Source organism: Brevibacterium gallinarum (assembly GCF_014836885.1).
Classification (GTDB): Bacteria; Actinomycetota; Actinomycetes; order Actinomycetales; family Brevibacteriaceae; genus Brevibacterium; species Brevibacterium gallinarum.
This window is the reverse complement of record NZ_JACSPY010000007.1, coordinates 108,170-165,062: the sequence shown is the minus strand read 5'-3', so window position 1 is coordinate 165,062 and position 56,893 is coordinate 108,170. Positions and strand designations below refer to the sequence as shown.

Sequence of the window (56,893 nt, the reverse complement as noted above, 5' to 3'; positions counted from 1 at the left end):
CCGAAGGAGTTCGTCAGCGCAGCGAAGTCTCCACTGGGCAGATCCGCCGGGGTGTCGCGAACGACGTTGAGCTTGATCTCCGGGTCGAGGTTCTCGATGTTGATCGTCGGCGGGGCGACACGATGGTGAGCTGCCAGCACAGCGAGGATCGCCTCAACTGCGCCAGCACCGCCGAGCAGGTGCCCGGTCATGGACTTCGTGGCAGAGACGAGCGCCTCGGAGACGTTCTCACCCAGCAGCGCGTTGACCGCCAGAGATTCGGGCACGTCACCGACCGGGGTCGAAGTGGCGTGGGCGTTGATGTGCTTGATATCAGCGACGTCGATGCCGGCGTTGTCGACGGCATGCTGCATCGCGTGCAGCGCGTACTTGCCCTCGGGCTCGTTCGCGGTGATGTGATGCGAATCGTTCGACACGCCCCATCCGGCGATCTCAGCGTAGATCTTGGCGCCGCGGGCCTTGGCATGCTCTTCGGTTTCGAGCACGAGCGCGCCGGCTCCCTCGCCCATGACGAAGCCGTCGCGATCGACGTCGTAGGGACGTGAAGCCGTCTCCGGGGAGTCATTGCGGCGTGAGAGCGCCTGCATGGAGGAGAACGCGGACATGGTGATCGGGTGCACGGCGGACTCCGAACCGCCGGCGATGACGACGTCGGCCTTGCCGGACCGGATGACGTCGAGTGCCTGGCCGAGGCTTTCGGTCGAGGATGCACACGCGGAGACGACGGTCTGCACGGCAGCACGGGCCTTGAGGTCCATGCCGATGGCGGCAGCCGGTGCGTTCGGCATGAGCATCGGCACCGTCAGCGGCATAACGCGGCGGGAGCCCTCTTCGCGCAGGGTGTCCCAGGCGTTGAGCAGCGTCCAGACGCCGCCGATGCCGGTGGCCCAGGAGACTGCGAGCCGCTCCGGGTCGGTCTCGGGGGTCTGTGCGTCCTCCCACGCCTCGCGGGCGGCGATGAGAGCGTACTGGCTGGAGGGGTCGAGTCGCTTGGCCTGCACGCGTTTGAGGCGCTCGTCGACGACGCTGCGGTCGACGGTGGCGGCGAAGCTGACAGGAATGCCATAGTCCTCTGACCAGCTGTTGTCGAGAGTATGGGCGCCCGAGGTTCCCTTGAGCGCTGCCTGCCAGGTGGCTTCGGCGGTCGTGCCGATGGGTGTGACGGCACCGATGCCGGTGACGACAACTGTGGAAGTCATGTGATCAACCTCGTCGAATCGGTTGGGGTCCATCACGGGGCGGTGAGACCGCACGGGCCGGCCGCCCCGTGACCGGAATTCTTAGGCCTGCTGTGCTTTGACGATGTAGTCGACAGCGTCCTGCACGGTGACGAGATCCTTGACATCGTCATCCGGGATCTTCACGCCGAACTTCTTCTCAGCGTTGACGACGATCGTCATCATCGAGATCGAGTCGATGTCGAGATCATCGGTGAAGGACTTGCTCGGCTCGACAGCTTCGGTGGCCAGGCCGGTCTCTTCGTTCACGATGTCAGCGAGTCCTGCGAGGACTTCAGCTTCGCTATGTGCCATATCTTCCTTCTTTCTCAATGCTTCCCGGCCAGGTTCACCGGCCGGCTTGTGGAACGTGATTCGACGAGTTGTCCCGTCAGAATCCTACGTCATGCTCGCTGCGCATATGCAAGGAGCCGGGTGCCTCGGCAGGTCGTGCCGGGTGCGCCGCGATCCCTGATGGGGTGCTCATGGCAGCGTGACGACCTGCGCCCCGTAGACGAGCCCGGCGCCGAAGCCGATCTGCAGCGACAGCCCGCCGGAGAGCTCCGGGTGCTCGCGCAGCAGCCGTTCGGTGGCCAGCGGAATCGACGCCGAGGACGTATTGCCGTTGTCGGCGATGTCGCGGCCGATGACGACGGAGTCGGGCAGCTTCAGCTGCTTGGCGAGCTCGTCGATGATGCGCATATTCGCCTGATGGGGCACGAAGGCCGCCAAGTCGCTGGCTTCGACACCAGCGGCTTCGAGGGCCTCCTTGGCGACTTCGGCCATCTCCCACACCGCCCAGCGGAACACGCTGGGCCCGTCCTGGCGCAGCGTGGGCCATGTGCCGCCAGCGGGGTCCTTCTTCAGATCCAGCAGCGAGTTGGTCATGTGGATGGTGTCCCAGTTCTCGCCCTTCGAGCCCCACACACTCTGGCCGATGCCCGGTGTGTCGCTGGCGGAGACGACAACTGCGCCAGCACCGTCGGCGAGGATGAAGGAGATCGACCGGTCGGTCGGGTCGATCCAGTCGGAGAGCTTCTCCGCGCCGATGACGAGCACGTTGTCCATGACGCCGGACCGCACCAGTCCGTCGGCCTGCGCGATGGCATAGCAGTAGCCAGCGCAGGCAGCTGAGATGTCCCAGGCGGGAATCGGGCCGGTGCCCAGCCGGTCGGTCAGCATCGCTGCCACGGACGGCGTCGGGTGGGGGAAGGTGACGGTGGCGATGATGATGCCGCCGATGTCGGTGGGCTTGAGACCGGCGTTGGCGATCGCCTCCTGTGCGGCCTCTTCGCTCATCTCGGCGACGCCGACGTCTTCGCTGGCGTAGCGGCGGGTGATGATGCCGGTGCGCTGGCGGATCCACTCATCGGAGGAGTCGATCGGCTCGACGATGTCGTCGTTGCGCACGGTGATCTCACCGCGGTAGCCGCCGATTCCGGTGATGGTGGAGTACCGGCCGGCCGGCGTGGTCTGCAGTGTCGGTGCTGTCATAGGGAACCTCTTCTCTGTCTACAGCTGCGTGTGCGGCCGCTTCAGGATTCTGCAGGGGACTGGCCGGCGTGGGCCTGGACGAAGGCGCGGGCGTCATCGAGATCGGCAGCCGACTTCAGTGCGAAGGTCTCGACTCCGCGCATCGCCCGCTTGGCCAGCCCGGTGAGCGTGCCGCCGGGTACGAGTTCGAGCAGGCCGGTGACGCGCATGTCGAGCAGCTGCTTCTGGCACAGATCCCAGCGCACTGGATTCGTCACCTGCTTGACGAGCAGGTCGAGATACGCAGAACCGGACTCGACCGGTTCGCCGGTGGCGTTGGTCAGGATCGTCAGCTGCGGGTCCTGGGCTTCCAGGTTCGAGGCCAGGGTGGCGAGCGGGGCCTGGGCCGATCCCATGTACGAGGTGTGGAATGCGCCTGCGACCTTGAGCGGGATGACGCGGGCGCGCTCGGGCGGGTTCTCAGCGAGCTTCTCGATGTTCTCGACTGCGCCGGCGGCGACGGTCTGTCCCGCGCCGTTGACATTGGCAGGGGACAGGCCGGCGGATTCGATGGCGGCCAGCACATCGTCCGGTTCCCCGCCGACGACGGCGGCCATGCCGGTGGGCGTGGCGGCAGAAGCCTCAGCCATGCCGGTCGCACGCGTCATGACGAACTTCATCGCTGCGGTGTCGTCGAGGATGCCGGCGATGTTTGCGGCGCCGATCTCACCGACGGAGTGACCTGCGACGACATCAGGGGAGACGTCGAGGTCGGAGAAGAGCTCCCGGTAGGCGGCGATCGCCGAGGCGACGAGCAGCGGCTGGGCGATATCGGTGCTCTTGATCGTCTCGTCATCGGACTCTGTGCCGTAGGTGCGCAGGTCGAGATTCGCGGCGGTGGAGAGCGCATCGAGTGTTGCGGCGAATGCCGGGCGATCGAGCCAGGAGGAGAGGAATCCGGACTTCTGGGCGCCCTGGCCCGGGCAGGCGATAACTAGCACTGGAGTAGCTTCCAATCAGTCGAGGTCGTGTTTCAACTTACGTCAATGTGGAGGTTCGTCACGGGGATTTGTTCAGGTTCGACAATTGCCCGGCTTCAGACAGTTGGCCGTACACCAACGCAATTCTGATGACGAAACCGGCGCGCGCCTCGGTCGGATCGATGCCGATGAGGTCGGCGATCTTGCGCAGACGGTAGCGCACGGTGTTCGGGTGCACGTGCAGCGAACGAGCCGTGTTCTCCAGCGAGCCGCCGAATTCGACGTAGGCGGCAACGGTGTCGAGCAGCTGGCCGCTGCCGGAGTTGAGCGGTTCGTAGTAGCAGGTGATGAGCTCGCGCACCGCGCACATGTCACCGGCGATCGCGCGCTCGGGCAGCAGGTCACGGGCATGGACGGGTCGGGTGACGATCGGGCGCGCCGAGGCGGTGCGCAGCGCCCAGCCGGCTGCCGCAGCCGAGGTGGCGGCTTCGGCCAGCGTGCTGACCTCAGGTCCGATGACGACTTCGGAGGGACCGAAGAACTGTGAGAGCGCGGTGGCGGCCTGGTCGATGTCCTCGACACCGCCGATGACGATGAGCAGCCGGTCGTCGTGCACCCCGACGAGCGCATCCTCGGCCCACTTCTGGGCGGCTGCGCGGATCTCGTCGATGCTCTTGTGTGCGGCTCGCTGCGGGGCGCGGCCGACGACGACGTACACCGAGCCTTCGGTGCGCCACCCGAAGGCGGCTGTGCGGCTGGCGAGCTCATCGACTGAGTCGCCGCGCACAAGTGCGTCGACGACCATCGCCTCCAACCGGGCGTCCCACGAACCGCGCGCCTCAGCCGCGCGAGCGTAGATGTCGGCGGCAGCGAAGGCGATCTCCCGGGAGTACACCAGCACGGCTTCGCGCAGCTGGGCCTGCTCATTGGGCCGGGCCAGGTCGCCGACGCGCTCTTCGACGACTTCGACGACAACGCGCAGCAGCTGCAGCGTCTGCTGCAGCGACACGGAGCGGACGAGCTCGCGCGGGGCGGACTGGAAGATGTCCTGAACGACCCGCAACTGTGCGCCGGGGTCGCGGTACCAGTCGATGAACGAGGCGATGCCGGAGTTCGCCAGTACAACGACCCAGCCGCGGTCGGCGGCGCTCATCGAGCGGTACCACGGCAGGCGGGCCTCGAGTCGCTGCAGGGTCAGCTTGTGCAGCAGGGCCTGACCGGCCCTGAGCCGGCGGGTCGTCTCGGCGCGGGCACGCACATGGGCGGCGGCTTCCTCAGAGCGAACGGGCATGAGGCCACACTACATGAAAGGCGACAAAGGAATTGTGCTCCGGACACAAAAGCGGGAGGGGTGCTTCCCTCCCGCTTCTGTGTGCTCAGCAGCTGCGTGCGATCAGGCGCTGGCACCTTCGGTCGAGCCGGTGGCGCCGGCCCGCGGATCGTCGAGCTGGTACTTCTTCGACGCCTCGGCGGCGAGCTTCGGATCGACGATGCCGAGGTCGCCGAGGCTGATGAGCGCCTGGACGACGACCGAAGGGGCATCGATGAGGAAGTGCCGGCGAGCGGCCGGGCGCGTATCGGAGATCGCGTAGCCGTCGGCGCCCAGCGACGTGAAGTGGCCGGGGACGTACTGGCGGATCATGTCCGGCACGGTCCGGGTGTGGTCGCTGGTGGCGATGACCGGGCCCTCAGTATCAGCCAGCTGCTGCGTGACAAACGGCACCCGCGCCTCGGCGTCGGGATCGAGCAGACGCTCGTCATCGCAGGCCAGGCCGTCACGGCGCAGCTCCTGCCATGAGGTCACCGACCACACATCGGCCGAGACGTTCCAGTCCTTCTCCAGCAGCTCCTGGGCCTCCAGGATCCACGGCACTCCCACGCCGGAGGCAAGCAGCTGGACCTTCGGCCCGTCGAGTTCGGGCCCGTCCTTGAGCTTGTAGATGCCCTTGAGCACGCCTTCCACATCGAGGTCCTCGGGTTCCTTGGGCTGGACCATCGGCTCGTTGTACATCGTGATGTAGTACATGACGTTCGGGTCGCGACCGTCGTCCTCGCCGTACATCCGCTGCAGGCCGTCGCGCACGATGTGCGCCATCTCGTAGCCGTATGCCGGGTCGTAGGAGATGATCGACGGGAATGTCGACGCCAGCACGTGGGAGTGCCCATCGCCGTGCTGCAGCCCTTCCGCCACCAGCGTCGTGCGGCCTGCAGTGGCGCCGAGGATGAATCCGCGGGCCATCTGGTCGCAGGCTGCCCAGAAGGCATCGCCGGTGCGCTGGAAGCCGAACATCGAGTAGAAGATGTAGAACGGGATCATCGGCTCGCCGTGGGCGGCGTATGAGGTGCCGGCCGCGGAGAACGCGGCAGTCGAGCCGCCCTCGTTGATGCCCATGTGCAGCAGCTGTCCGTCGGTCGCCTCCTTGTAGGCCAGGAAGAGATCGCGGTCGACCGAGACGTAGTTCTGCCCGTGCGGGTTGTAGATCTTCGCGGTCGGGAAGAAGGAGTCCATGCCGAAGGTGCGGGCCTCATCAGGGATGATCGGCACGACGCGCTTGCCGAACTCCTTGTCGCGCATGAGGTCCTTGAGGATGCGTACGAACGCCATCGTCGTGGCGATCTCCTGCTTGCCCGAGCCCTTCCGGGCGGCGTCGTAGAGCTTGTCCTCCGGCAGCTTGACCGGCACGTGCTTGTCGCGGCGCTCGGGGCTGAAGCCGCCGAGCTGACGGCGCCGCTCGAGCATGTACTTGATCTCCGGGGCGTCGGGTCCCGGGTGGTAGTACGGCGGCAGCTGCGGGTTCTCCTCCAGATCCTTGTCCGAGATCGGAATCGAGAAGTGATCGCGGATCGTCTTGAGATCCTCCAGATCCACCTTCTTCATCTGGTGGGTGGCGTTGCGGGCCTCGAAGTGCGGTCCGAGCGAGTAGCCCTTGATCGTCTTGACGAGGATGACCGTCGGCTGGCCGGTGTGCTCGACAGCTGCCTTGTAGGCGGCGTAGACCTTGCGGTAGTCGTGGCCGCCGCGCTTGAGCTGCCAGATCTGCTCATCGGTGTAGTCCTCGACGAGGGCCTTCGTGCGCGGATCGCGGCCGAAGAAGTTGTCGCGGACGAAACCGCCGTCCTCACCCTTGTAGGTCTGGTAGTCACCGTCTGGGGTGTTGTTCATGAGGTTGACGAGCGCGCCGTCGCGGTCGCGGGCGAGCAGCGCATCCCATTCGCGTCCCCAGATGACCTTGACGACGTTCCAGCCGGCACCGCGGAAGAACGACTCGAGCTCCTGGATGATCTTGCCGTTGCCGCGCACCGGGCCGTCGAGGCGCTGCAGGTTGCAGTTGATGACGAAGGTGAGGTTGTCGAGCTCCTCGTAGGCGGCGTACTGCAGCATGCCGCGGCTTTCGGGCTCGTCCATCTCACCGTCGCCGAGGAACGCCCACACGCGCTGCTCGGAGGTGTCCTTGATGCCGCGGTTGTGCAGGTACTTGTTGAACTGCGCCTGCGCAATCGCGTTCATCGGGCCCAGGCCCATGGACACCGTCGGGTGCTCCCAGAAGTCCGGCATCTGGTGCGGGTGCGGGTAGGACGGGAGGCCGGCCGGTTCGCCGTCGATCCAGTGCGAGGCCTGCTGGCGGAAGCCGTCGAGCTGGTCCTCGGTCAGGCGCCCTTCGAGATAGGCGCGGGCGTACATGCCCGGTGAGGCATGGCCCTGGTAGAAGACGTGGTCTCCGCCGCCGGGGTGGTCCTTGCCGCGGAAGAAGTGGTTCTGGCCGACCTCGTACAGCGTCGCTGCTGAGGCGTAGGTCGAGATATGGCCGCCGACCTCGATGCCCGGCCGCTGGGCGCGGTGGACCATGACCGCTGCGTTCCAGCGGATCCAGCGGCGGAACCGGCGCTCGACTTCTTCGTCACCGGGGAACCAGGGCTCATCCTCGGGGCCAATCGAGTTGATGTAGTCAGTCGCCGTGAGGCTGGGCACCCCGAGGCTCTGCTCGCGGGCACGCTGGATGAGGCTGAGCATGATGTAGCGGGCACGGGAGCGACCGCCTTCGTCGACCAGCGAATCAAGGGAGTCGAGCCACTCCTGAGTCTCCTCGGGATCGACGTCTGGGACCTGGTTGGGCAGGCCGTTGAGGATGATTCCTCGCTTCTGATTGGCCACTTTCATGTCCTCTCGTAGGGACGGACTCACCGTCGGGCGGACGGCGGGCGGGGGACACACAGCGATCGTGGCCGCAGCGGCATCCCGCCCTTGGGGTTCGGTATCAACCCTAAGGCACATCGGGCCTCATTGTGGAATATATCCAATCACGATGCGGAAGTGTCAGCCGTATCGTGGAAGTGTCGGTGTGAGTGGGTGCGAAGGGCGTCCCTGCGGCATGAGAACGCGGCAGACCGGCCCTGACAGTTGCTCAGGGCAGTGAAGGGGGCAACAATATGGGGTATGAGCACAACTCCTTCCGAAAGGACCCTTGCACAGGACGCGGATGCTGACAGCAGCGCTGCGAACACCCTCGGCCTCGCCCCCGGAAAGTACGTCCAGGAAATCGGCTATGACGATGATGTGGACTTCGACCTGCGCGACGAGATCGAGGCGGTGATCGGAGAGGAGATGGCAGACGAGGATGTCGACGATGTGTTCGACGTCGTCGTCATGTGGTGGCGCTCTGACGATCCTGACCTCATCGACGGCATCGTCGACGCACAGACCACCTTGGCCGACGGCGGCATCATCTGGCTCCTGACCCCCAAAGCCAAGCGCGACGGGCACATCCCGCCCGGCGACATCACCAACGCAGCTCCGACCGCGGGCATGCACATGACGAAGACCATCAGCGCAGCACCTGACTGGTCGGGCTTCCGGCTCGAAGCCAAGAAGAACTTCAGCTGACACTCGATCCGGGCAGCCTGGCAACCCGCCGGCTGCCCGGACTGCTGAGCGCAGCCCCAACGACAGCCCGGACAGCCCAGCATCCAGCCGTACCCGGCTATCGGGTATGGACGGCTCCCACCTACGTATGCGAAGGAGTGATGGAAAGTGGCGACGCTTTTCACCAAGATCATCAACGGCGAGATTCCCGGCGCCATCGTCTACGAAGACGACCGCTGTGTCGCGTTCCTCGACGCGCTGCCGCAGACCGAGGGCCACACCCTCGTCGTCCCCCGCGAAGAGATCTCCCACTGGATCGACGTGCCGGCAGACCTGCTCGCACACCTCATGGACGTCGCCCAGCGCATCGGCGCCGCCCAGCAGAGGGCCTTCGACTGCGAGCGGATCGGCGTGCTCATCCAAGGCTATGAGGTTCCCCACACCCATGTGCACGTGTGGCCGACGAACTCCGTAGCCGACTTCGACATGCACCAGCGGGCCAGCGAGATGCAGGGCCCGGAAACACTGAAGCCGGTGGCCCAGCGGATCAGAGACGAACTCTGAGTCTCACCAGGCCACCGGCCGGATCGGTCGGGATAGCGGGATTCGAACCCACGACCTCCTCGTCCCGAACGAGGCGCGCTACCAAGCTGCGCTATATCCCGTCAGCGGAGACAACTATACCCGTAGAGATGCCGACGTCAAAAACCGCTTCTCCAGGCGCTGGAAGAGAGACCTGAATGGCGCTGTCGCAACAGGCGATCATCGACACATCGCTGCGGATCCTCTCGCGATTCGGCATGGGCGACCTGTCGATGCGCCGGCTCGCCCGCGAGCTCGACGTGCAGCCCTCGGCGCTGTACTGGCACGTGAAGAACAAGCAGGATCTGTTCGTGCTGCTGGCCCGCCAGATGCTCACCGCCGCCGTCGCCGAGGCGGAGGGCACCGCGGCCGCCGATCTCGCCTGGGCACTGCGCACCGTGCTGCTGCGCTACCGCGACGGTGCCGAGATCTACGCCCTCGGCCTGGCCCTCGAAGGCGAGGCGCTCATTCCCGAGGCCATCCGGCACAGCGGGGGAGAGACGCTGATGGACTACATCGTCGGTGCCCTCATCATCGAACAGCACCGCAGCGACTTCGACCGGCAGGACCCGGCCGCCGGCGCACGGTTCAAGCGCGGCGTCGCCCAGCTGCTGTGAGACCGGCGGACAGCCAGCCCATCCGGTGCTGGCGCAGGTGACCGAGCCCGCCGGCCTGTGCGACGATGGCGCTATGACGACACGCCTTCGCACCCGCACTGCCGCTGCCGTTGCCATCAGCGCCCTGCTGCTCACCGCCTGTGGTCAGAACCCCGAGGAGGACCCGCCGGCACTCGGCTCCGACGACGCCACCACTGCCGAGGCGAGCGCTGAGCCGACCGGCGCCACCAGCAACGACGCTGCCGATGACGCGAACGGCGACGCTGGCGACGATGCGTCTGCCGACGGTGCTGGCGATGACAGCGCGGCAGCAGAGCTGCCCGAGGTCTCAGCTGATACCTGTGCTGCCTTCGAGGAGTTCGAGGACGGCTTCCCCGGCAACACCGAAGCCGACCCGGAAGCGGCCGCCGCGTGGATGGAGAAGCAGGCCGATGCCGGTGACGAGCAGTACACCGGCCAGCTCAAGGGCCTGGCCGAGGCCACCCGCGCCTACGGTGAGGGACACAAGCCGCTGACGGCACTCGAAGGACAGATGCGCGGTCTGCACGAGCACTGCACGCACGGGGGCTGATATCATCCCACCCAGGAGGGTGAGCGATGACAGGACTCAACAGCCGGCGCGAGCGCGGCGAACTCGAAGCTGAGGTCATGAAGATCCTCTGGGACGCCGATGAGCAGCTGAGCGCCAACGATGTGAGCGAACGCTTCGCCGGACGCAAGCCGAACTACTCGACGATCATGACGACTCTCGAGCGCCTCGAGCGCAAGGACATGGTCGTGCGCTCCGATCCCTCACCGCGCAAGATCCGCTTCCGCGCCGCACAGACCCGCGATGTCTACGCCAGCGACCGGATGGTCAGCGTCCTGTCCTCCTCCGGTGACCGGCAGAAGACCCTCATGGCCTTCGCCGGGCACCTGAGCGACACCGACCTCGACGTGCTGCGCTCCTCGCTGCAGCAGGCGCAGACCCGGCACGCCCGCAAGGATGCCGCCCGCGCCGCTGCACGGAAACGAGACCGCAGGCGCAGCTGAGCGATGCTCACGCTCCTCGCCCTCAGCGCGGCCGCCACCGCAGCTCTCATCATCACCGTCCCGCGCCTGCTGGCACCGGGCTCCTGGGCGCTGCGCCACCCTGCCACCGCGCTGCGGCTGTGGATGGCCTCCCTCGTGACCATCAGCATCGGGCTGGTCACAGCGGTCCTCTCCGGTGTGCTGGCAGTCGTCACCGCCGTCGCCGGATACCTGCACCCAGCCCACCTGCTCATCCCGGTCGCCGTCAGCATCGTCATGATCGCCGCAGCCGCCGTGTGGATGCGCCTCAAGCACCGCCACCACGCCAGCGTGCGCTCCGTCCATGCCGCGGTCGCAGCACTCGAACCCCACATCGTCTCCCGCAGCCAGCGCGAGGCCTTCGTCTTAGCACGCGTCGACTCGCCTGAGGTGTTCTCCTACGCCGTGGCCCGCACGCCTGCCAAGGCAGGGGTCGGGTGCCGGCCGATGGTCATCGTCTCCACCGGGATGCAGCAGCTGCTCACCGACGCCCAGCTCCAGACGATCATCGCCCACGAATACGCTCACGTCCGCTGCGGACACGAGACGGTCCTGCGCACCGCCGCCCTCACCGCTGCTATGACGCCCCCGGCACTGCGCTACGGGCAGGCGATGCAGCGCAGCGCCACCCTGCTCGTCGAACTCGCCGCAGACGACATCGCCGCCGATCGCGCCGGTGCCGTCCACCTCGCCAACGCACTGGCCGCCGTATCCGCACAGACCGGCGATCCCTCCCTCGACCTGCGCGCCGAACGCCTGACACTCGGGGAGTGGACGCTGACCCACCGGCTCACGGTGCCCGCAGACTTCCGAGTCGCCTGAGCCAGCCCCAGCACCGGCCGCCTGGCAGAGAACGGAGCACTCCCATGAAGGACCTCAGCCACCTCTTCCCACTCGACGAAGAGCACATGCGCCGCGTGCGCCAGCTGCTTGACGACCACGCCGGGGGCGCCGGCCTCGTCGACGTCGGCTACACCATCATCGACTCGCCGATCGGCGCACTGCTGCTGGCAGCCACCCCAAGCGGGCTGGTGCGGGTGGCCTTCGACAGCGAAGATCACGACGCCGTGCTCACCGAGCTTGCAGAGAAGGTCAGCCCGCGCGTCCTGGCAGCCGAAGCGCAGCTGGCGCCGATCGCAGCCCAAGTCTCGGAGTACTTCGCCGGGCAGCGTCGCGACTTCGACATCCCGCTCGACCGGCGCCTGTCGACCGGATTCCGCCGGGAGGTGCAGCAGCAGCTCTCACAGATCCCCTACGGGAGGACCCGAAGCTACAGCGAGGTCGCAGCGGCAATCGGCCAGCCGACGGCCGTGCGCGCCGTCGGCACCGCATGCGCCCAGAATCCGATCCCGGTCATCGTGCCCTGCCACCGGGTGCTGCGCTCCGACGGCAGCCTCGGCGGCTACCGCGGTGGGCTGCCGGCCAAGCAGCAGCTGCTCGAGCTGGAAGCCGCAGCATGAGCGAGACGACAGGACTGGTCGTCGGAACCGATGGGCTGGCCCGCCCGGCCTGGGCGGCTGCCGATCCGCTCCTGCAGCAGTACTACGACACCGAATGGGGCATGCCGGTGCGCGATGAAGCCGGGCTGTTCGAGCGCATCAGCCTGGAGGCATTCCAAGCCGGACTGTCGTGGGCGACGGTGCTGCGCAAACGGGAGGCCTTCCGCGAGGTGTTCGCCGGCTTCGACCCCGACACGGTCGCCCAGTACACGCAAGCCGATGTGTCCCGGTTGCTCGATGATGCGCGCATCATCCGCAACGCCGCTAAGATCCAGGCCACGATCGCCAATGCGCAGGCGATCATCGACCTGCGGGCCGACGGCGGGCTGCCCGATCTCATCTGGTCATTCCAGCCCGCAGAGACCCCGCGGCCGTGCACGCTCGCGGACATCCCCACCTCCTCGCCGGAGTCGGCGGCACTGGCGACAGCACTCAAGGCCCGCGGCTTCCGGTTCGTCGGGCCGACGAGCGCCTATGCCCTCATGGAGGCCATCGGGATGGTCGACACCCACCTCATCGGCTCCCACCGGCGCGGAGCCTCCGGCATCTGGGACTGATTGTCTGCCAGCCGTCAGCACCCTCGACGAACCGGCCGCAGCGGCCTACCGTGGAACCATGACGGATGACCAGCTCATCGGCAGGCCGGCAGACGAGAAGACCCGCACCCAGGTCAACGCGTTCCTGCGCGCCTACGGCGCCGCCCTGCGCACCTTCGACGCGGAGACGAGTGCCGGCCTGTGGGGTGAGCCGGGCATGGTCATCAGCGACGCATTCGCCGGTGTGCTCGACTCACGGGAGGAGATGGCCGCCGGTCTGCAGCAGGGCTATCCGCGCTACCAGCAGCTCGGCCTGGCCGACATCGCCCATGAGCTGCTCGGCTGCCGGGTGATCACCGACAGACTCCTGCTCGCCGATGTGCGGTGGCTGTTCTACGACTCCCGGGGACGGCTGCTGACCGAAGGCCTGTACGTCTACCTGCTGCGCCGCGACCGTGCAGGGCTTCGCGCCTACACCGCAGTCGCCGTCGACGAAGCCGAACGGATCAGCGAACTCACCCGCCGGCAGGCCGCTGCGGCACTCGAAGCCGCGCACCACCCGGGCGAGGACGGGAATCGGCAGGACTGACTCCTGCTCACGCGCAGTCGAACACCCCGCTGTCATGGAGCAGCCGGTCAAGATCCGGAGTCAGCGGCAGCTGTGCCAGCGCCGCAGCAGTCACCCACCGCACGTCAGCGGCATCGTCACCAGCACGCAGCTGACCGCCGGTGACAGTGGCGGCGAAATCCCGGATCCGGTAGACGCGGTTCCCACCAGCCGGCACATCGACGCACCAGAGCTGCGGGCCGATGGCCACCTGCAGACCGGTCTCCTCGAACACCTCGCGAGCCGCGGCCTGCTGCCAGGTCTCACCGGGCTCGACCGTCCCGCCGGGCACTGACCAGCGGCCGCGATGCGGCTGCAGACCGCGCTTGACGAGCAGCACCCGGCCACAGCCGTCGGCGACGACCGCACCGGCGGCGGGAACCACCTCGGAAGCGGAAGCGGCATGAGCAGAGGTGACCATCGGCTCAGCCCCGGGCCGCCGCACGGCCGGCGACCCGGCCGGAGAACAGACAGCCGCCGAGGAAAGTGCCCTCCAGCGACCGGTGACCGTGCATCCCGCCACCGCCGAAACCCGCCGCCTCACCGGCAGCGAAGAGACCGGAGATCGGCCGGCCGGAGGCGTCGAGGACACGGGCGTCGAGGTCCGTGTGCAGCCCGCCGAGGGTCTTGCGGGTCAGCGTCCGCAGCCTGACGGCGATGAGCGGGCCAGCGGCTGGATCGGTCAGCCGGTGCGGGGCAGCCGTGCGCATGAGCCGATCGCCGCGGTAGCCGCGGGCATCGCGGATGGCAGCCAGCTGCGCATCCTTGCCGAAGCCGTTGGCCAGCTGCGCGTCACGGGCGGCGATGACCTCGCCGATCGCTGCGGCATCGAGTGCATGGGCCGGTTCGAGCCGGGCCATCTGGTCGACGAGTTCAGGGACTGTTGCAGCTGTGAGGAAGTCCTCGCCGTGGCGCAGGAAGTCGGCCACCGGCCCGGGAGGCCCGGAGCCGAGGCGGCCGGCGAGCCTGCGGACCGAGCGCCCGGTGAGATCGGGGTTCTGCTCCGAGCCGGACAGCGCGAACTCCTTCGAGATGATCCGCTCATTCAGGATGAACCAGGAGTGCTCATGACCCCCGGAGCGCAGGTGCCCGAGGGTGCCGAGCGTGTCGAAGCCGGGGAAGTTCGGGGCCGGCAGGCGGTCACCGTCGGCATCGAGCCACAGGGAGGAGGGTCCGGGCAGGATGCGGATGCCGTGGCCGGGCCAGATCGGGTTCCAGTTCCGGATCCCCTCGACGTAGTGCCACATGCGGTCCGGGGCGTGGATGTGCGCGCCGGCAGCCTGGGCGACGGGGAACATCGACCCGTCGACGTAGGCCGGTACGCCGGTGAGCAGCGACTGCGGGGCGCGGCCCAGGCGCTGCGGCCAGGCCGCGCGCACGAGCTCGTGGTTCCCGCCGATCCCACCGGAGGCGATGATGACGGCATCGGCAGCGATCGAGAAGTCACCCACCGCCTCGGGCGTGGTGGGCCTCCCGCGCGGGGCGGGATCGGGGGCGAGCACGCGACCGGCCACCCCGGTGACGCCGGCAGGTGAGCGGGTGAGCTCGGTGACCTTGTGCCGGAAGCGGGGGATGAGCTTGCCTGCGCGCACCTGCTCCTTGGCGGTGATGAGGAACGGTTCGACGATGCCGGGCCCGGTGCCCCAGGTGATGTGGAAGCGCGGCACCGAGTTGCCGTGCCCGTCCGCCCGGCCGTCACCGCGCTCAGCCCATCCGACGATGGGGAAGAGCCGGTGGCCCTTGCCGGCCAGCCAGGCGCGCTTCTCACCGGCGGCGAACTCCAGGTAGGCCTCCGCCCAGCGGCGCGGCCACACATCGGAGTCATCGAATCCGGCTGTCGACATCCAGTCCCGGTGGGCGAGTTCACGGGAGTCGCGGATGCCCATCCTCCGCTGCTCAGGCGAGTCGATGAGGAACAGCCCGCCGAAGGACCAGTAGGCCTGGCCGCCGAGGTTGTTCTCCGACTCCTGGTCGACGAGGGTCACTGTCGCCCCTAACGCGCAGGCCTCTGTGGCTGCGACCAGGCCGGCCAGTCCCGAACCGATGACGACGATGTGCATAGCGGCTCCCTCCTTCGCCTGGCATCAGCTTACGTGAGGCAGGTCACGCGCAGGTCAGCTGCGGTGGCCCAGGCGCATCGACAGGTCTGCTGCCGCAGCAGCGCAGGCTGCCCCGAGTTCGCCGATCCGGTCATCGGGCACCCGATACAGCGGTGCGGCGACGATGAGCGCTGCGACGAGTTCACCGCGGTGATCGCGGACTCCGGCGGCGATGCCGGCGACGTCGGGTGAGGTTGCGGCATGATTGACGGCGTATCCGCGCGTGCGCACCTCCTCCAGGCGTGCGGTGAGTCCCGGCTCTGCGTGCTGGCCGGTGACCTCCGCCTCGGCGGCGAAGACCTGCACCGAGGCGGAGTCGAGGTTGGTGTAGCGGGTGCCGAGCGGCACGGTGTGCTTGATGGGCTGGGTGCTGGCCACCTGCTCGACGACGACCGCTTCGGCAGCACTCCACACCGTCAGCGCGGCGGTCTCCCCGGTCGACTCGCTCAGCTCAGTGAGCACCGGGAGTGCGAACCGGCGGATGTCGAGGGTCGCGAGCATCGGCCCGGCGATGGCGAGCAGGCCGAGGCCGAGCCGGTACTTCTTCGAATGCGGATCCTGCTCGACGACCTCCTCGTCCTCAAGGGCGGAGAGGATCCGCGAGACAGAGGACTTGTGCAGGTCGAGGCGGGCGGCCAGCTCCGTGACGCCGAGCAGCGGCTCGTCGACGGAGAAGCAGCGCAGCACTGCCAGGATGTTCGCGGTCACGGACCTGCCGCGCCCGGCTGCCGGATCGGACTCTCGCATCGTCTTCCTCCTTGTCAACAGCCTAGCGGGCGCGGCAGGTCACCGCTGGTCACAGAATGTTGTGCTCAGGACCGAACGGGAACCCGGTGATGTTGCGAGCACCGTTCTCTTCGACGACGAGGATGTCGTGCTCGCGGTACCCACCGGCACCCGGCTGGCCTTCGGGGATCGTGATCATCGGCTCCATGGATACGACCATGCCCGGTTCGATGACGGTGTTGATGTCCTCACGCAGCTCCAGGCCGGCCTCACGGCCGTAGTAGTGGCTGAGCACCCCGAAGGAATGCCCGTAGCCGAAGGTGCGGTTGGGCAGCAACCCGGCATCGGCGTAGATGAGGTTGAGCTCAGCAGCGATCTCCGAGCACACCGCGCCAGGGCGGATGAGCTCCAGGCCGGCCTCATGCACCTCGACGTTCGTCTTCCACAGCTCAAGGCTGCGCTCATCCGGCTCGCCGAGGAACAGCGTGCGCTCGAGTGCCGTGTAGTAGCCCGAGCTCATCGGGAAGCAGTTGAGCGAGAGGATGTCGCCGTGCTCCAGCTTGCGGGTGGTCGCCCAGTTGTGCGCCCCATCGGTGTTGATCCCGGACTGGAACCACACCCAGGTGTCGCGGATCTCGGAGTCGGGGAAGGTGCGGGCGATCTCGTGGACCATCGCCTCGGTGCCGATGAGGGCGACCTCGTATTCGCTGATGCCCTCCCGGATCACCTCGCGCGCGGCATACCCGCCGATGTCGGCGATCCGCGCGCCATGCGTGATGACCTCGATCTCCTCAGCTGACTTCACCATCCGCTGCCGCATCGCAGCGGCACTGATGTCGACGAGCTCGGCATCCGGCAGCGCGGCCTGGAGCTTCGCATGCTGGTCGAGGGTGAGGAAGTCGTATTCGACGCCGATCCGGCGGGTGCGGATGCCGCGCTGGCGCAGCGCTTCGGTGATGCCGAAGAAGTAGTTGTCGCGCCGCCAGTCCGTGTAGACGATGTTCTCCCCGTGGCTGCGCCGCCACGGCATCCCGGCGTCGATGTTCGCGGTCACCGACACCGAATCCTCCGGCGTCACCACAAGCGCATAGGAGCGGCCGAAGGAGGTGAAGAGGAAGTCGGAGTAGTACTTGATCCCGTGATACGAGGTCAGCACCACGGCGTCGCAGTCCTGCTCGGCCATGATCTGGCGCAGCCCGCCGAGCCGGCGCTCGAACTCGGCAGGGGAGAAGGTCAGCGGCACCTTCTGGCCGTTGTGCATGATCTTCAGCCGTTCGGCTGCCATGGCCTCCGCCGCCGAGGCGGGGGTCGCCTGCGGCGGATCGGCTGGGTTGGGTGCCCCGGCCGTGGTGGGAGGAGTGGCCGTGTGGGGTGCGGTGAAGGACATGTGAGTCTCCTTTCGGGCAGGATCGGGTTGGGTGTCAAGCAGTGGTGGTGCTGTGGTGGTCAGTCGTGTTCGAGCGGTTTGCGGAAGGTCTCCTTCGCCAGGGCCACGGCGATGAGGGAGACGAGCGCTGCGGTGACGAGGTACCAGGCCGGTGCGAGATCCGAGCCGCTGGCGGCGATGAGGAAGGTCGCCATGAATGGGGCTGTGCCGCCGAAGAGCGCATTCGAGAGGTTGAAGCACACCGCGAAGCCGGAGTAGCGCACGCGGGTCGGGAACTGCTCGGCCAGGAAGCTCGGCAGGGTGCCGTCGTTGAGGGTCAGCAGCGCACCGAGCGCCACCTGGACGCAGAGGATGAGGATGAAGATCCCGGTGTCGAGCACCATGAACAGCGGCACCGTCAGCAGCATGAACAGCACTGAGGCGGAGATGAGGACCTTCTTGCGGCCGAGCCGGTCGGAGAGCAGCCCGGTGAGCAGGATGAAGCCGATGTAGGTCAGCAGTGCCACAGTCGTCGAAAGGTTCGACAGGGTCGGGCTGAGCTTGACGACCTCGGTGAGGTAGGTCGGCATGTAGCTCAGCAGCAGGTAGAAGCCCACGGCGTTGAGCAGCACCGCGCCGGAGGCGAGGATGAGCACCTTCCAGTACTTCTTGAACAGGTCCCCAGCTGGGGCCTTGAGCGCCTCATCCTCAGCGGCCATCTCCTTGAACACCGGGGTGTCTTCGAGCTTCGTGCGGATGTAGCGGCCGATGAGGCCCATCGGGGCGGCGAGCAGGAACGGGATCCGCCAGCCCCAGTCAGAGAGTTGATCGGGGGAGAGGACGCCGTAGAGGAGTGCGGCGATGAGCGAGCCCATGAGCAGTCCGGTCGCCGTCGAGGCCGGCACGATCGCGGCGTAGATCCCGCGGCGGTGGGGTGGGGCGTATTCGACGAGGAAGGCCGAGGCTCCGGCATACTCACCGGAGGCGGAGAAGCCCTGGACGACGCGCATGATGAGCAGCAGGACCGGCGCCCAGAACCCGATGGTCGCATACCCGGGGATGAGGGCGATGCAGAAGGTCGCCAGCGACATCAGCAGGATCGACCAGCTCAATGCCACGCGCCGGCCGACCCGGTCGCCGAGGTGACCCCAGAAGAATCCGCCGATCGGTCGGATGAGGAAGCTGATGGCGAAGAGTGCGAACGTCGAGAGCAGCGCAACCTGGCGGTCGCTTTCGGGGAAGAACACCACGGCGATCGTGGTGGCGAGGTAGCCGTAGACGGCGTAGTCGAACCATTCGACGAAGTTGCCGATGAAGCTGGCGGCGATGACGCGGCGGCGGGTGGCCCGGTCGACACCGTCTGGGTGTGTGCGTCCCTGTCCGCTGAGCGTGGGGCCGTAGGCTCCCGAGGTGCTGCGCACCGGGTGCGGTTGGGTTCCGTCGGGGACGGTGTCAGGACTGGGGGCTTTCGGTTCCATGACCATGGCTTCCTCCTTTGGAAGCAGAAAACTCGTAAGTTGCAATCAATGCAACAGCGTTGCGTTAACTGTAGGTGTGGTGCAGGTCACGGTCAAGGATTGGATGGGAGGAAGCGCACGCCTCGCACGTCTGGCGGTGATTGTCCTGGTGAGCGACACGACAACGGTCCGGCATCGTCTCGGATGCCGGACCGTCTGTTGCGAGGGTGATTGAGGGGAGTGGGTCAGGAGAAGCGGCGGCCCTCATCGCGGCGGTGCGCCCACACGGCGGCGATGATGAGCGGGACGAGCCAGCCGAGCCACACAACGACATTGAGCATGTCGACCGAGCCCTCGCCGATGAGTGCGGTGACCGCATCGCGGCCGGGGCGGGCCGGGGTGAACTCGGAGATCGCGTTGAGCCAGCCGGGCATCGCCTGCACTGGCAGGATGAGCCCGCCGACAGCGGCGAAGGGCAGGAAGGCGATCTGGGTGATCGCCACCGCAGCCTTCGGTGTGGCGAGGTAGCCGATGAGCAGCCCGCCGAACAGGAACGGCAGCGCAGCCAGGATCCACGCCGGGATGAGCGCGGCCAGCCGCCACCAGCCCAGCTCACCGGCGACGAAGGGCTCGAGCACCGGGGTGGCGGCCATCGCGACGATGAACAGCGGCACGACGGCGATGAGCACGACGATGACCGCCACCGCCACGCGGGCGGAGAAGAACGGGCCTGGGCCGGTCGGCAGGGTGCGCAGGTAGTTGGACCATTCGGCCTTGCGCTCTTCGGCGATGCCGATGCCGTAGTTGAACAGGAACGTGCTCACCACGCCCATGAGCCCGAGCTGGGCGACCCCGGCCAAGGCGACGGCTGCCTGCTGGTCGGCAGGGGTGCCGTCCATAAACGGCAGGAAGAAGATCGCGAAGACCATGACGGGGAAGACGGCTGCGGAGATGACGACGACGGGTACGCGCAGGGTGTCGCGGGTGCGGTAGATGAGATGCGGCAGGTAAAGAGCCGGGGCGGCGGTGGTGGACATAGCTGCTCCTGTCGGTGCTGTCGGTCAGTGACCTGCGGTGTGGGCAGCAACGGCCTCTTCGAGGCTGGCCCCGCGCACTTCGAGATCGGTGAATGTCAGGCCCTCGGCGATGAGAGCGCGGATGAAGGCATCGGAATCGCTGCAGGTGATGACCTGCCGGGCACCCTCACCGGGCTGGATGCCGGTGACACCGGGCAGTGCGGCGATGACCGCCTCGGGGGTGTCGGGTAGCGTGACGGTGACATGGCGTAAGTCGACGGCGGTGCGGACGCGTTCGAGCTGGTCGTCGACGATGATCTGCCCGTCGGCGAGCATGACGACCCGGTCTGCGAGGCGCTCGATCTCATCGAAGTGGTGGCTGGTGACAAGCAGGGTGCCACCGGCTGCGCTGAACGCCTGGATGCGCTGCCACACCTGCTGGCGGGATTCGACGTCGAGACCGGTCGAGGGCTCATCGAGGACGAGCATGTCGGGATTGCCGACGAGCGCGACAGCGAGCATGACGCGGCGCTTCTGCCCGCCGGAGAGGCCGCCGCACTGCTTGCCGGCCAGTGCGGTGAGGTCGAGATCGTCGAGCAGCTCACTCGTCGACAGCGGGTTCGGGTAGTGCGCGGCGACGAAGTCGAGGACCTCGCGGACCTTGAGCACCTCCGGCAGCGAAGTCGCCTGCGGGGTCACGCCCATCGTGCGCCGCGCCTCGGGTGTGCGCGGGTTGGCCCCGAAGATCGCCACGCTGCCGGCATCAGGTGTCCGTTCACCGGTGATGAGGGAGAGCAGCGTGGACTTGCCTGCGCCGTTGGGCCCGAGGATGCCGACGGCCTCACCGGGGGTGATGCGCAGATTCATGCGCGAGAGCACGGTGGTGGTGCCGAAGGACTTGGCGACGTTGTCGACGGTGACAGCGGCCGTGCCCGAGGAGGTGGGCGCGTTTGTACGCTGCGGTTGGCTGAGGGTGGGGGTCGGTGACATCAGGGGTTTCCTTCCAGGATGGTGCGCAGATTGGTCAAGTAGGTCTCATAGGCTGCGCGGCCGGTGGCGGTGAGGGAGAGGTAGGTGGCCGGTGTGCGGCCTTCGATGGTCTTGGTCTGGGTGAGGTAGCCGGCTTCTTCGAGCTTGCGCAGGTGGGTGGAGAGATTCCCGGCGGTCATCGACAGGTCCTTGCGCAGGCGGGTGAACAGCACCTCGTCACCGGCCGGCAGCCCGGCCAGGGCGGCCATGATGCGCAGGCGCGAGTCAGCGTGGATGACCGGATCCAGTGCCGTCATGATCGGCCTGCTTCCCGTCCGGTGCGCGCCAGGGCGATGATGCTGACGATGAGTCCTGCCAGGGCTGCGGCGACGAAGACGAGCGTGAAGAGCTCCGGGCCGACCAGCAGGCTGATGATGAGGGCCACGATCGCCCCGATGCCGAATCCGAACATCATCCGGTCGGCGAAGATGACGCCGCCCATGACGATCATGATGCCGACGCCGAACACGGCGATCGCATTCGCCAGCCAGCCGATGACCTCGGGGTCCGGCAGGTAGGCGCCGAGCTGAATGCTCACGATGATCATGACGGTGACGACGAGAGCCCAGCTGATGCCGTAGAGCGTGCCCTGCCGGGCGGCCGGTCCCCGTCGGCCGGAGGCTGCGCGCACATTGATGATGCTTGTGGCGATGAGGGCTGCCGTCATGCCGGCCGCGAAGATGATGCCGGCGATGGCAGCGGGCATGCGCCCGAAGACGTAGGCGGCCGCCATGGCGCTGTACCCGACAAGCCAGATGGCCGACCACAGCAGCGAGGTGAGGATCCCGGCCCGCTGCTCGCGGCGGCTGATCGTGCGCTGCCCGGACGTGGCGATCTCCAGAGCGCGACGCGGGTCGAGAGCTGGTGTGCCCTCGGCATCGTGCGGTTCGGGGTTCTGCTGCGGTATCTGGTTCATGCAAACCAGTTTGTATTGCAAACTGGTTTGTGTCAAGCGTCCGGATGGCTGCCGTGCGCATGCGGAGGAAAACCGCATGGTCGCACCCGGTTGAGCAGGCGAGAATGGAGGACATGAACGAGACACACGCCCCGCACCCGACCAGCCATCAGTCCACCGACCGCACCTGGGCGATCCTGTGCCACCTCTCGCTCATCATCTCCGCGGTGCTGAGCCTCGGGATGCTGGCCTTCGTCGGCCCGCTCATCTTCTGGTTCATCTACAAGGACGGAAGCGACCTCGTCCGCACTGCAGCGGCCGGCTCCTTCAACTTCGCCGTCACCCTTGCGCTGGGGTCGATGGTTGCCTCGATCCTCGCCTTCACCGTCATTCTGCTGCCGGCAGCCTGGATCATCTGGGCGGTCATCTACATCGTCAGCATCGTGATCCCGATCATCGCCGCAATGGCCGCAGCTCGCTATGAGAAGTACCGCTACCCGCTGACCCTTCCGCTGCTGCGCTGAAAGCGTACGCGGCACTGCCGGGGGTTGGAGCAGGTCACGGTGTCAGTCCCTTCAGGCTGAGTTCGGCTGCCGGCTGGCGGCGATGCGGACGATATGGTCGGCCGCGACAGCAGCACCAGATCGCAGGCTGCGCAGACGCCGTCCATGGGATGCGGCGTTCTCGTGCACAGCGCTGTCCGTCAGCAGCGCAGTGATCGCAGCCGCCAGCCTGCGCGGTCGCGCCCACGGCCGCAACCGCATCCCCAGGCCGCGAGCTTTGAGCACATCGCCGATGCCGGCTTCGTCCGACACCGGGTTGACCGGCAGCACGAGGACCGGGATGCCGTGGGTGAGTGCCTTGAACGTCGTCGAATGCCCGCCATGCCCGATGAGCAGATCCGCCTGCGGCATGAGCGCGGCATGATCGAGCCAGCCGTGCACCTCGACATTTCCCGTGCCGTTGAGTGCATCGGTGAATGCTGCGTTGCCGGTGGTGACGACAGCGTCGACCGGCAGGTGGGAGAGTGCTTCGATGACGCGCCGGTAGATCGGCTGCATGCCGGGCCAGTCCGTCGTCGACAGTGAGACGAGAACGCGGGGGCGGTGTCCAGGTGCGCGTGGGCTCGGAGGGGACGCCTGCTCGGTCGATCCAGTCCACGTGCAGTGGCTCAGCACTGGATTGCGGCTGCCGGGGTCGAGTTCGGCATCGGTGAGCATGAGCCGCGCCGCGGCCTGATCCCAGTACCTGCTCAGGCTCACGCCGAACAGGTCGAGGCTCGTGTCGGTGAATGGGTGATACAGCCGCGACCAGTACTGGCCGACGGTGTGAGCGAGGACGACGACCGGGATGCCGGAGGCGAGGGCGGCGCGCAGCGGAGTGAGCAGCAGGCAGTCAACGGCAATGACATCCGGCCGGCTGGAGGCGATGATCGCTGCAGCATCGTTGCGTGCATTCCGGCTGGCAGTGACTCTGGCGATCGATGCGATGCGTGTGATGCCCATTCTCGAGACGGGGCCGGCTGCGATCCCTGCCGGGAAGTGCGGCTGGACGAATGCGGATTCGCCAGCGGCCAGGCCGGCGACGTCGATATCCCAGCCTCTGCCGGCCAGCTCCTGGGCCACGGCAAGGACCGGCGGGACATTGCCGCCGAGGTCGGCGGTGAAGAAGAGTGCCTTCACTGCCACATCCTCTCGGCATCGGGTTCGGCGGGCGGAGCTGGAGCGCACGCACTGGTGCGTTCTTCCCTCACGATGCTGCAGCTGTGCGGGTCACTGCGGCCGAGCGAGATCTGCGCGAATGCGCAGACCCGACTGCACGACCGCCGAGACGCCGCACACACGTGCACACGGATGCAACCCGCCCGGCCCGAAACCCGGAAGGGTGACGCGCACGATCGCCGCTGAAGCAGAAAGAAGTCTCGGGACATCGCGTGAACGATGTCCCGAGACGTGAAGAAAAATGTGGGCCCAGAGGGACTCGAACCCCCGACCCTCTCGGTGTAAACGAGATGCTCTAGCCAACTGAGCTATAGGCCCCCCGGCCGGAGTCGACTCCGGCCGGACAACAGTATGCCATACGAGCAGCCCGGGACGCGCCCAGCGGCACGGCCCAGCTCTCGCACTCAGCGGTCGCGCAGCTCGCGCTTGAGGATCTTGCCCGAGGTGTTCTTCGGCAGCTCCTGCACGAAGTGCACGGCCTTGGGCACCTTGAACGGCGCCAGGCGGCCCTTGACGTGGTCGACCACCTGCTCCTCGGTGATCTCACCCTTCGGAACGACGAACGCGGTGATCGCCTCGATCCACTTGTCATCGGGCATGCCGACGACTGCCACCTCGGCCACGGCATCGAGTTCGAAGATCGCGTCCTCGACCTGGCGGGAGGCGACAAGCACGCCGCCGGTGTTGATGACATCCTTCACCCGGTCGACGACCTCGATGAAGCCCTGGTCATCGGCCACCACGAGGTCGCCGGAATGGAACCAGCCATCCCGCAGCGCCTCTTCGGTCGCCTCGGGCTTGTTCCAGTACTCCCGCATGAGCTGCGGGGAGCGGTAGACGATCTCGCCCTGCTCACCGGCAGCGACTTCCTCACCCATCGGGTCGACGACGCGGGCGTCGACGAAGAGCACCGGCCGGCCTGCCGAACCGGGATGATCGTCGTGCTCCTCGGGACGGAGCACCGTGCACAGCGGCCCGAGTTCTGATTGGCCGAAGCAGTTGTAGAAGCCGAGCCCCGGCAGATGATCGCGCAGCTTCTTCAGCACCGGGCCGGGCATGATCGATGCGCCGTAGTAGGCGCGCTTGAGGTTGGAGAGATCGCGTTCGAAGAACGCCGGGGTGTTCGCCAGCGCCACCCATACCGTCGGCGCGGCGAAGAACGAGGTGATCCGCTCGGCGGCGAAGATCTCGATGAGCTCAGCCGGCACCGGAGCAGGCACGATGACGTTGTATGAGCCCTTGAGCAGGCTCGGCAGCAGGAACACGTGCATCTGCGCTGAGTGGTACATCGGCAGCGCGTGGACCTGCCGGTCCTCAGCAGAGAAGTCGAGGACGTCAAGGCAGCTGAGGTATTCGTGCATGAGCGACCGGTGCGTCATTACTGCGCCCTTGGGTGCCGAGGTGGTTCCCGAGGTGTAGAGCAGCTGGACGGCGTCGGTGTCGATGACATCGAACTCGCCGTCGGCGACCGGCTCGACATCTGCAGCGGTGGCGACCGGCACCAGGTCATCCATCGTCAGGCGCTGGGCGGCCCGGCCGGCCTCGGTGTTCTCGACATGCTCCATGAGGTCGGCATCAGCGATGACGACACCGGCGCCGGAGTCGGTGAGGATGTACTGGAGCTCGGCCTCTTTGAGCTGATAGTTCACCGGCACGTGGATAAGGCCGGCCCGCGCGGCAGCGAGGAACACGATGAGATACAGGTCGGAGTTCTTGCCGTAGGCGGCGACGCGCTCACCCTTGCTGAGTCCGAGTGAGACCAGATGCCGGGCCACGGCGGTGACGGCGACATCGAGCTGCGGGTAGGTCCACGTGCGGTCGGCGAAGACGACGCCGACCCGGTCGGCGTTGCGGCGTGCGGACCGGGCCACCGCATCGGCGATGGTGCTGGCATTCAGGGCGGTGATGTGATTCATACCACCGATTATGCGCTAAGGCCTGCAGCGCTCTGCACGGGGGTCTCGTCTGATGTCGGTCGGCCTGCGGCTAGCACGGGCAGGCTCATCATGGCGAATGTTCTCAACAGCTGAAATGTATTACGGTATCCGCATGGGCTCACCTCGTGTTTCGGACATCGTCAGCATCTGCGACTCGCTGTGGCCTCCGGCCTACGCCGAGCCCTGGGACAGCGTCGGACTCGCTGTCGGAGACCCGGCTGCTGAGGTCTCCCACATCCACCTCGCCCTCGACCCGATGGACGCCGTCATCGAGGAGGCGAAAGGCCTCGGGGCAGACTTCCTCTTCACCCATCACCCGCTGCTGCTGCGCGGAATCACGACCGTCGCCGCCGACACCCTCAAGGGCGGGGCCATCACCGAGCTCATCCGTGCCGGCATCGCCCAGTACAACGCCCACACCAACGCCGACTCCGTCATCGGCGGGGTCTCCGACGTGCTGGCCGAAGCGGTCGGACTGACTGAGCTCACCCCGCTGGTCCAGCACAGCGACGCGCCTGCCGGGGTCGGACTCGGCAGGGTCGGAACCCTGCCCAGCCGGATGAGCGTGCGCGACCTCGCCACCCGCCTGGCACAGGCGGCACCGGCGACCGCCACCGGAGTCCGGATCGCAGGCGACCCCGAGGTGGAGGTCGAGCGGGTGGCTGTGCTCGGGGGAGCAGGGGACTCACTGTTCGACGAAGTCCGCGCCACCGGCGCCGAGGTCTACATCACCTCCGACTTGCGCCACCACCCGGCCACCGAAGCCCGGGACACCGCCCACCGGCGCAGCGCCGGCACCCCGCATCTCATCGACATCTCCCACTGGGCAGCCGAATCCATGTGGATGACCAGAGCCGCCGCACAGCTGCGCGAACGGCTGACCGACGGCGGCATGGACGTGTCTGTCACAGTCTCGGAGATCTCGACCGACCCGTGGACGGAGCGCATCGGACAGGCAGGTGGATGACATGTCAGCCAAGACCACAACACTGAGCACAGACGAGCAGCAGGCGCTCAACGCCTGGATCGAAACCGCAGCGGCCTCACGCAGGACCGAGCACGAGGCGAAGCAGACCGAGCTCATCGCCCGGCTGCGCCAGCTTGCCGGTGAGCACCAGGCGACAGCAGCGATGCTCAGAGAACTCGAAGCAGCGCTGGCCGGCTACCGCAAGCAGGCCGCTGAGATCGATGCCGACGTCGAGGCGCGCAGCACCCGCATCGAGCAGATGCGCGATGCTCTCAACTCCGGCGAAGGGCTGACGAGCCGCGACCTCGTGGCGCTGCAGTCCGATATCGACACCGCGATCGCAGCCAAGGGTGAACGCGAGAACGACCAGCTCGAAGTGATGGGCGAAGTCGATGACCTCGCTGAGCGCATCAACACCGTCACCGAGGACCTCAGCCAGATCGCTGCCACCGGCAAGCAGCTGCAGGCCGAGCGCGCCCAGCGGGCAGCCGAACTGCAGTCACGCAGCGAAGAGCTCGCCGCCAAGCGCGCGCAGATCGCCGCCCGGATTCCCGGGCCGATCGCCAGCCGGCTGACCCAGGCGTTCGCCGCCGGCCAGCCGACGGCTGCACATATCAGCGCCGGCTCCTGCGGTTCATGCGGCTCGCAGATCAGTGCCATGACCCTCGACCGGCTCGGAGCCTCGGGATCCGGTGCGACCGCTGACTGCGATGAGTGCGGCGCGCTGCTGCTGCACGCCTGACCGGCGCACGGCACCTCAGCCGGGCAGCGCGATGACCTCAGCCGGGCAGCACGATCGTCAGCTCCGCCGGCTTCCGCTTCGTCGCCGGGGAGAGCTCGGCCGCGTAGTATCGGCGGGCAGCCTTGAGCAGCGCCTCAGGGGTCTCCGGCAGGGCGGCCCGGCTGCGCAGCAGGCGCCCGGCGAGCTCCCCGCGGGTGTGCTTGGCGTTGTGGGACACGACCGTGCGCCTGCCGTCCTTCTCCGTCACCGCGGTCACGGTCACCACCTGATCAACCGGTCCCGGCCAGGACTTGCGGTACTCCGTCGACCGGCAGTCGAGGATCAGCTGGCCGGCGAACTCCTCATCGAGCACCGCGCTCAAGCGGGCCTTCCACCACGTGGCGAGCACACCATGGGCGGCGAGCTTCGTCTTCATCGACAGCCGGTAGGCCGGAATCGGATCGTCTGCTGCGAGGATCCCGAACAGCGCTGAGGACACGTACACCTGCGAGAGGCGTTCGCGCGCCCGACCGCGCAAGCTCCCGGCGTCGAGGGCGGCGTAGAGCACCCCGGTGTAGGTCTCCAGCGCCGGGCCGCAGGGGATCTCGGTCAGTCGCGTATTGCGCTCGACATCATCCTGGAGCGAAAGCCCGACGCCGAGCTGCTCGCAGGCATCGGGTTCGGCCGAGACCTCGGCAAGCGATTCGAGGACCTCGATGCGGGCACCGGTGAGCTCCGGGAACGTCAGCTCATCGAAATCGAGCACCGGGCCCGAGGCGGCAGGCGTCTTGCCCTCGGAGGGCGGCAGCAGAACAATCACGCCAGCCATCGTAGCGACGCCTGAGCCGCATCCGGCGCCTGGGTGCAGGTGAGGATGCGCACATCCGGTGCCTCCCGCCTCGGGCGCGGGCGTACACTGGAGGCCGAGGTCAGGTCGCCGGACGGTCGCGGCAGCAGATGCTGACGAGGAACGTCCGGGCTCCGCAGAGCACGGCGGTGGGTAACGCCCACCCGGGGCAACTCGCGGGACAGTGCCACAGAAAGCAGACCGCCGGCCAGTGGCCGGTAAGGGTGAAAGGGTGGTGTAAGAGACCACCGGGTGCCAGGTGACTGGGATCGCACGGTAAACCCCGCCGGGAGCAAGATCGCACAGACAGCGCCTGACGGCTGCTCGCTGAAGCTGTCGGGTGGATCGCTTGAGGGCATCGGCAACGGTGCTCCTAGACAGATGACCGTCACGCAGACCGGGGTGACCCGCCTGCGGACAGAACCCGGCGTACAGGCGGCCTGACCTCCCCGTCTTTGCAGTTCTTTATACATTTGATAGTCAGCGTTGGCCGGGGATCTTGCTACGCTGTCAGCACGTCCCGCATCGAACGGAGAACGCTGATGTCCACCGCATCCCCGCCCGCACACACGTCAGCTGAAAGCGCAAAGAAGCGCAGAAGCAGGAAGTCGCCACTGCGCCGGGTGCTCACCGTGCTCGTCGCGATCGCAGTGATCATCGCACTGCTCATCGCCGCCGTCGTCATCACCCGCATGATCAACCTCAGCCGGTTCCCCGAATCCGGTGACGCGACGATGTCCGACCCGACCAATCTGTCGGTCTATCCCACCGATATCCCCGGTGTGAGCATCGAGCACGTCACCGGCGAGTACCTCAACGGCTTCCACCTCAAGCCGGAGGACCAGACCTCGCGCGGGACGATCGTGACCTTCGGCGGCTCGGAGGGCTCCCCGGACTTCGCCAAGGCCCGGAGGCTGGCCGAGGCCGGCTATGACACCTATGCGCTGTTCTTCTTCGGCATGCCCAACCAGCAGCCGATGCTCTCCCGGGTGCCGCTGGAGAGCTTCGAAGAGGTCATCAACCAGGTCGCTGCCACCAACGACGGCGGCCCGCTGACGGTGATAGGGACCTCGAAGGGTGCTGAGTACGCCGCCAATGTCGCCACCCGGTACTCCGATGACGTCGACAACCTCGTCCTCATCGCGCCGAGCGCCTACAGCTTCCCGGGCCTGGGTCAGGAGCAGAACGCCTCCTCCTGGACGTGGCAGGGCAAGGACGTCGAGATGATCTCCTTCCAAGGGGCCGGATTCGGGCCGACGGCGACGATGCTCGCCCAGCTCATGCTGGCCTTCCCGGTCGCCTATGAGCCGGTCTACACGGCAGCGGTGGCCGGTGCTGAGAACCCGGAGGCCGCCCGCATCCCGATCGAGGACTTCGACGGCAAGATCCTCGTGATCGCCGGCGGCAGCGACCGGATGTGGGCCTCAGCTGAGTACGCCGAGCTCATCGCAGCACGGCACCCGGACACTGAACTGAGCATCCACCCTGAGGCCGGGCACGTCTTCGGGGCGCCCCCGAAGCTGCGCGCCGGCCAGATGGTCATCGACTCCGGCGGCAGCCAGGCGGCCAATGAGAAGGCACTCGAGGATGCCAACCAGGATCTCAGCCGGGTGCTGCAGGAGTGGCACGAGCACTCCTGAACAGGTCAGTCCGGCAGGCGCAGCCAGGCAGGTGCCTGGGCCTGGAAATCACCGGCACCGAGGCGGTGGCCGGCTCCGGCTGGCAGGACACCGAGCAACGGGGCAATGGTCGTGAGCGCCTCGCGGTTGTCGATATCGACCGGCAGGGCAGGATCAGGCCACGAGCCGATGATGATGCCAGTGACGTCCACGCCGCGGTGGGCCAGCGCTTCGGCGGTCAGTGCGGTGTGATTCAGTGTGCCCAGCCGTGAGCGGGCGACGATGACGGCACCGACCGGTTCACAGGATTCGGCTGCCAGGGTGCGAGCGAGATCGGCTGCCGTGTGCCCGCCGAAGTCGACGAGCACCCCGCCGGCGCCTTCGATGAGGACATGGTCGGCGCTGGTCTTCGCAGCCAGCTCGCGGATGTACGCAGCGTGCTCACCAGCTGTCGCCAGGCTGGCGCCTTCGGCACGGGCGGCCGGGACTGGTGCCATCGGCAGGCGCAGGGTCGTGTGTGTGAACGTCTCGATGCCGGCCAGCCGGGCGATGATCTGCGCATCGGATTCGGTTACGACGTCGGAGTACTGTGCCTCCAGTTCGGTGCGCTCGGGATCATCGGGGCTGATGTGCCCGGTCTGCACGGGCTTGACCATGATGACCCGCCGCCCGGCTGCTGCGAGCGCTGCAGCCAGGGCAGCGGTCGCGACCGTCTTGCCGACACCGGTGTCGGTGCCGGTGACAAGCAGATACCGGGGGATCATGAACCGGTCACCTGAGCGCCGGCAACCGGGGATGCGCAGGTATCGGTGATCGCACGGATGCGGGTGCAGGCGCGTTCGAGTTCGGCGCTGCTGAGGCCGGCGCGGGCGGTCGGGCGCACCCGGGTGATGCCATCGGGGACTGAAGGCGGGCGGAAGCAGCCGACGAGGATTCCCTCCTCGCGCAGCAGCGCCCGGGCCCGCACTCCGGATTCGGGACTCGGCATCGGCACCGAGAGCACCGCACCGGCCGGGACCGGCACCTCGAGCGCGGCCGCCAGCTGAGCGCGGGCAGCCGCCATGTCGGAGACCCGTTCTGGGGTGATGAGGTCGAGTGCGGCATGGGCGGCAGCGGCATTGGCCGGCGCCAGGCCCGTGTCGAAGATGAACGAGCGGGCGGTGTTGATCGCCGCGTCGCGGATGAGCTCGCTGCCCAGCAGCGCACCGCCCTGCGAGCCGAGGGCTTTGGACAAGGTGGCGGTGACGACGAGCCGGTCGCGATGGGCTGACAGCTGCGCGGTTGCGCCGAAACCGGTGTACTCACCGGTGCCGGCGACCCCGAGGCCGTGAGCCTCGTCGACGAGCAGCATCGCATCGTAGCGGGCGCACAGATCGAGCAGTGCGTCCAGATCTGCGGCATCGCCGAGGACGGAGTAGACCGATTCGACGATGACGAGCGCCTCGGGCTGGCGGCGTTCGGCCAGGGCGGCTTCGACGGCTGCCGTGTCGTTGTGGGCGACGATCTGCACCGGTGCCTTCGTCAGCCGGCAGGCATCGATGAGCGAGGCGTGGTTGTGGGCGTCGGAGACGATGAGCGTATCCTGGCTGGCCAGTGTGGCCACCGCAGCGAGATTGGCCATGTAGCCGCTGGAGAACGTCACGCAGGCTGGGTGGCGCAGCCGTTCGGCCAGGGCGGCTTCGAGCGCGTGATGGGCTCGCGTGGTGCCGGTGACGAGCCGGGAGGCACGTGCCGAGGTGCCGAACTGCTCGATCGCCTCGATGGCAGCCGCACGCACCTGCGGGTGCTGGGACAGGCTGAGGTAATCGTTCGACGCGAGGTCGAGGCCGGTGAGCACCGGATCGGTGCGGTGCATATCGGCAGCCTGCCGGCGCTCACCGGCAGCCGCGAGCCGGGCGGTGATCGCGTTCACGACGCGGTCTCCCCGGTGTGGGCAGCCGCTGCAGCGACCATCGCCCGGGTGATCGTCGCGATCGTCTCCGGCGTGGAGATGTAGGGCGGCATCGTGTAGATGTGCTGGCGGAACGGCCGCAGCCACACACCATGCTCGGCCGCCACACGGGTGGTGAGGCCGACGTCGACGGGCCGGCTGAGTTCGATGACGCCGATCCCGCCGGTCACCCGTGCCTCATTGACGCCCGGCACCTCCCGGGCAGGGGAGAGGCCTGCCTCCAGAGCCGGGGAGATGCGCGCGATCGCAGGCTGCCAGCCGCTGGTCTCATCTCCGAAGAGCAGCACAAGCGAGGCGGTCGCGGCAGCGCAGGCCAGCGGATTGGCCATGAAGGTCGGGCCGTGCATGAGCGCCCGGTACGAGGAGTTCGTGATGACCTCGGCGACCGGGCCGCTGCACAGGAGTGCGGCCATGGTGAGGTATCCGCCGGTCAGTGCCTTGCCCAGGCACATGACATCGGGGACGATGCCGGCGGCCTCGCAGGCGAAGGGGGTGCCGGTGCGCCCGAAGCCGGTGGCGATCTCATCGGCGATGAGCACCGCATCGATCTCATCGGCCAGCCGGCGAAGCGCCTGCAGTGCGGCAGGGTGGTACGGCCGCATGCCGCCGGCCCCCTGGAACAGGGGTTCGACAATGATGCCGGCCAGATCCTCAGCATGGGCGTCGACGAGGTTCTCTGCCTGGGTAACCCATGCCTCCACCTCGGCGGCGGGCGCCTCCGGCAGCGGCGGCCGGGGCAGGAAGACGTTCTCCGCCAGGAGTGCCGCGAAATCGGCGTGCATACCGCCGACCGGGTCGCACACGCTCATCGCCCCGGTCGTATCGCCGTGATAGGCGCCTTCGAGGGCGAGGAACGTGCCGCGCTCCCGCCCGCGAGCCCGCTGGTACTGGATCGCGAGCTTGAGCGCGACCTCGACGGAGACCGATCCGGAATCGGCGAGGAACACGTGATCGAGACCGGCCGGGGTGACCTCGACGAGGCGTTCGGCAAGCTCGACAGCGGGATCGTGGGTCAGCCCACCGAACATGACGTGGGAGAACGACCCGATCTGCTCGGTGAGCGCGGCGTCCATGACCGGGTGCCGGTAGCCGTGGACGACCGACCACCACGAGCTCATGCCATCAAGCAGGCGGTGGCTGGTGCCTGCGGCGTCGATCAGGTCGACGTACGGGCCCGAGGCGCCGGTGACCGAGAAGTGCGCACCGGCATCGAGTGGCCCGTACGGGTGCCACAGCAGGCCGGTGTCGCGCTTCAGAGTCGAGGCTTGGTGCTGGTCAGGCATTGGGGGCAAGCTCCGTGCCGGCACCGCGGCGGCGGATCGTCGGGATCTGCACACCGGTCGAACCCGCCTCGTGGCCGGCAGGCGGCAGCGGCTTGCCGCACGGCAGGGTGCTCGCGGCAGCTGCCGGGGCGGCGTCGTCCGAGGTGCCGGCGCCGTCTGAGCTGGTATCGAAGGCGGCCTGGTGGGCCGCGCGGTGGGCCTTGAGTTCATCGCGCAGCTGGGCGGTGTTCTTCGCACCGACGATCTCGAAGCCGCCGTCGACGATCATGTCAAGATCGTCCTCAGCCGCCTGGCCCTCGGAGGTGAGGTAATCACCGAGGAACAGCGAGTTGGCCACATGCAGCGACAGCGGCTGCAGCGAGCGCAGGTGCATCTCGCGGCCACCGGCGATGCGCAGCTCGCGATCCGGACACATGAACCGCACCGCGCACAGGATGCGCATGCAGTGCTGTGGGGTCAGCGTGTTCGTGCCCTCCAGCGGGGTGCCGTCGAAGGGGATGAGGAAATTGACCGGGATCGAGTCGGAGTCGACGGCCTTGAGCGATTCGATTGTCTCGATGATCTGGGCGTTCGTCTCGCCCATGCCGACGATGAGTCCCGAGCACGGCGACATGCCGGCTTCGCGGGCCTTGTCGACGGTGTCGACGCGGTCGGCGAAGGTGTGCGTCGAGCAGATGTCGGCGTAGTGGGACTCGGCGGTGTTGAGGTTGTGGTTGTAGGCGTCGACACCGGCTTCCTTGAGGCGCTTGGCCTGGCCGTCCTTGAGGAATCCGAGGCAGGCGCACACCTCGACGCCGGGATTGGCGGACTTGATGTCCTCGACCATGCCGGAGACGCGCTCGACGTCGCGGTTCGACGGGCCGCGGCCGGAGGCCACCAGGCACACGCGGGAGGCGCCGCCGGCCAGCCCGAACTCCGCCTGCCGGCGTGCTTCGTCACCGGGCAGCCACGAGTACTTGAGAATCTCGGCCTCCGAACCGAGGCGCTGCGAGCAGTAGCCGCAGTCCTCCGGGCACAGACCGGACTTGAGGTTGACGAGGTAGTTGACCTTCACACGGTTGCCGAAATGCTCCCGGCGCAGACGGGAGGCAGCGGCGACGAGATCGAGGAGCTCCTCATCAGAGCTGGAGAGGATGGCGTGGGCGTCGTCAGCGGTGGCCGGGGTGCCGGCGAGGACGCGATCGGCGAGCGAAGAGTAGCTGAACATCGTTCAATTATTGAACAGTGTTCAGCTGTGTGCAAAACCGGCACGCCGCCGGTCGCTTCACCTCGCTATTTGGCGGTGTTCTTCTTCACCTTCGTCCGGCCGGCGCGTGCGGCCGAGTAGCCTGCCCCGACGATGCCGGCGGCATTGCGCAGCTCAGCTGGCCGGATCGGGGCTTCGAGCCTGAGCAGCGGCAGGAAGCTCTCGTGCTCCTTCGACACGCCGCCGCCGACGATGATGAGGTCGGGGTGCAGGAGCAGCTCGATCTGCTCGTAGTACTGCTGGAGCCGCTCAGCCCACTGCTCGAAGCTCAGCCCTTCGCGGGTGCGCACCGATTCGGCTGCCTGCGTCTCGGCATCAGCGCCGTTCATCTCGATGTGACCGAGCTCGGTGAAGGGCACGAGCTGGCCGTTGGCGAACAGCGCGGTGCCGATGCCGGTGCCCAGGGTGGTGAGGATGACGGTCTGCTTGCGGTAGTCCCGGCCGGCACCGAAGGTCATCTCGGCAAGACCTGCGGCGTCGGCGTCGTTGAGGACGTAGCAGCTGCGCCCGGTCGCCTTCTCCAGGTGCTCGGGCAGGTGCTCGCCGATCCAGGACTGGTCGAGGTTCGGTGCGAAGCGCACGACCCCTTCCTTGAGCACCCCGGGGAAGGCCACTCCGATGGGTGCGTGGTCGAGTTCGGCGGCATCGGCGATGATGTCCTTCTCCAAGGCCTTGTCGATGACCTGCTGGACGACCTCGCTGACGGTGGCGACCACCGCCTGGGGGGTGGCCGGCTGCGGGGTGAGGATGCGGCGGCGCTTGAACGCCAGCTCACCGGCGACCGGGTCGATGAGGCTGGCCTTGATGCCGGTGCCGCCGATGTCGACGCCGATCGCCCAGTCGGCGCGCGGTGCTGCCGGGCTCATGCCGGGTCTCCCGGTCCGCCGTAGATGGCAGCGGTCTCATCGGGCAGCGTGAGGATGTCGGCGCCGGTCTCGGTGATCGCGATGGTGTGCTCGAACTGGGCTGAGCGCTTCTTATCGGCGGTGACGATCGTCCAATCGTCATCCCACGCCTCCCAGCCCTCAGTGCCGAGGTTGAGCATCGGCTCGATGGTGAAGACCATGCCCGGGACGATGAGCTCGTCGTGGTTCGGGGCGGCGTCATAGTGGGGGACGATGAGCCCGGAGTGGAACTCCGCGCCGACGCCGTGGCCGGTGTAGTCGCGGACGACGCCGTAGCCGAAGCGCTGGGCGTACTTCTCGATGACCCGGCCGATGACGTTGATCTGGCGCCCGGGCTTGGCGGCCTTGATGCCGCGCATCATCGCCTCATGGGTGCGCAGCACGAGGTTGTGGGATTCGTCATCGACATCGCCGACGAAGAAGGTGAAGTTCGTATCCCCGTGCATGCCTTCGAAGTAGGCGGTGATGTCGACGTTGAGGATGTCCCCGTCGGCAAGCACCGTGTCGTCGGGGATGCCGTGGCAGATGACCTCGTTGACCGAGGTGCAGCAGGCCTTGGGGAACCCGCGGTAGCCCAGGCATGACGGGTAGGCGCCGTGGTCGCAGAGGAACTCGTGGGCGATGCGGTCGATCGCATCGGTCGTGACGCCGGGGGCCACCGCCTGGCCGACGGCTTCGAGCGCATTGGCGGCGATCCGGCCGGCGGCGCGAATCTTCTCGATGTCCTCAGCGGAGTAGACATCGCCGGCGTTGCCCTCGTTCGGGACGGCCTTGCCGACGTATTCCGGACGCGGGATGTCCTTGGGAACGGGCAGGATCGGAGAGACGGTTCCTTTGCGCAGGGTGCCAAGCGGTGCGTGTGAAGTCATGATGATCCCCAGTCTAACGCGGAAGGCGGCCGCCTCCAGGTGTGGAGACGGCCGCCTGCGGTGAGACGTGCCTCAGTCTGCGAGGACCTTCTCAGGTGCGGTGAAGTCGAGGTCGAATGCCTCGGCGACATTGGCGTTGGTGACGTGGCCGTCGAAGGTGTTGAGGCCGCGTGCCAGGCCGGTGTCCTTCGTCATCGCCTCGCGCCATCCCTGGTCGGCGACCTTGAGCACGTAGCTCATGGTGGCGTTCGTCAGGGCGCGGGTCGAGGTGGTCGGCACAGCACCGGGCATGTTCGCCACGCAGTAGTACACCGAGTTGTGGACCTCGAAGGTCGGGTCGTCGTGGGTGGTCGGCTTCGAGTTCTCGAAGCATCCGCCCTGGTCGATGGCGATGTCGACGAGCACCGAGCCGGGCTTCATGTTCTGGACCATCTCGTCGGTCACGAGCTTCGGGGCGCGCTTGCCGGGGATGAGGACCGAGCCGATGACGAGGTCGGCGGTGCGCAGCGAATCGGCGATGTCGTACTCGTTGGACATGCGGGCCTGCAGGCCGGTGCCGTACTGTTCTTCGAGCTGGCGCAGACGCGGCAGGGAGATGTCGAAGATGTCGACCTGCGCACCGAGGCCCAGGGCGATGCGGGCGGCAGCGGTGCCGGCGACACCGGCGCCGACGACGGTGACCTTGCCGCGTTCGACACCCGGGACGGCCGAGAGCAGGATGCCGCGGCCGCCGTTCTTCTTCAGCAGGCTGTTGGCGCCGACCTGGGTCGACAGGCGGCCTGCGACCTCGGACATCGGTGCCAGCAGCGGCAGCCCCTGGCCATCGGGCTGCACGGTCTCATAGGCGATCGCCGTCGTGCCGGCCTCGACGAGGCGGTTGGTCAGCGGCTCATCGGCAGCCAGGTGCAGGTAGGTGAAGAGGGTGAGATCCTTCCGCAGGAAGTCGTATTCCTCAGCGACGGGCTCCTTGACCTTGAGCACCATCTCGCCGGCCTCCCACGTCGAGGCGGCATCAGGGGTGATGGTGGCACCGGCGGCGGCGTACTCCTCGTCGGTGATGCTCGAGCCGAGACCGGCGCCGGCCTGGACGCTGACCTCGTGACCGCGCTTGGTCAGCTCATTGACACCGGCCGGGGTGATGGCCACGCGGAACTCGCTGTTCTTGACTTCAGTGGGAACGGCAATCTTCATTGACAGACCTTTCATTTCAACGCTCTGGGGCGCAATTCACAACTCCCTGACGCACACCTTACGGCGCGCGGACGATAGCGGCCAATTGCCCCCAGTCAGCGCGCTAGACTGGGACGACAGGGTGCCTGGGGCACACGCGTCCCCGGCGCTGCCTAACCGTCCGACGAGGGAGCTCAGCGATGACTGATCAGGAAGAGACCTACGGCGCCGAGAAGTACTGGTTCAACACCAAGACCGGCAAGGTCGAACACGGCCCGCAGAGCAACTGGGAGAACCGCATGGGCCCCTACGACACCGCCGAGGAAGCCGAACAGGCGCTGGCCAAGGCAGCCGAGAACACGAAGCAGTGGGACGCCGAGGACAAGGAGTGGAACGGCTGATGTCGATGAACCGCCAGCAGGAGTACGTGCTGTCCACGGTCGAAGACCGTGACGTCAAGTTCATCCGCCTGTGGTTCACCGATGTGCTCGGCCAGCTCAAGTCGGTGGCCATCGTGCCCGCCGAACTCGAAGGCGCCTTCCGGGAGGGCATCGGCTTCGACGGCTCATCAGTCGAGGGCTTCTCCCGGATCTTCGAAGCCGATATGGTGCTGCGGCCCGATCCGGCGACCTTCGCGCTGCTGCCGTGGCGCGGGGACACCGAACCGACCGCCCGGATGTTCTGCGATATCTACGATCCCGACGGCACCCCGTCGGCCTCGGACCCGCGCAATGTCCTCAAGCGCCAGATGAAGATCGCCAGCGACCGCGGCTTCACCTTCTACGTCCACCCCGAGATCGAGTTCTACCTCTTCAAGTCCGGCCACCTCGGTGGCCAGCCGCCGGTGCCCGTCGACACCGCAGGCTACTTCGACCACGTCGACGGCGGCACAGCCCACAACTTCCGCCGCAGTGCTGTGCAGATGCTCGAGTCGATGGGCATCTCCGTCGAGTTCTCCCACCACGAGGCCGGCCCCGGCCAGAACGAGATCGACCTGCGCTACGCCGACGGGCTGACGATGGCCGACAACGTCATGACGTTCCGCACCGTCATCCGGGAAGTCGCCCTCGAACAGGGCGTGTTCGCCTCGTTCATGCCCAAGCCGCTCATCGACGAGCCCGGCAACGGCATGCACACCCACGTTTCGCTGTTCGAAGGCGACGAGAACGCTTTCTACGAACCCGGTGCTGAGTATCAGCTCTCCCAGACCGGCCGGCAGTTCGTCGCCGGCCTGCTGGAGCACACCCCGGAGATATCAGCGGTGACGAACCAGTACGTGAACTCCTATAAGCGGCTGTGGACCGGGCACGAAGCGCCCAGCTACATCTGCTGGGGACACCGCAACCGCTCCGCACTCGTGCGGATCCCGCAGTACAAGTCCGGCAAGGCCTCCTCGGCGCGGGTCGAATACCGCGGCATCGACTCCTCAGCCAACCCGTACCTGACGTACTCGCTCATGCTGGCCGCCGGCCTCAAGGGCATCGAAGAGGGCTACGAGCTGCCCGACGAGGCCGAGGACAATGTGTGGCTGCTGTCCGATCATGAGCGTCGCGCACTCGGCATCTCGGCGATGCCGGTGAGCCTCAACGACGCGGTCGCGAAGATGGAGAACAGCGAACTCGTCGCCGAAACCCTCGGCGAGGCAGTCTTCGAGTTCGTGCTGCGCAACAAGATGCAGGAGTGGGTCGACTACCGCGACCAGGTCACCCCGCACGAGTACCGACGCCACTTCAACACCATATGAGCCGCCAGGTCGACCCCGCGCGCAGCCGCTCCGGCTTCGGCGACTCCCGCCGCGCCCGGGGATTCCTGGCTGAGGCCGACGAACTGCTCGGCAGCGAGACGCTGAGCTCACCGGTCAGCGTCGAGCTCATCACCCAGGCACCCGACCCGGACGCCGCCGCGCTCGGGATCCTGCGCACCATCGAGGCGCTCGACGAGGATGGGCAGCGCCGCTTCGCTGCTGCCGTCGATGAGCACTCGAACTTCCTGCCGCGCCTGTCGCACCTGGCCGGCACCTCGGATGCCTCAGTCGATCACTTCGTGCGCCGGCCCGAGGCGGTGTTCCTGCTCGCCTCCGAAGATCAGACCCTGCTGCTGGGCACCGAGGCCGCCGAACCGGAGAAGCTGCGCGCCCACCTGTTCGAAGCCGTCGGCGCCGATCCTGTTGCCGAGGTGCCCGTCGCCTCGGTCACGGGGGAGGACGCCGTGGTCGCGCTGCGGCAGGCCTACCGGGATCTGCTCGTCCAGCTCACCAGCGACGACCTCGGCAGCCTGTTCGCCAACGAGATCGTCTGCGATGTCTCTGCGCTGCTGGCCGATATGGCTGCCGCAGCGATCGACGCGGCCCTTGCCGTCGCCCGCGCCGAGACCGAGGAAGCCGAGACCGTGCGCCTGGCCGTCATCGCGATGGGCAAGTGCGGGGCCCGGGAGCTCAACTACGTCAGCGACGTCGACGTCGTCTACTGCTGGGCGCCGGTCGAGACCGGCGAGCCCGAGACCAGCGACGAGGACACCGACCACGGTGCGCAGGCCCGCAAGCTCGCCGAACTCGACGAATCCGGGGCCCGGACGGCGACGAAGCTCGCTCACCGGCTGGCCGAGGTGATCGCCGGCTACGCGCCCGAGCCGCCGCTGTGGGAGGTCGATGCCGCGCTGCGCCCGGAGGGCAAGAACGGCCCGCTGGTGCGCAAACTGGAGGAGTTCGAGCACTACTACGACAAGATCGCCCACAACTGGGAGTTCCAGGCGCTGCTCAAGGCCCGTCCGATCGCAGGTGACCGTGACCTCGGCGCGGCCTGGTTCGAGAGCCTCAACCCGCACGTGTGGACCGCCTCGTCCCGGCCCGGATTCATCGACGAGGTGCGGCGGATGCGCATCCGCGTCGTCGACCTCATCCCGGCCAAGGAGGCCAAACGCCAGATCAAGCTCGGCGCCGGGGGACTGCGCGATGTCGAGTTCTCCGCCCAGCTTCTCCAGCTCGTCCACGGCCGCGACGACGAGGCCATCCGGGTGACGAACACGCTGGAACTGCTTGAGCGCCTCGGCGAACGCGGCTACATCTCCTCCGATGACGCCGCCGACCTCAGCGAGTCCTATCGGTTCCTGCGCACCGTCGAGCACCGGCTGCAGATCCCGCGCATGCGCCGGACTGCGCTGCTGCCGACACAGGAGAAGAAGATGCGTGCGCTCTCGCGCAGCGTCTACGCCCTCGGCGACCGCTCCCCGCAGCGGCTCAAGGAGGAGCGGGAGTCCCGGTCGCGGCGGATCCGGGCCCTGCACGAGCAGATCTTCTACCGCCCGATCCTCGAGGCTGCTGCCGGCCAGGGTGCGATCTCCCGGCTGTCAGCCGAATCGGCTCGCGAGCGCCTGTCGGCGTTCGGCTACCGCGATCCGAAGTCGGCGATGAAGCACATCCAGGCGCTCACCACCGGTGTCTCGCGTGCGGCGATGGTGCAGAAGCAGGTGCTGCCGGCACTGCTCGACTGGTTCTCCAACGGCGTCGACCCCGATGCCGGGCTGCTGGCTTTCCGCCGGCTGTCCGAATCGCTGTCGACCTCGACGTGGTACGTCAAGATGCTGCGCGACTCCGGCGTCGCTGCGAAGTCGATGGCCCATGTGCTCTCCCTGTCCTCATTCGCCACCGAGCTGCTGCTGCGCAATCCCAGCGCGGTCTCGTGGCTCGATGACCAGACCCGGCTGCAGCTGCAGGAGCCCGAAGACATCGAAGCCCGGCTGCGCGGCATCGTCGACCGGTATGGCCACGAAGCCGTGCCGGCGGTGCGGGCCCGCTACAGCCGGGAGGTGCTGCGCATTGCGCTGTCGGACATTCTCGGCATCGCCGACCGCAGGGACATCCCCAAGCAGCTGGCCATCCTCATGGACACCGCGATCGACGCGACCGTGCGCGCCGTGCGCGCCGGACTCGATGCCGACGCCGAGGTGGGGGAGTACGAGTTCGCGATCATCGCCATGGGCCGGCTCGGCGGAGCCGAGATCGGCTACTTCTCCGACGCCGATGTCATGTTCGCCTTCCGGTCGTTGGAGAAGAACCTCGACGCCGACGCCCGCTCGAAGCTCAGCTCCCATGTGCGCCGGGTCGCCCTTGAGGTGACGAACCAGCTCGGCAGCGCCGGGCCGTCGCGGCCGATCGAGATCGACGCGGATCTGCGGCCAGAAGGCAAGAAGGGACCGCTTGTGCGCTCCCTGGACTCCTATGCCGGCTATTACGACAAGTGGTCCGAGCCGTGGGAGGCGCAGGCGCTGCTGCGCGCCCGGCCGATCGCCGGCGAGCAGACCCTGCGCGATGCCTTCACCGAGCTCATCGACCCGCTGCGCTACCCGGATGAGGTGCCCGAATCCTCCCTGCGGCAGATGCGCCGACTCAAGGCCCGGATGGAGAGCGAGCGTCTGCCCCGCGGCGCGGATCCGAACCGTCACCTCAAGCTCGGCCGCGGCAGCCTGTCCGATGTCGAATGGACGATTCAGCTGCTGCAGATGCAGCACGCTGCTGACAACCCGGCTCTGCGCACCACCGAGACGCTGGCCGCCCTCGACGCGCTCGTCGCCGCAGGCGAGATCGACGCTGAGGACGCCGAGATCCTGAGCGAAGCGTGGCTGCTGGCCACCGGTGTGCGTTCAGCGGTGACGCTCTTCCGCGGCCGCACGGCAGCCGCCCTGCCCTCGGACTCAGCCGAGCTGGAGGCCACCGCCCGTCTGCTCGACTACGAACCCGGATGCGGACAGGATCTCTTCGACGACTATCTCGGCGCCACCCGACGGGCACGCAAGGTCATGGAGCGGCTGTTCTACGACTTCGACGAGGAGCAGGCCGGCAGCCACGCCCACGCCGCCAACCGCGGTCACGTCGCCGACCCCGACGAATTCGCCCGCGGCTACTCCCGCCGGTTCTGAACCACCGCCTCGGGACCGGTCAGCGACCGTCGCCAGCGGCAACACGAACGCCCGGCCCCAGGAGAGGGACCGGGCGTTCGGTTCGCCGGTGCTCAGTCGAGTTCGAGGCCGAGGAGGGCGTTCTCGACGACCTCGGGCAGCGCCGGGTGGATCCAGTACTGCCCCTTGGCCATCTGATCAGCCGGCAGCCCGAAGGCCATCGCCTGGATGAGCGGCTGGATGATCATCGAGGCCTCCGCGCCGAGGATGTGGGCGCCGAGGATCTGGCCGCTCGTGCGATCGGCGATGACCTTGCAGAACCCGGTTGTGTCCTCCAGTGCCCAGCCGTAGGCGACGTCGCTGTACTCCTGGACCTTGACCGTGTACTCGCAGCCGGCCTCTCGGGCCTCGGCCTCGGTCAGGCCGACGCTGGCCGACTGCGGATGCGAGAACACCGCAGCCGGGACCGCATGGTGGTTGACCTCGGTGAGATCGGATTCCTGGGCGCCGCCGAGCGAACCGGAGGCGATGTCGGCCAGCAGGTTGTCCTTGACGATGCGCGCCTCGTGGTTGGCGACGTGCTTGAGCTGGTAGTCCGAGGAGACGTCGCCGAGGGCGAAGACACCCGCAAGCGGCTTGCCGCCGGAGAGCACCCGCTGGTACTCGTCGACAGTGATCGAGCCGTTCTCGACGTCGATGTCGGTGTGCTCCAGGCCGAGGCGCTCGGTCGTGGGCTTGCGGCCGGTGGCCACGAGCACGAGGTCGGTGTCGATGACATCGCCGGCGTCGGTCGTCAGGCGCACCGCCCGGGTGCCGGGCTGGCCCTGCGCGGCATCGGCGTCCTCGCGGATCTCATAGTGGGTCGCGGTGGTGCCGGTGCGCAGGTCGACGCGCGGAGTGGCACCGAAGGCCTTGGTGAAGCGCTCGGAGACGAGCTCATCGGAGTTCTTCAGCAGCCGCTCACCGCGCACGAGCACCGTGACCTCCACACCGAGGGAGGCGAAGACGTGGGCGAACTCAGCGGCGATGATGCCGCCGCCGATGACGACCATCGATTCGGGCAGCGCATCGATGCGCATGACGGTGTCTGAGGTGCGCACCGGGTAGCCGGGGGTGTCGACGCGCTCAGGATCGAGGCCCTCGGCTTCGGGGACGAACGGGTGGGAGCCAGTGGCGATGACGATGCGGTCAGCGGTGAACTCCTTGCCCGAGGCGGAGCGGAAGGAGCGCGCACCGGTGAATTCGACGTGCTCGGGGTAGACGGTGACGTTGTCGAGCTCATGGGTGCGGTAGTCGCGGCCGCTGGATTCGATCTCGTCGATGCGCGAGAAGATCCGGTCGCGGATGGACTGCCAGTTCGCGCCGTTGAACGAGGTGTCGATGCCGAAGCGCTCACCGTCAGCTGCGTCGCGGGCGAGGTCGGCGGTGTGCACGAACATCTTCGTCGGGATGCAGCCGACGTTGAGGCAGGTGCCGCCGAAGCGGGCGGACTCAGCGATGGCGACCTTCAGGTCGTCGAAGCGGTGGTTGATGATCGAGTTGCCTGATCCGGTGCCGATGACAAGTACGTCGTAATGAGTCATGACCCTTATCCTACGAGATCAGCACGATCGTGACTGTGCAGATTCCTCGCAGACACACCGCAGGCGGCCTCCCGGTGGGGGAGACCGCCTGCGGTGCTGAACCTCTGACCCGGCGGCGAGCCGGTCAGGTCGAGGTGTGCCGATCAGATCGAGTAGTACAGCTCGAACTCGGTCGGGGTCGGGCGCAGACGCGCGACGTCGAGCTCGTTCTCGCGCTTGTACTGGATCCAGGTCTCGATGAGGTCCTCGGTGAAGACATCGCCTTCGGTGAGGAAGTCGTGGTCCTCCTCGAGCGCGGCCAGGGACTCTTCGAGCGTGCCGGGCACGAGCTTGATGTCCTCGAGCTCCTCCGGCGGCAGCTCGTAGAGGTCCTTGTCGATCGGCTCCGGCGGCTCGATGCGGTTGCGGATGCCGTCGAGGCCTGCCATGAGCTGGGCCGAGAACGCCAGGTACGGGTTGGCTGATGGGTCCGGTGCACGGAACTCCAGGCGCTTGGCCTTCGGCGAGGTGCCGGTGACCGGGATGCGGATGGCCGCCGAGCGGTTGCCCGAGGAGTACACGAGGTTGATCGGTGCCTCGTAGCCCTTGACGAGACGGCGGTAGGAGTTGATCGTCGGGTTCGTGAACGCCAGCACCGCACCGGCGTGCTCGATGAGCCCGCCGATGTACCAGCGCGCGACATCCGACAGGCCGGCGTAGCCGTTCTCGTCGTAGAACAGCGGCTCGCCGTCCTTCCACAGCGACTGGTGGCAGTGCATGCCCGAGCCGTTGTCATCGAACAGCGGCTTGGGCATGAAGGTCACCGACTTGTCGAAGTCCCAGGCGACGTTCTTGACGACGTACTTGAAGTCCAGCAGCTGGTCGCCGGCCTTCTTCAGCGAGTCGAACTTGTAGTTGATCTCCTGCTGGCCGGCGGTGCCGACCTCGTGGTGGGCACGCTCGACCTCGAAGCCGATCTCGGCCAGCGTCAGCGAGATCGCATCGCGCACATCGGCGAAGTGATCCTGCGGGGAGACCGGGAAGTACCCGCCCTTGAACGGGGTCTTGTAGCCGAGGTTGTTGCCGCCCTCCTCGGCACCGGAGCGCCAGGCGGCCTCGACCGAGTCGATCTTGAAGAAGCTGTTGCCCGGGTGGTTCTGGTACTGGATCGAGTCGAAGAGGTAGAACTCAGCCTCCGCACCGAAGAACACGGTGTCGGCGATGCCGGTCGACTTGAGGTACGCCTCGGCCTTGGCCGCGACCTGGCGGGGGTCGCGGGAGAACGGCTCGTCGGTGAACGGATCGACGATCGAGTGCGTGATGACCATCGTCTTGGCCATCCGGAACGGGTCGATGTAGGCGCTGGTGACGTCGGCGATGAGCTTCATGTCCGACTCGTGGATCGAGGTGAACCCGCGGATCGACGACCCGTCGAACAGCAGACCCTCTTCCAGCTCCTCCTCGCCGTAGGCCGAGGCCGGGAGGTTGAAGTGCTGCACCACACCGGGAAGGTCACAGAACCGGATGTCGACGAAGTCGACGTCGTTTTCCTTCATGTAGGCGACTAGCTCTGCCGGGGTATTGAACAAGATCACTCCTGGAAGTCGCGGGCCACGACTCGGGCGTGGCCCTGTGGTGTGTTCTCCATCCTAATTCACCCCACACCCTCGCCAGAACAGGTGCCACGCCGTTTTCGGCCACGTCTGCGAGTGCTGCATCACCCTCTGCCGGTGCGCCGTGCCCGGGTGCCGGCGGCTACACTTGAGGGCGTGATTCAGCGAGATGACTTCGGCTCATGGCTCAACGGACCCACCGCCGCGAGCACCGGCAGCAGCTGGCCGGGCAGCCGGCTCGGCCTGCCTGAGACCGGGCCGGGATCGATCGCGCCGATCTGGCGCCGCCTGCTGGCTCTGTGGCTTGACTACCTCATGTGCCTGGGGATCGCGTTCTGGCTCTTCGAGGGCAGCAATCTCGCGATCCTCGCGATCTTCTTCGTCGAATACCTCGTGCTCGTCTCGCTGCTGGGCACAACAGTCGGGCAGAAGATCTTCGGCATCCGCGTCATCCGTCTCGATGGCGCAACCCCGGGCATCGCCTCGGGCTTCATCCGCACCTTGCTGCTCATGCTCGTCATCCCAGCCGTCATCTTCGATGCCGACCGGCGCGGCTTCCACGACATCGCCGCCCGCACCGCCGTCGTGCGCAGCTGATCTTCCGTTCCCGAGGCGGTTCTCGCCTGGGCATGCGAAAGCGGCAGGCAGTGCACATGCACTGCCTGCCGCTTCGTCTAGTTGCTTACCGTCCGCGCATCGCGCGGTGGTTCGGCCGGGCCTTTATCGGGTCGATGCCCTTGGGGATCGGCGGGTTCTTCGTCACCGAGCCGAGCGCGGTCAGCCGGTTGCGCACGGCGAGGATCTCGGCCTTGTTCAGCTTGCGCGGCAGCCGGTGGACGGTGCGCACGATCTTGCTCATCGGGATCTGGCCGTCCTGGTCGCCGCCCTGCAGCGTGTAGATCGGCACATTGGGCAGCACGCGCTCGTGGCGCTTCTTCTGCTTGGCCAGCAGCTTCTCGACCCGGCCCTTGGGGCCTTCGCTCATGAGCACCACGCCGGCCTTGCCGGTGGAGCGGAAGACGAGGTCGCGGCTGCGCGGGTCGACGTCGACGGGCTGCTCATCCATGAGCCAGCCGCGCCGGCAGGTGTTGAGCACCGCACCGATCGCACCGGGCTGGCCCTCCATCTCCTTGAACGCGGCAGTCTCAGCGAAGCGGCCGAGCATGAACAGGGCCAGGAAGATGCCGAGCATGAGGCCCAGGATCGTCCACAGCCAGATCGGGCCGAAGAGGAAGCCCACCCCGACACCCAGGGCGGTGAGGCCGACGATCGCGGCGAGCATGAGCCAGACGGTGGCGGGGTTGTGCTTCTTCGACAGCTGCACAACCTGGCGCATCTGCGCGATGCGGCCCGGCTTGCTCGGATCCTTCGGCTTGCGCTTGAAAAAGCGGCGTGGCTTCTCTTCTGACATTCCTGTGCTCAATCAGCTTTCATTGGTGTGGCGGATGACGCCCCAGCCGTGCTGGGCGGACAACCTAGAATTGTACCTCTTCGCCGGGTCCGAAGGTATTCACGACCGCCTGCGCCTCCTGCTTGGCCGGCATCTCCCGGTCGAGGTGCAGCAGGTGGGCGGGGATCTCCTCACCGCGGCGGCGCATCGCCTGCGCCCACAGCCGGCCGGCCCGGTAGGACGAGCGCACGAGCGGACCGCTCATGACACCGGCGAAGCCGATCTCCTCACCGGCATCGCGCAGCTCGACGAAGTCCTGCGGCTTGACCCAGCGCTCGATCGGATGATGCCGGGGCGATGGGCGCAGGTACTGGGTGATGGTGAGCAGGTCGGTGCCGGCATCGTAGAGGTCCTGCATCGCCTCGATGACCTCGTCGTTGGTCTCACCCATGCCGAGGATGAGGTTCGACTTCGTCACCAGGCCGGCATCGCGGGCCTTCGTGATGACCGACAGGGACCGCTCGTAGCGGAAGCCGGGCCTGATCCGCTTGAAGATCCGCGGGACGGTCTCGACATTGTGGGCCAGCACCTCGGGCCGGGAGGAGAACACCTCGGCGAGCTGGTCGTCGTTGGAGTCGAAGTCGGGGATGAGCAGTTCGACGCCGGTCTGGTGGCCGTCCTCATGCTCGATGGCGTGGATGAGGCGCACGGTCTCGGCGTACAGCCAGGCGCCGCCGTCGTCGAGGTCGTCGCGGGCGACACCGGTGATCGTCGAGTAGCGCAGACCCATCGTCGCGACCGATTCGGCCACACGGCGCGGTTCGTCGGCGTCGAAGTCGGCCGGCTTGCCGGTGTCGATCTGGCAGAAGTCACACCGGCGGGTGCACTGCTCACCGCCGATGAGGAAGGTCGCCTCGCGGTCCTCCCAGCATTCGAAGATGTTCGGGCAGCCGGCCTCCTCGCAGACCGTGTTGAGCTTCGAGGAGCGCACCAGGGACTTGAGTTCGGTGAACTCCGGGCCGATATTGGCCTTCGCCTTGATCCAGGCCGGCTTCTTCTCGATCGGCGTCTGGGCGTTGCGTGCTTCGACACGCAGCATCTTGCGTCCTTCAGGAGCAATCGTCACTGTGGGTCCTTCTCGTCGGTGGTCGTGCCTCGTGCAGGTGCGCCGGCCGGCGCGGCTGGTGCCGGGGCTTCAATTGTCTCAGGCGCTGATGTGCCTGGCGAGCGCCGCTTCGACAGCCGGAGCGACGTCGGCGGGGGTGATGGTGCGGCCGGTCTCAGCACTCAGGCTCGTGACTCCGGCATCGGCGATGCCGCAGGGCACGATCGAGTCGAAGCCGGCGTTGTCGTTCGAGCAGTTGAGGGCCAGTCCGTGCATCGTCACGCCTTCGTGGATGCGGATGCCGATCGCGCCGATCTTGCGCTCGGGCAGTGTGTCGGTGGCGGCCAGCCACACGCCGGAGCGGCCGTCGACCTTCATCGTCTCGATGCCCAGGGAGGCGCACACGTCGATGAGGGCGTCTTCGATCTGGTCGACGAAGAGCTTGACGTCTTTGGCGTCGTTGAGCCGGTAGATGAGGTAGACGACGAGCTGGCCGGGTCCGTGCCAGGTGATCTTGCCGCCGCGGTCGACGTCGATGACCTCCGTGCCGTCGACGGGGCGCTCATGGTCTTCGGTGCGCTTGCCGGCGGTGTAGACGGGGGAGTGCTCCAGGAACAGGAGGGTGGACTCGCGCGTGCCGGCGATGACGTCGGCGTGATAGCGCTGCTGGAGATCCCAGGCGCTGCGGTAGTCGACATAGTCGGGTGCATACCCGAGGCATTCCACTGTGAATGACATGCACTCACCCTATGCCGCACGCTCCGAGCGGGCAAAGCCGTCCGCATCCGCCGCCGGCGGTTATCCACAGATCCTAAAAGCCCATGGAAACGGCGTCCAGCCCAGACGTAGCCTTGCCGCACAGCCCATCAGCACGAGCACAGACAGGAGGGACATGGCCGAGCAGACGTGGCACACCGTCGCCGAGGTGGCACCGGGGATCCGCCGCATCAGCACAGGGCAGCGCACCGCCTGGTTCCTGCCCGAGGGCGATGTGGCCGATATCACGCACCGGTGGCCGGGAATCGGCGCCGCTGAGCTCACTGGCGGGCCGGTGAGCTGCGATCCTGCCGCCGTTCCCGAGGCGGAGGGCCCCTGTGCAGGTGACGTCGCCTCAGTCGATGGGCAGCCGGCCCATGTGCTCGGCCAGCCGCGGCAGGCAGACGGCAGCGGGCTCATCGTGCCCCGCTTCCACGGCGGCCTGCTCGTCGATGCGCTGCGCAGCTATGCCGGGCTGACCCTCGGGCAGACGCTGGCGGTGCTCGCTGCCTGCCTGGAGGCGCTGTGTGCCGCCCCTGCACCGAGTTCCGGCCGGCTGCGCTGCCATCGCAGCGCCTTCGGCGTTGATGATGCCGGTGCCATTCACCTCGTGCCCGGTTATACGGTGCCGGTTGAGTCAGTGTCGAGTGAGGCGGTGGAGTTCGGGCAGCTGGCCTATCTGTGCCTGACCGGTCTGACGTGGGAGGAGCACGGGGTGCCGGTGCCGGACCTCACCCCAGCTGTGCCACAGCCCTTGGCCGGCATCATCATCGAGCTGCTCGAAGCCGAACCCGGCAGTGCTCCGGAGCTCGGCCCGGAGCTGCTCTCGACGCTTGCGGCCAGCGGGGAACCGGAGCAGATCCCCTTCGTCCCCGTCGAGGCGGAAGTATCGGTGTCCGAGGCAGTGACCGCCCAGCTGCGCGTCGACGCCAGTGTGGCCTCGGCGCTCACTCGCCGCTATGAGCGCAGCCGCGAGCACACCTCTGGCGGCCAGCGTGAAGAGAGGGCTCACCGGGTCGAAGACAAGACCACAGGCAGCGGGATCGGCCGGCTGCGCGCCGCCGCCGGGCACAGCGGACGCGACCGCGTGCGCAGGAAGGACTCCACTCAGCGCACTGCAGCCACGAGGCACAACCGGCAGCAGAAGCGGCTCGCGCGGCAGGAACGAGACACCGGTTCGAGGGCGCTCCGGCTCCCGCGCCTGCCGGTCAGCCGCACGACGCTCATCGGCGCTGCCGCGGCGCTGGTCCTGAGTCTGTCGGGGATCGCGGTGCTCACCGGGCTCATCGATCCCGGCGAGAAGGAGACGACCCCGGTCAGCGCCGGCCACAGCCCACCCAGTGCGCAGGCGAGCGACGATTCCTCGGCGCCCACCGCCTCGGGACCGGAGGACCCCAAGGATGCGTTCGCCGCACTCACCCGCAGACGCGAGCAGGCCTACCACCTCGGCGATGCCGCCGCTCTGGCGGAGCTCACGGTCGCAGGCTCACCGGCAGCAGCAGCCGATGGCGCAGCCGACGTTGAGGCGTTCGAAGGCAGCGAAATCAGCATCGACATCGAATCGGCCCAGGTCACGCAGCAGGGAACCGACCGGGCGTCGCTCGACGTCGCGACCCGCACGCAGGTGAGCGAACCCGACGGCACCGACCACGACTACGGCAGCGTGGACATGCGCGTCGAGCTGCGCCGCGAGGACGGCAGCTGGAAGGTCTATGACGCGATCGAACAGAGCTGAGACGACACTGCGGGTGGGATGCCGGAGCATCCCACCCGCAGTGGTCGGTGTCCCGTACGTCAGCCGGCGGTGAGGCTCAGCTGACGGACCGGATCACAGTTCGAGGTCGGCGACGAAGTTCGCGTCCTCGAGGCGCGCCTTGATGGTCTGCAGGAAGCGTCCTGCATCCGCACCGTCGACGAGCTCGTGGTTGTACGTCAGCGGCAGGTAGACCATGTCGCGGATCGCAATCGACTCGCCGCCGTCAGCGGTCTCGACGACGACCGGGCGGCGCGTGATGACACCGGTGCCCAGAATGCCCATCTGCGGGGTATTCAGGATCGGGGTGTCGAACAGCGCGCCGACGCTGCCGATGTTCGTGACCGTGAAAGTGCCGCCGGAGAGCTCATCCGGGCCGATCTTGGCCGTGCGGGTGCGCTCAGCGACATCGTCGATGGCCTTGGCCAGACCTGCGATCGAGAGGTCGCCGGCGTCCTTGACGACCGGAACGAGGAGGCCCCGCTCGGTGTCGACGGCAACAGCCAGGTTCTCGTGGTCGAAGTAGGTGATCTCCTTGGCTTCGACATCGTAGGTGGCGTTGACCTTCGGGTGGACCTGGAGTGCTTCGACAATGGCCTTGGCGAAGAACGGCAGGTAGGTCAGCTTCACGCCGTGGGTCTGCTGGAACTGGTCCTTGTAGGCCTTGCGCAGCTGCCCCACACGGGTCATGTCGACCTCGATGACCTGCGTGAGCTGTGCAGAGTTCTGCAGCGACTCGCGCATCCGGGTGGCGATCGTCTGGCGGATCCGGGAGGCCTTCTGCGTGGTGCCGCGCAGCTGCTTGACCTCTTCGGGGATCTCGACGACGAACGGCTCGCGGTCATCGGTGACAGCCGGCTTGCCGGCTGCCGGTGCCGGGGCACCGCCGGACTTCGATCCGCCGGCGTTCTCGGCTGCCGAGAGCACATCCTGCTTGCGGATGCGTCCGCCGACGCCGGTGCCGGTGACCTTGGAGAGATCCACGCCCTTGTTCTTGGCCAGGCGACGCACCAGCGGGGTGACGTACGCCGAACCGTGGGCGACAGTCGAGGAGATCGACTGCTTGGCCTCTTCACCGGCGGCCTGCTCGGCTGCGGCCTTCTGCGCCTCAGCGGCAGCGTCCTCGTCGGACTTCTCCGACTTCTCGGACTTCTTCTCAGCCTTCTTCTCGGACTTGTCCGACTTCTCAGCCTCGTCCTTGGCTGCCTTGGCGTCGGACTCCTTGTCCTTGACCTCGGAGTCATCGGACTCGTCGTCCTCTTCGGACTCCTCCTTGACGTCGTCGTCGGTGTCCTCCTCGGAGACGTCATCGGCCTGCTCGGTCTTGCGGTCGGTGGTCTCCGCCTCGTCCGAGTCGTCGGAGTCATCTGCATCGTCCGAGTCGTCAGCCGGTGCATCGCCGGAGCCGATGAGGGCCACGACATCGCCGACCTCGACGACATCGTCCTCATCTGCCATGAGCTTCTGCACGGTGCCGGCCACAGGGGAGGGCACCTCGGTGTCGACCTTGTCGGTGGAGACTTCGAACAGCGGCTCGTCGACCTCGACCTCGTCGCCGACCTCCTTGAGCCAGCGGGTGACGGTGCCTTCGGTGACCGATTCGCCGAGTGCCGGCATCTTCACCTCAGTGGAGTCACCGGAACCGCCCGAGGACTTCTTCGGCTTCTCATCGCTGTCATCCGAATCGTCGGAATCAGAAGCGGAGTCGTCGGAGTCATCCGCGTCGTCCGAGTCGCTGTCATCAGCCTCGTCGGCCGATTCCTCATCAGCGGAGTCGTCGTCAGCCTGATCCTCGGCCGAGTCATCGGACTCGTCTGCGTCATCGCTGTCGGCGTCCTCATCGGAGGAGTCGTCAGAGGAGTCGCCGTCACCATCGCCGATGACAGCCAGGTCGCCGCCGACTTCGACGACATCGTCTTCGTCGGCGAGGATCTCCTGCAGGGTCCCGGCGTACGGGCTCGGGATCTCGGTGTCGACCTTGTCGGTCGAGACCTCGAGCAAGGGCTCGTCGACCTCGACCTCCTCGCCGACTTCCTTCAGCCAGCGGGTGACTGTGCCCTCGGTGACCGATTCACCGAGAGCCGGCATCTGCACTTTATTGGACATAACGTTTGGTCTCCCTCGCTCTTAGCTGTGGAAATGAAGGGGCTTGCCGGACAGAGCCAGGGCGGCTTCGCCGATCGCCTCATTCTGGGTCGGGTGGGCGTGGATGAGTTCGGCGACCTCTTCGGGGAAGGCCTCCCAGTTGACGATGAGCTGCGCTTCGCCGGCCTGCTCGCTCAGGCGCGCGCCGATGCCGTGCACGCCGAGGACGGGTCCGTCTTCGAGGCTGACGAGCTTGATCAGACCGGTGGTCTTGAGGATCGTCGACTTGCCGTTGCCGGCGAGGTTGTACTCGATCGTCTTGATCTTGTCCTCACCGTGCTTCTCCTCAGCCTGCTTCTGGGTCAGGCCGACGGAGAAGATCTCCGGCTCGCAGTAGGTCACGCGCGGGATGCCGGATTCGACGACCGGGGCCGGATCGAGTCCTGCGATCTCCTCGGCGACGAAGATGCCCTGGGCGAACGAGCGGTGGGCCAGCTGCAGGCCGGGGACGATGTCGCCGACGGCGTAGATCGAGCCGACGCCGGTGTGCTGGCGCTCATCGGTCAGCACGAAGCCGCGGTCCATTTCGATGCCCTGGTCCTCGAAGCCGAAGCCTTCGGTGACCGGGCCGCGGCCGACGGCCACGAGCAGCACGGAGGCGTCGAGCACGGTGCCGTCTTCGAGGGTGACGTGCACGCCGTCGTCGTCCTGCTCGACGCTCTTGAACATCGTGCCGACGGTGAACTTGATCTTGCGCTTCTTGAAAGCGCGCTCGAGGTTCTTCGAGATCGTCGCGTCCTCATTGGCGACCAGGTTCGGCAGACCTTCGACGATGTGGACCTTCGAACCCATCGAGGCCCAGACGCTGGCGAACTCGACGCCGATGACGCCGCCGCCGAGCACGATCGCCGACTCGGGCACCTCGTCGTACTGCAGCGCCTGCTCGGAGGTCATGACGCGGCCGCCGATCTCGATGCCGATGGTCTTCGACGTCGAACCGGTCGCGAGCACGATGTGCTTGCCGGTCACGGTCATCGAGCCGTCATCGGTGGAGACTTCGACGGTGTCCTTGCCGGTCAGCTTGCCCTCACCGGCGATGTAGTCGATGCCACGCGCCTTGACGAGTCCCTGCAGACCCTTGTAGTTGCGGTCGATGATGCCGTCTTTGAATTCCAGGACCTTGGCCATGTCGACGCCCTGCAGCTCGACATTGATGCCGAAGGACGCGGCCTCGCGTGCTGAATCCGCCACCTCGGCGGCGTGCAGCAGGGCCTTGGTCGGGATGCATCCACGGTGGAGGCAGGTGCCGCCCACCTTGTCGCGTTCGATGAGTGCGACGCGCATATCAAGCTGGGAAGCGCGCAGCGCGGCAGCGTAGCCGCCCGTGCCACCACCCAGAATGACGAGGTCATAGGTATTGTCCGATTCGCTCACAGGTTGCTCCTCGTTGAATGGATGAACTGCCGGGTCACGGCACTTGTCTCCATCTTTCCACTATTTCCCGGAAATGTCGTAACCGTCCGCCCCTGGACTCCCGTAACCCTGCTCACGTCTGTCTCATTTGGATTCCGGGCCCGAGGCGGGGGCTGGTTGGGCACATGGTCAGGGGCGCAGCCGCCGGGTGGCGGCGGCGCCCCTGACTCAGGTGAGCTGCCGTCAGCTGCGGTCGAGCTGCTCGGCGACCTCGACCAGGGTGCGGACCGGGACACCGGTGCCGCCCTTGGCCGTGTAGCCCCACGGGCTCTCACTGTTGAACGCCGGGCCTGCGATGTCGATGTGGGCCCACTGCTGGTCCTTCTCGACGAACTCGTTGAGGAACACGCCGGCGGCGAGCATGCCGCCTTCGCGCTTGCCGGTGTTCTTCAGGTCAGCGACCGTCGAATCGAAGTGCGAACGGATCTCCTCGGGGAACGGCATCGGCCACATCGACTCTCCGGTGACCTCCGAGGCGAGCACGACGCGGTTGCGTGCGCCGTTGGTGCCCATGACACCCGAGACGCGGCTGCCGAGCGCGATGACCTGCGCGCCGGTGAGCGTCGCGATGTCGATGAGGAGGTCCGGCTTCTCCTCCTGCGCGGCGACGAGGGCGTCGGCGAGCACGAGACGGCCCTCGGCATCGGTGTTGAGCACCTCGACGGTCTTGCCGCCGTAGATGCGGATGACATCGGAGGGACGCTGGGCGTTGCCGCCGGGCATGTTCTCAGCCAGGGCCAGCCACGCGGTCACCCGCACCGGCAGCTCCAGGTCGGCAGCGGCGAGCACGGCCTGCGCGGCCGCAGCCGCACCGCCCATATCGCACTTCATCTCCTCCATCGCCTGCGGCGGCTTGAGCGACAGGCCGCCGGAGTCGAACGTGATGCCCTTGCCGACGAGCGAGAGGTGCTTCTTGGCCTTGCGCGGCTTGTACTCCATCTTCACCAGGCGCGGTCCGCGGGTCGAGCCCTTGCCCACACCGGTCAGACCGCCGTAGCCGCCGGCCTCCAGAGCGGCCTCGTCGATGACGGTGACCTTGACCTTGCGGCCCTTAGCCTGTTCGGTGACCGTCTTGGCGAAGGTCTCCGGGTACAGGTCCAGCGGCGGCTGATTGACCAGATCACGGCAGCGGTTGGTGGCCGCACCGAGGAACTGGCCGCGTGCGACACCGTCCTTCGAGCCCTTCGGTGCGATCACCGTGACCGAGGTGACGCGCTTGTGCTCCTCGGCATTCGAACGGTACTCGGTGTAGCGGTACGAGCCGAGCACAGCACCGGTGGCCGTCGCCTCGGCAGCGGCAGCAGTCTGCGCCGGGAAGGCGAGAGCAACCGATTCGCCCTTCGTCAGCGAGCGCACGGCCACAGCTGCCGCGCGGCGCAGCGCCTCGTGAGCGCCATCGGCGTCGAGCTCTGATTCGAGGGCCACCTCGTCGAAGTCACCGAGGCCGGCCAGCAGCACCGAACCGGCGGCGACGCCCTTGGGGGACGGGATCCGGGCCAGCGCACCGGCCTTGCCGGTGAAGCCGACAGCGGCGGCAGCGGCGACGAGCTCCTTGCGGACTCCAGCGGCCAGTGCGACACCGGAGGGGATGGACACGGCATCGCCGTCAGCGGCGACACCGATGACCAGGACGTCGGCTTTGCTGCGGGCGGGTTCGGATGCCGCGGCGTCGATCGTCAGTTCTGCGGTCGTCATTCTGTTCCTTTCCAATAGACAGAAATCTCAGGCAGGGGATCTGCTCCGCCTCCTACCGTAGTCAATGCAGGCGCTGCTGGGACGAAAGTCACCTGCCGAACTTCGATTCGTCAGCGAACTCCCACGTGTACTCCGGCGACCGGAGGCCTCGCTAGGATGAGAGCGTGTATTCGCTGATCTTCCGCACCCTGCTCACCCGCCTCGACGCAGAGACCGCCCACCACCTCAGCTTCACCGGCCTGCGCGCCCTCGACCGCATGCCCGGCCTGCGCCGGCTCAGCCGCGCAGTCATGAGCCGCGGCACCTCCGACCCTGTCGAAGTCCTCGGTCTGCGCTTTCCCAACCGGCTCGGAATGGCAGCCGGCTTCGACAAGAACGCCATCGGCATCCGGGCGCTGACCCAGATGGGCTTCGGCCACATCGAGATCGGCACCGTCACCGCCCACAGCCAGCCGGGCAACCCGCGACCGCGCCTCTTCCGCCTGCTGGGCCACCATGCGGTGCTCAACCGGATGGGCTTCAACAACGACGGGGCAGCCGCAGCCCGGCTCAAACTGCTGCGCGCCCGCGAGGACATCGCCAAGCTGCCGGAGGATCAGCGTCCGATCATCGGCGTCAACATCGGCAAGACCAAGGTCGTCGAGGCCGCCGATGCCGCTGAGGACTACCGGCAGTCAGCGGCCCAGCTGGCCCCGCTGGCCGACTACCTCGTCATCAACGTTAGCTCACCGAACACCCCCGGCCTGCGCGACCTGCAGTCCGCTGAGGCGCTCGAGCCGATCATCTCTGCCGTCCGTGATGCCGCCGCCGAGGCGGTCGAGACTCCGCGCTCGAGCCTCGGTCACGTGCCGCTGCTCATCAAGATCGCCCCGGACCTCGCCGACGAGGATGTCCTCGCCATCGCCGATCTCGCCCTGCGCACCGGCGTCGACGGGCTCATCACAACGAACACGACGATCGACCGCAGCGTCCTCACCGGTGACGACCGGGCCTTCGCCGAATCCGAGGCCGGCGGGATCTCCGGTGAGCCGCTGGCCGAACGCGCCTTCGAGGTGCTGCGGCTCGTCCGCGCCCACGCCGGGGACCAGCTCACCGTCATCGCCGTCGGCGGGATCGCCGATGCCCGGGATGCTGCTGCCCGGCTCGGCGCCGGCGCCGACCTCGTCCAGGTGTACTCCGGGCTCATCTACGGCGGGCCGATGTGGCCAGGTCGCATGCTGCGCACGCTGCGCCGCAAACCCTGAGCCCCCGAGCATCCACGGACCTCATCGACAGAGACCCCTTATATAGAGGAGAAGCGGCCCCCCCAGAAAAGCGGGGGC

General features: G+C 67.3%; 52 protein-coding genes, 2 tRNA genes and 1 other RNA gene (1 of these 55 only partly in view). 20 read left to right on the top strand and 35 right to left on the bottom strand.

All coding sequences use genetic code 11. The annotated features are described in order from the left end of the window. From H9634_RS08970 to aceE, 6 genes are all read right to left on the bottom strand, one after another. On the bottom strand, positions 1-1,199 hold the 5' portion of the coding sequence (locus H9634_RS08970; protein ID WP_191726339.1) for a beta-ketoacyl-[acyl-carrier-protein] synthase family protein. 43 nt of this gene lie to the left of the window's left edge; the window shows 1,199 of its 1,242 coding nt (coding positions 1-1,199); it begins with the start codon at positions 1,197-1,199; its stop codon lies off the left edge, out of view. Between the two features lie 81 nt (positions 1,200-1,280). After that, a complete protein-coding gene (locus tag H9634_RS08965; protein WP_102159882.1) occupies positions 1,281-1,532 on the bottom strand; it encodes an acyl carrier protein in 252 nt (83 codons plus the stop codon). 168 nt (positions 1,533-1,700) lie between these two features. Next, positions 1,701-2,711: a beta-ketoacyl-ACP synthase III gene (locus H9634_RS08960; RefSeq protein WP_191726338.1), complete on the bottom strand. Its 1,011-nt coding sequence runs from the start codon at positions 2,709-2,711 to the stop codon at positions 1,701-1,703. A gap of 41 nt (positions 2,712-2,752) precedes the next feature. After that, a complete protein-coding gene (locus tag H9634_RS08955; RefSeq protein ID WP_191726337.1) occupies positions 2,753-3,691 on the bottom strand; it encodes an ACP S-malonyltransferase in 939 nt (312 codons plus the stop codon). A gap of 58 nt (positions 3,692-3,749) precedes the next feature. Then, positions 3,750-4,961 carry a PucR family transcriptional regulator gene (locus tag H9634_RS08950; protein WP_191726336.1) on the bottom strand — a complete coding sequence of 404 codons (1,212 nt, stop codon included), beginning with the start codon at positions 4,959-4,961 and terminating at the stop codon, positions 3,750-3,752. A gap of 102 nt (positions 4,962-5,063) precedes the next feature. Further along, positions 5,064-7,823, bottom strand: coding sequence for a pyruvate dehydrogenase (acetyl-transferring), homodimeric type (gene aceE, locus H9634_RS08945; protein ID WP_191726335.1), 2,760 nt, complete (start codon positions 7,821-7,823; stop codon positions 5,064-5,066). Between the two features lie 282 nt (positions 7,824-8,105). On the opposite strand from aceE, the gene H9634_RS08940 reads away from it, so the two are divergent. Next, complete coding sequence (locus H9634_RS08940; RefSeq protein WP_102159892.1) at positions 8,106-8,552, top strand: DUF3052 domain-containing protein; 447 nt, start codon at positions 8,106-8,108, stop codon at positions 8,550-8,552. 147 nt (positions 8,553-8,699) lie between these two features. Next, positions 8,700-9,095, top strand: a complete 396-nt coding sequence (locus H9634_RS08935; protein ID WP_175294637.1) for an HIT family protein — start codon at positions 8,700-8,702, stop codon at positions 9,093-9,095. A 27-nt stretch (positions 9,096-9,122) separates the two neighbouring features. Here H9634_RS08935 and H9634_RS08930 read toward each other — a convergent pair. Beyond that, positions 9,123-9,196, bottom strand: a tRNA-Pro gene (locus tag H9634_RS08930). Between the two features lie 75 nt (positions 9,197-9,271). Here H9634_RS08930 and H9634_RS08925 point away from each other — a divergent pair. The 7 genes from H9634_RS08925 to H9634_RS08895 all read left to right on the top strand — a co-directional run bounded on the left by H9634_RS08925 (position 9,272) and on the right by H9634_RS08895 (position 13,404). Continuing rightward, positions 9,272-9,730: a TetR family transcriptional regulator gene (locus H9634_RS08925; RefSeq protein ID WP_175294638.1), complete on the top strand. Its 459-nt coding sequence runs from the start codon at positions 9,272-9,274 to the stop codon at positions 9,728-9,730. Positions 9,731-9,803: 73 nt separating this feature from the next. Beyond that, positions 9,804-10,301, top strand: coding sequence for a hypothetical protein (locus H9634_RS08920; RefSeq protein ID WP_191726334.1), 498 nt, complete (start codon positions 9,804-9,806; stop codon positions 10,299-10,301). 26 nt (positions 10,302-10,327) lie between these two features. Next, positions 10,328-10,762: a BlaI/MecI/CopY family transcriptional regulator gene (locus tag H9634_RS08915; RefSeq protein WP_191726333.1), complete on the top strand. Its 435-nt coding sequence runs from the start codon at positions 10,328-10,330 to the stop codon at positions 10,760-10,762. 3 nt (positions 10,763-10,765) lie between these two features. Continuing rightward, positions 10,766-11,602, top strand: a complete 837-nt coding sequence (locus tag H9634_RS08910) for a M48 family metalloprotease (RefSeq protein ID WP_191726332.1) — start codon at positions 10,766-10,768, stop codon at positions 11,600-11,602. A gap of 44 nt (positions 11,603-11,646) precedes the next feature. Beyond that, positions 11,647-12,240: a methylated-DNA--[protein]-cysteine S-methyltransferase gene (locus tag H9634_RS08905; RefSeq protein WP_175294642.1), complete on the top strand. Its 594-nt coding sequence runs from the start codon at positions 11,647-11,649 to the stop codon at positions 12,238-12,240. Further along, complete coding sequence (locus H9634_RS08900; protein ID WP_191726331.1) at positions 12,237-12,836, top strand: DNA-3-methyladenine glycosylase I; 600 nt, start codon at positions 12,237-12,239, stop codon at positions 12,834-12,836. The genes H9634_RS08905 and H9634_RS08900 overlap by 4 nt, the downstream gene beginning before the upstream one ends. Positions 12,837-12,894: 58 nt before the next feature. Next, a complete protein-coding gene (locus tag H9634_RS08895) occupies positions 12,895-13,404 on the top strand; it encodes a hypothetical protein (RefSeq protein WP_191726330.1) in 510 nt (169 codons plus the stop codon). A gap of 7 nt (positions 13,405-13,411) precedes the next feature. On the opposite strand, the gene H9634_RS08890 is transcribed toward H9634_RS08895, so the two are convergent. The 9 genes from H9634_RS08890 to H9634_RS08850 all read right to left on the bottom strand — a co-directional run bounded on the left by H9634_RS08890 (position 13,412) and on the right by H9634_RS08850 (position 22,031). Next, positions 13,412-13,843, bottom strand: coding sequence for an NUDIX hydrolase (locus H9634_RS08890; protein WP_175294645.1), 432 nt, complete (start codon positions 13,841-13,843; stop codon positions 13,412-13,414). 4 nt (positions 13,844-13,847) lie between these two features. Beyond that, positions 13,848-15,482 (bottom strand): FAD-binding dehydrogenase, encoded by a 1,635-nt coding sequence (locus H9634_RS08885; protein WP_191726329.1) that lies wholly within the window; start codon positions 15,480-15,482, stop codon positions 13,848-13,850. Between the two features lie 54 nt (positions 15,483-15,536). After that, complete coding sequence (locus tag H9634_RS08880) at positions 15,537-16,268, bottom strand: IclR family transcriptional regulator (protein WP_191726328.1); 732 nt, start codon at positions 16,266-16,268, stop codon at positions 15,537-15,539. A 49-nt stretch (positions 16,269-16,317) separates the two neighbouring features. Continuing rightward, the gene (locus H9634_RS08875) at positions 16,318-17,532 is read right to left on the bottom strand and encodes an aminopeptidase P family protein (protein WP_191726358.1); all 1,215 of its coding nucleotides are present in this window, start codon (positions 17,530-17,532) and stop codon (positions 16,318-16,320) included. 161 nt (positions 17,533-17,693) lie between these two features. Beyond that, a complete protein-coding gene (locus H9634_RS08870) occupies positions 17,694-19,091 on the bottom strand; it encodes an MFS transporter (RefSeq protein WP_191726357.1) in 1,398 nt (465 codons plus the stop codon). A 224-nt stretch (positions 19,092-19,315) separates the two neighbouring features. Beyond that, positions 19,316-20,107 (bottom strand): ABC transporter permease, encoded by a 792-nt coding sequence (locus H9634_RS08865; protein ID WP_191726327.1) that lies wholly within the window; start codon positions 20,105-20,107, stop codon positions 19,316-19,318. A 24-nt stretch (positions 20,108-20,131) separates the two neighbouring features. Beyond that, positions 20,132-21,076, bottom strand: coding sequence for an ABC transporter ATP-binding protein (locus H9634_RS08860; RefSeq protein WP_191726326.1), 945 nt, complete (start codon positions 21,074-21,076; stop codon positions 20,132-20,134). Further along, positions 21,076-21,372, bottom strand: coding sequence for a transcriptional regulator (locus H9634_RS08855; protein ID WP_191726325.1), 297 nt, complete (start codon positions 21,370-21,372; stop codon positions 21,076-21,078). Before H9634_RS08855 ends, H9634_RS08860 begins: the two co-directional genes overlap by 1 nt. Next, entirely contained in the window at positions 21,369-22,031 is a 663-nt protein-coding gene (locus H9634_RS08850) for a hypothetical protein (RefSeq protein ID WP_191726324.1), read from the bottom strand. The genes H9634_RS08855 and H9634_RS08850 overlap by 4 nt, the downstream gene beginning before the upstream one ends. Before the next feature lie 113 nt (positions 22,032-22,144). On the opposite strand from H9634_RS08850, the gene H9634_RS08845 reads away from it, so the two are divergent. Further along, positions 22,145-22,534 carry a DUF4870 domain-containing protein gene (locus tag H9634_RS08845; protein ID WP_191726323.1) on the top strand — a complete coding sequence of 130 codons (390 nt, stop codon included), beginning with the start codon at positions 22,145-22,147 and terminating at the stop codon, positions 22,532-22,534. A 51-nt stretch (positions 22,535-22,585) separates the two neighbouring features. Here H9634_RS08845 and H9634_RS14895 read toward each other — a convergent pair whose 3' ends face one another. The 3 genes from H9634_RS14895 to H9634_RS08830 all read right to left on the bottom strand — a co-directional run bounded on the left by H9634_RS14895 (position 22,586) and on the right by H9634_RS08830 (position 25,647). After that, entirely contained in the window at positions 22,586-23,692 is a 1,107-nt protein-coding gene (locus H9634_RS14895) for a glycosyltransferase (RefSeq protein ID WP_191726322.1), read from the bottom strand. A gap of 283 nt (positions 23,693-23,975) precedes the next feature. Then, positions 23,976-24,049 (bottom strand) — tRNA-Val (locus H9634_RS08835). An 86-nt stretch (positions 24,050-24,135) separates the two neighbouring features. Further along, a complete protein-coding gene (locus tag H9634_RS08830) occupies positions 24,136-25,647 on the bottom strand; it encodes a fatty acyl-CoA synthetase (protein ID WP_191726321.1) in 1,512 nt (503 codons plus the stop codon). 133 nt (positions 25,648-25,780) lie between these two features. Between H9634_RS08830 and H9634_RS08825 the strand changes: the two genes are divergently transcribed. Together H9634_RS08825 and H9634_RS08820 are read left to right on the top strand one after the other, a co-directional pair. Next, the gene (locus tag H9634_RS08825; RefSeq protein WP_191726320.1) at positions 25,781-26,635 is read left to right on the top strand and encodes a Nif3-like dinuclear metal center hexameric protein; all 855 of its coding nucleotides are present in this window, start codon (positions 25,781-25,783) and stop codon (positions 26,633-26,635) included. A gap of 1 nt (position 26,636) precedes the next feature. After that, positions 26,637-27,377: a zinc ribbon domain-containing protein gene (locus H9634_RS08820; RefSeq protein WP_191726319.1), complete on the top strand. Its 741-nt coding sequence runs from the start codon at positions 26,637-26,639 to the stop codon at positions 27,375-27,377. A gap of 37 nt (positions 27,378-27,414) precedes the next feature. Here H9634_RS08820 and H9634_RS08815 read toward each other — a convergent pair whose 3' ends face one another. Continuing rightward, positions 27,415-28,176, bottom strand: a complete 762-nt coding sequence (locus tag H9634_RS08815) for a YaaA family protein (RefSeq protein ID WP_191726318.1) — start codon at positions 28,174-28,176, stop codon at positions 27,415-27,417. Between the two features lie 109 nt (positions 28,177-28,285). On the opposite strand from H9634_RS08815, the gene rnpB reads away from it, so the two are divergent. Further along, positions 28,286-28,651: RNase P RNA component class A (gene rnpB, locus H9634_RS08810), an RNA gene on the top strand. A gap of 94 nt (positions 28,652-28,745) precedes the next feature. Further along, positions 28,746-29,843, top strand: coding sequence for an alpha/beta fold hydrolase (locus tag H9634_RS08805; protein WP_191726317.1), 1,098 nt, complete (start codon positions 28,746-28,748; stop codon positions 29,841-29,843). 5 nt (positions 29,844-29,848) lie between these two features. Here the strand turns inward: H9634_RS08805 and bioD are convergent, their stop codons facing one another. The 7 genes from bioD to ald all read right to left on the bottom strand — a co-directional run bounded on the left by bioD (position 29,849) and on the right by ald (position 37,267). Next, entirely contained in the window at positions 29,849-30,586 is a 738-nt protein-coding gene (bioD, locus tag H9634_RS08800) for a dethiobiotin synthase (protein ID WP_191726316.1), read from the bottom strand. Then, positions 30,583-31,734, bottom strand: coding sequence for an aminotransferase class I/II-fold pyridoxal phosphate-dependent enzyme (locus H9634_RS08795; RefSeq protein ID WP_191726315.1), 1,152 nt, complete (start codon positions 31,732-31,734; stop codon positions 30,583-30,585). The genes bioD and H9634_RS08795 overlap by 4 nt, the downstream gene beginning before the upstream one ends. Then, positions 31,731-33,056 (bottom strand): adenosylmethionine--8-amino-7-oxononanoate transaminase, encoded by a 1,326-nt coding sequence (locus H9634_RS08790; RefSeq protein ID WP_191726314.1) that lies wholly within the window; start codon positions 33,054-33,056, stop codon positions 31,731-31,733. Before H9634_RS08790 ends, H9634_RS08795 begins: the two co-directional genes overlap by 4 nt. Next, entirely contained in the window at positions 33,049-34,263 is a 1,215-nt protein-coding gene (gene bioB, locus H9634_RS08785; protein WP_191726313.1) for a biotin synthase BioB, read from the bottom strand. Before bioB ends, H9634_RS08790 begins: the two co-directional genes overlap by 8 nt. A 65-nt stretch (positions 34,264-34,328) precedes the next feature. Continuing rightward, the gene (gene ppgK, locus H9634_RS08780) at positions 34,329-35,168 is read right to left on the bottom strand and encodes a polyphosphate--glucose phosphotransferase (RefSeq protein WP_191726312.1); all 840 of its coding nucleotides are present in this window, start codon (positions 35,166-35,168) and stop codon (positions 34,329-34,331) included. Beyond that, a complete protein-coding gene (map, locus tag H9634_RS08775; RefSeq protein ID WP_191726311.1) occupies positions 35,165-36,076 on the bottom strand; it encodes a type I methionyl aminopeptidase in 912 nt (303 codons plus the stop codon). The genes ppgK and map overlap by 4 nt, the downstream gene beginning before the upstream one ends. A gap of 72 nt (positions 36,077-36,148) precedes the next feature. Beyond that, on the bottom strand, positions 36,149-37,267 hold the full coding sequence (ald, locus tag H9634_RS08770; protein WP_191726310.1) for an alanine dehydrogenase: 1,119 nt from the start codon (positions 37,265-37,267) through the stop codon (positions 36,149-36,151). Between the two features lie 179 nt (positions 37,268-37,446). Here ald and H9634_RS08765 point away from each other — a divergent pair, with 179 nt between their 5' ends. From H9634_RS08765 to H9634_RS08755, 3 genes are read left to right on the top strand one after another with little or no spacing between them, the layout of a single operon-like run. After that, positions 37,447-37,647, top strand: a complete 201-nt coding sequence (locus tag H9634_RS08765) for a hypothetical protein (protein ID WP_191726309.1) — start codon at positions 37,447-37,449, stop codon at positions 37,645-37,647. Between the two features lie 5 nt (positions 37,648-37,652). After that, on the top strand, positions 37,653-38,990 hold the full coding sequence (locus H9634_RS08760; protein ID WP_191726356.1) for a glutamine synthetase family protein: 1,338 nt from the start codon (positions 37,653-37,655) through the stop codon (positions 38,988-38,990). After that, positions 38,987-42,160, top strand: a complete 3,174-nt coding sequence (locus H9634_RS08755) for a bifunctional [glutamine synthetase] adenylyltransferase/[glutamine synthetase]-adenylyl-L-tyrosine phosphorylase (protein ID WP_191726308.1) — start codon at positions 38,987-38,989, stop codon at positions 42,158-42,160. The genes H9634_RS08760 and H9634_RS08755 overlap by 4 nt, the downstream gene beginning before the upstream one ends. Before the next feature lie 92 nt (positions 42,161-42,252). On the opposite strand, the gene H9634_RS08750 is transcribed toward H9634_RS08755, so the two are convergent. After that, positions 42,253-43,722 carry a mycothione reductase gene (locus H9634_RS08750; RefSeq protein ID WP_191726307.1) on the bottom strand — a complete coding sequence of 490 codons (1,470 nt, stop codon included), beginning with the start codon at positions 43,720-43,722 and terminating at the stop codon, positions 42,253-42,255. A gap of 143 nt (positions 43,723-43,865) precedes the next feature. Continuing rightward, positions 43,866-45,290 carry a type I glutamate--ammonia ligase gene (glnA, locus tag H9634_RS08745; protein ID WP_191726306.1) on the bottom strand — a complete coding sequence of 475 codons (1,425 nt, stop codon included), beginning with the start codon at positions 45,288-45,290 and terminating at the stop codon, positions 43,866-43,868. A gap of 180 nt (positions 45,291-45,470) precedes the next feature. On the opposite strand from glnA, the gene H9634_RS14890 reads away from it, so the two are divergent. Next, complete coding sequence (locus H9634_RS14890) at positions 45,471-45,911, top strand: RDD family protein (RefSeq protein WP_191726305.1); 441 nt, start codon at positions 45,471-45,473, stop codon at positions 45,909-45,911. A gap of 85 nt (positions 45,912-45,996) precedes the next feature. Here H9634_RS14890 and H9634_RS08735 read toward each other — a convergent pair whose 3' ends face one another. The 3 genes from H9634_RS08735 to lipB form a co-directional block, all read right to left on the bottom strand. Further along, a complete protein-coding gene (locus H9634_RS08735) occupies positions 45,997-46,725 on the bottom strand; it encodes a DUF4191 domain-containing protein (RefSeq protein ID WP_191726304.1) in 729 nt (242 codons plus the stop codon). A 64-nt stretch (positions 46,726-46,789) separates the two neighbouring features. After that, complete coding sequence (lipA, locus tag H9634_RS08730) at positions 46,790-47,830, bottom strand: lipoyl synthase (RefSeq protein ID WP_165882994.1); 1,041 nt, start codon at positions 47,828-47,830, stop codon at positions 46,790-46,792. Positions 47,831-47,908: 78 nt separating this feature from the next. Further along, entirely contained in the window at positions 47,909-48,547 is a 639-nt protein-coding gene (lipB, locus tag H9634_RS08725; protein ID WP_191726303.1) for a lipoyl(octanoyl) transferase LipB, read from the bottom strand. A 154-nt stretch (positions 48,548-48,701) separates the two neighbouring features. Between lipB and H9634_RS08720 the strand changes: the two genes are divergently transcribed. Then, entirely contained in the window at positions 48,702-50,300 is a 1,599-nt protein-coding gene (locus H9634_RS08720; protein WP_191726302.1) for a hypothetical protein, read from the top strand. Positions 50,301-50,393: 93 nt separating this feature from the next. Here the strand turns inward: H9634_RS08720 and sucB are convergent, their stop codons facing one another. The 3 genes from sucB to H9634_RS08705 form a co-directional block, all read right to left on the bottom strand. Continuing rightward, positions 50,394-52,424: a 2-oxoglutarate dehydrogenase, E2 component, dihydrolipoamide succinyltransferase gene (gene sucB / locus H9634_RS08715; protein ID WP_191726301.1), complete on the bottom strand. Its 2,031-nt coding sequence runs from the start codon at positions 52,422-52,424 to the stop codon at positions 50,394-50,396. A gap of 21 nt (positions 52,425-52,445) precedes the next feature. Next, a complete protein-coding gene (gene lpdA, locus H9634_RS08710; protein WP_191726300.1) occupies positions 52,446-53,837 on the bottom strand; it encodes a dihydrolipoyl dehydrogenase in 1,392 nt (463 codons plus the stop codon). Between the two features lie 222 nt (positions 53,838-54,059). Next, the gene (locus H9634_RS08705; protein ID WP_191726299.1) at positions 54,060-55,571 is read right to left on the bottom strand and encodes a leucyl aminopeptidase; all 1,512 of its coding nucleotides are present in this window, start codon (positions 55,569-55,571) and stop codon (positions 54,060-54,062) included. Positions 55,572-55,735: 164 nt separating this feature from the next. On the opposite strand from H9634_RS08705, the gene H9634_RS08700 reads away from it, so the two are divergent. Beyond that, positions 55,736-56,815: a quinone-dependent dihydroorotate dehydrogenase gene (locus H9634_RS08700; protein WP_191726298.1), complete on the top strand. Its 1,080-nt coding sequence runs from the start codon at positions 55,736-55,738 to the stop codon at positions 56,813-56,815. Positions 56,816-56,893 lie beyond the last annotated feature (78 nt).

Bases quoted from the DNA above. Each gene is read 5' to 3' on its own strand.
- H9634_RS08965 (WP_102159882.1), bottom strand. From the start codon at position 1,532: ATGGCACATAGCGAAGCTGAAGTCCTCGCAGGACTCGCTGACATCGTG.
- H9634_RS08960 (WP_191726338.1), bottom strand. From the start codon at position 2,711: ATGACAGCACCGACACTGCAGACCACGCCGGCCGGCCGGTACTCCACC.
- H9634_RS08950 (WP_191726336.1), bottom strand. From the start codon at position 4,961: ATGCCCGTTCGCTCTGAGGAAGCCGCCGCCCATGTGCGTGCCCGCGCC.
- H9634_RS08940 (WP_102159892.1), top strand. From the start codon at position 8,106: ATGAGCACAACTCCTTCCGAAAGGACCCTTGCACAGGACGCGGATGCT.
- H9634_RS08925 (WP_175294638.1), top strand. From the start codon at position 9,272: ATGGCGCTGTCGCAACAGGCGATCATCGACACATCGCTGCGGATCCTC.
- H9634_RS08920 (WP_191726334.1), top strand. From the start codon at position 9,804: ATGACGACACGCCTTCGCACCCGCACTGCCGCTGCCGTTGCCATCAGC.
- H9634_RS08915 (WP_191726333.1), top strand. From the start codon at position 10,328: ATGACAGGACTCAACAGCCGGCGCGAGCGCGGCGAACTCGAAGCTGAG.
- H9634_RS08910 (WP_191726332.1), top strand. From the start codon at position 10,766: ATGCTCACGCTCCTCGCCCTCAGCGCGGCCGCCACCGCAGCTCTCATC.
- H9634_RS08905 (WP_175294642.1), top strand. From the start codon at position 11,647: ATGAAGGACCTCAGCCACCTCTTCCCACTCGACGAAGAGCACATGCGC.
- H9634_RS08900 (WP_191726331.1), top strand. From the start codon at position 12,237: ATGAGCGAGACGACAGGACTGGTCGTCGGAACCGATGGGCTGGCCCGC.
- H9634_RS08895 (WP_191726330.1), top strand. From the start codon at position 12,895: ATGACGGATGACCAGCTCATCGGCAGGCCGGCAGACGAGAAGACCCGC.
- H9634_RS08890 (WP_175294645.1), bottom strand. From the start codon at position 13,843: ATGGTCACCTCTGCTCATGCCGCTTCCGCTTCCGAGGTGGTTCCCGCC.
- H9634_RS08885 (WP_191726329.1), bottom strand. From the start codon at position 15,482: ATGCACATCGTCGTCATCGGTTCGGGACTGGCCGGCCTGGTCGCAGCC.
- H9634_RS08880 (WP_191726328.1), bottom strand. From the start codon at position 16,268: ATGCGAGAGTCCGATCCGGCAGCCGGGCGCGGCAGGTCCGTGACCGCG.
- H9634_RS08875 (WP_191726358.1), bottom strand. From the start codon at position 17,532: ATGGCAGCCGAACGGCTGAAGATCATGCACAACGGCCAGAAGGTGCCG.
- H9634_RS08870 (WP_191726357.1), bottom strand. From the start codon at position 19,091: ATGGAACCGAAAGCCCCCAGTCCTGACACCGTCCCCGACGGAACCCAA.
- H9634_RS08865 (WP_191726327.1), bottom strand. From the start codon at position 20,107: ATGTCCACCACCGCCGCCCCGGCTCTTTACCTGCCGCATCTCATCTAC.
- H9634_RS08860 (WP_191726326.1), bottom strand. From the start codon at position 21,076: ATGTCACCGACCCCCACCCTCAGCCAACCGCAGCGTACAAACGCGCCC.
- H9634_RS08855 (WP_191726325.1), bottom strand. From the start codon at position 21,372: ATGACGGCACTGGATCCGGTCATCCACGCTGACTCGCGCCTGCGCATC.
- H9634_RS08850 (WP_191726324.1), bottom strand. From the start codon at position 22,031: ATGAACCAGATACCGCAGCAGAACCCCGAACCGCACGATGCCGAGGGC.
- H9634_RS08845 (WP_191726323.1), top strand. From the start codon at position 22,145: ATGAACGAGACACACGCCCCGCACCCGACCAGCCATCAGTCCACCGAC.
- H9634_RS08830 (WP_191726321.1), bottom strand. From the start codon at position 25,647: ATGAATCACATCACCGCCCTGAATGCCAGCACCATCGCCGATGCGGTG.
- H9634_RS08825 (WP_191726320.1), top strand. From the start codon at position 25,781: ATGGGCTCACCTCGTGTTTCGGACATCGTCAGCATCTGCGACTCGCTG.
- H9634_RS08820 (WP_191726319.1), top strand. From the start codon at position 26,637: ATGTCAGCCAAGACCACAACACTGAGCACAGACGAGCAGCAGGCGCTC.
- H9634_RS08805 (WP_191726317.1), top strand. From the start codon at position 28,746: ATGTCCACCGCATCCCCGCCCGCACACACGTCAGCTGAAAGCGCAAAG.
- bioD (WP_191726316.1), bottom strand. From the start codon at position 30,586: ATGATCCCCCGGTATCTGCTTGTCACCGGCACCGACACCGGTGTCGGC.
- H9634_RS08790 (WP_191726314.1), bottom strand. From the start codon at position 33,056: ATGCCTGACCAGCACCAAGCCTCGACTCTGAAGCGCGACACCGGCCTG.
- bioB (WP_191726313.1), bottom strand. From the start codon at position 34,263: ATGTTCAGCTACTCTTCGCTCGCCGATCGCGTCCTCGCCGGCACCCCG.
- ppgK (WP_191726312.1), bottom strand. From the start codon at position 35,168: ATGAGCCCGGCAGCACCGCGCGCCGACTGGGCGATCGGCGTCGACATC.
- map (WP_191726311.1), bottom strand. From the start codon at position 36,076: ATGACTTCACACGCACCGCTTGGCACCCTGCGCAAAGGAACCGTCTCT.
- ald (WP_191726310.1), bottom strand. From the start codon at position 37,267: ATGAAGATTGCCGTTCCCACTGAAGTCAAGAACAGCGAGTTCCGCGTG.
- H9634_RS08765 (WP_191726309.1), top strand. From the start codon at position 37,447: ATGACTGATCAGGAAGAGACCTACGGCGCCGAGAAGTACTGGTTCAAC.
- H9634_RS08760 (WP_191726356.1), top strand. From the start codon at position 37,653: ATGAACCGCCAGCAGGAGTACGTGCTGTCCACGGTCGAAGACCGTGAC.
- H9634_RS08755 (WP_191726308.1), top strand. From the start codon at position 38,987: ATGAGCCGCCAGGTCGACCCCGCGCGCAGCCGCTCCGGCTTCGGCGAC.
- H9634_RS08750 (WP_191726307.1), bottom strand. From the start codon at position 43,722: ATGACTCATTACGACGTACTTGTCATCGGCACCGGATCAGGCAACTCG.
- H9634_RS08735 (WP_191726304.1), bottom strand. From the start codon at position 46,725: ATGTCAGAAGAGAAGCCACGCCGCTTTTTCAAGCGCAAGCCGAAGGAT.
- lipB (WP_191726303.1), bottom strand. From the start codon at position 48,547: ATGTCATTCACAGTGGAATGCCTCGGGTATGCACCCGACTATGTCGAC.
- H9634_RS08720 (WP_191726302.1), top strand. From the start codon at position 48,702: ATGGCCGAGCAGACGTGGCACACCGTCGCCGAGGTGGCACCGGGGATC.
- sucB (WP_191726301.1), bottom strand. From the start codon at position 52,424: ATGTCCAATAAAGTGCAGATGCCGGCTCTCGGTGAATCGGTCACCGAG.
- H9634_RS08705 (WP_191726299.1), bottom strand. From the start codon at position 55,571: ATGACGACCGCAGAACTGACGATCGACGCCGCGGCATCCGAACCCGCC.